The organism is Neorhizobium sp. IRS_2294 (assembly GCF_050500145.1).
Classification (GTDB): domain Bacteria; phylum Pseudomonadota; class Alphaproteobacteria; order Rhizobiales; family Rhizobiaceae; genus Neorhizobium; species Neorhizobium soli.
In genome coordinates this window covers 738,702-794,303 of sequence record NZ_CP191439.1, presented here as the reverse complement: position 1 = coordinate 794,303, position 55,602 = coordinate 738,702, and the positions used below count along the sequence as shown (strand labels likewise).

55 protein-coding genes (2 of these 55 running past the window's edge) are annotated in these 55,602 nt (G+C 61.7%); 27 read left to right on the top strand and 28 right to left on the bottom strand.

The annotated features are described in order from the left end of the window. Positions 1-2,064 carry the 3' portion of a 1,4-alpha-glucan branching protein GlgB gene (gene glgB, locus ACQY1K_RS03720; protein ID WP_430258896.1) on the top strand. The gene continues 144 nt to the left of window position 1, outside the view, so 2,064 of the gene's 2,208 nt are visible here — the last part of the coding sequence; its start codon lies off the left edge, out of view; it ends in the stop codon at positions 2,062-2,064. 55 nt (positions 2,065-2,119) lie between these two features. Here the strand turns inward: glgB and ACQY1K_RS03715 are convergent, their stop codons facing one another. After that, complete coding sequence (locus tag ACQY1K_RS03715) at positions 2,120-3,310, bottom strand: winged helix-turn-helix domain-containing protein (protein ID WP_430258338.1); 1,191 nt, start codon at positions 3,308-3,310, stop codon at positions 2,120-2,122. A gap of 109 nt (positions 3,311-3,419) precedes the next feature. On the opposite strand from ACQY1K_RS03715, the gene ACQY1K_RS03710 reads away from it, so the two are divergent. The 3 genes from ACQY1K_RS03710 to ACQY1K_RS03700 are packed head-to-tail and all read left to right on the top strand — an operon-like array spanning position 3,420 to position 5,292. After that, on the top strand, positions 3,420-4,097 hold the full coding sequence (locus ACQY1K_RS03710; RefSeq protein ID WP_430258337.1) for an energy-coupling factor ABC transporter ATP-binding protein: 678 nt from the start codon (positions 3,420-3,422) through the stop codon (positions 4,095-4,097). After that, entirely contained in the window at positions 4,094-4,699 is a 606-nt protein-coding gene (locus ACQY1K_RS03705) for an energy-coupling factor transporter transmembrane component T family protein (RefSeq protein ID WP_430258336.1), read from the top strand. Before ACQY1K_RS03710 ends, ACQY1K_RS03705 begins: the two co-directional genes overlap by 4 nt. 29 nt (positions 4,700-4,728) lie before the next feature. Then, complete coding sequence (locus ACQY1K_RS03700) at positions 4,729-5,292, top strand: biotin transporter BioY (RefSeq protein WP_062453649.1); 564 nt, start codon at positions 4,729-4,731, stop codon at positions 5,290-5,292. Between the two features lie 4 nt (positions 5,293-5,296). On the opposite strand, the gene ACQY1K_RS03695 is transcribed toward ACQY1K_RS03700, so the two are convergent. After that, entirely contained in the window at positions 5,297-5,695 is a 399-nt protein-coding gene (locus tag ACQY1K_RS03695; RefSeq protein ID WP_062453650.1) for an acyl-CoA thioesterase, read from the bottom strand. A 133-nt stretch (positions 5,696-5,828) separates the two neighbouring features. On the opposite strand from ACQY1K_RS03695, the gene ACQY1K_RS03690 reads away from it, so the two are divergent. From ACQY1K_RS03690 to dxs, 5 genes are all read left to right on the top strand, one after another. Then, positions 5,829-6,761 (top strand): histone deacetylase family protein, encoded by a 933-nt coding sequence (locus tag ACQY1K_RS03690; protein WP_062579411.1) that lies wholly within the window; start codon positions 5,829-5,831, stop codon positions 6,759-6,761. Between the two features lie 5 nt (positions 6,762-6,766). After that, complete coding sequence (locus tag ACQY1K_RS03685; RefSeq protein ID WP_062454826.1) at positions 6,767-7,033, top strand: exodeoxyribonuclease VII small subunit; 267 nt, start codon at positions 6,767-6,769, stop codon at positions 7,031-7,033. Positions 7,034-7,101: 68 nt separating this feature from the next. Then, positions 7,102-7,413 (top strand): nucleotidyltransferase family protein, encoded by a 312-nt coding sequence (locus ACQY1K_RS03680; RefSeq protein WP_062453652.1) that lies wholly within the window; start codon positions 7,102-7,104, stop codon positions 7,411-7,413. Between the two features lie 67 nt (positions 7,414-7,480). Next, the gene (locus ACQY1K_RS03675; protein ID WP_062453653.1) at positions 7,481-7,765 is read left to right on the top strand and encodes a HepT-like ribonuclease domain-containing protein; all 285 of its coding nucleotides are present in this window, start codon (positions 7,481-7,483) and stop codon (positions 7,763-7,765) included. 294 nt (positions 7,766-8,059) lie between these two features. Further along, positions 8,060-9,979, top strand: coding sequence for a 1-deoxy-D-xylulose-5-phosphate synthase (gene dxs, locus ACQY1K_RS03670; protein WP_092661447.1), 1,920 nt, complete (start codon positions 8,060-8,062; stop codon positions 9,977-9,979). A 103-nt stretch (positions 9,980-10,082) separates the two neighbouring features. Here dxs and ACQY1K_RS03665 read toward each other — a convergent pair whose 3' ends face one another. Further along, positions 10,083-11,093: a DUF4424 domain-containing protein gene (locus tag ACQY1K_RS03665; RefSeq protein ID WP_430258335.1), complete on the bottom strand. Its 1,011-nt coding sequence runs from the start codon at positions 11,091-11,093 to the stop codon at positions 10,083-10,085. Positions 11,094-11,225: 132 nt separating this feature from the next. Here ACQY1K_RS03665 and ACQY1K_RS03660 point away from each other — a divergent pair, with 132 nt between their 5' ends. From ACQY1K_RS03660 to ACQY1K_RS03650, 3 genes are all read left to right on the top strand, one after another. Further along, positions 11,226-11,975, top strand: a complete 750-nt coding sequence (locus ACQY1K_RS03660; protein ID WP_062453656.1) for a TlyA family RNA methyltransferase — start codon at positions 11,226-11,228, stop codon at positions 11,973-11,975. Then, positions 11,972-13,219 carry a class I SAM-dependent RNA methyltransferase gene (locus tag ACQY1K_RS03655; protein ID WP_092661441.1) on the top strand — a complete coding sequence of 416 codons (1,248 nt, stop codon included), beginning with the start codon at positions 11,972-11,974 and terminating at the stop codon, positions 13,217-13,219. Before ACQY1K_RS03660 ends, ACQY1K_RS03655 begins: the two co-directional genes overlap by 4 nt. A gap of 133 nt (positions 13,220-13,352) precedes the next feature. After that, positions 13,353-14,957, top strand: a complete 1,605-nt coding sequence (locus ACQY1K_RS03650) for a heme peroxidase family protein (protein WP_325261645.1) — start codon at positions 13,353-13,355, stop codon at positions 14,955-14,957. A gap of 17 nt (positions 14,958-14,974) precedes the next feature. On the opposite strand, the gene ACQY1K_RS03645 is transcribed toward ACQY1K_RS03650, so the two are convergent. From ACQY1K_RS03645 to ACQY1K_RS03635, 3 genes are all read right to left on the bottom strand, one after another. Continuing rightward, entirely contained in the window at positions 14,975-15,292 is a 318-nt protein-coding gene (locus ACQY1K_RS03645; protein ID WP_430258334.1) for a hypothetical protein, read from the bottom strand. 92 nt (positions 15,293-15,384) lie between these two features. Then, positions 15,385-16,161 (bottom strand): crotonase/enoyl-CoA hydratase family protein, encoded by a 777-nt coding sequence (locus ACQY1K_RS03640; protein ID WP_430258333.1) that lies wholly within the window; start codon positions 16,159-16,161, stop codon positions 15,385-15,387. Positions 16,162-16,172: 11 nt separating this feature from the next. Continuing rightward, complete coding sequence (locus ACQY1K_RS03635; protein ID WP_430258332.1) at positions 16,173-17,954, bottom strand: acyl-CoA dehydrogenase; 1,782 nt, start codon at positions 17,952-17,954, stop codon at positions 16,173-16,175. Between the two features lie 182 nt (positions 17,955-18,136). Between ACQY1K_RS03635 and ACQY1K_RS03630 the strand changes: the two genes are divergently transcribed. After that, complete coding sequence (locus tag ACQY1K_RS03630) at positions 18,137-19,168, top strand: transporter (protein ID WP_430258331.1); 1,032 nt, start codon at positions 18,137-18,139, stop codon at positions 19,166-19,168. 73 nt (positions 19,169-19,241) lie between these two features. Here ACQY1K_RS03630 and ACQY1K_RS03625 read toward each other — a convergent pair whose 3' ends face one another. Beyond that, positions 19,242-20,486 carry an aromatic ring-hydroxylating oxygenase subunit alpha gene (locus tag ACQY1K_RS03625; protein WP_430258330.1) on the bottom strand — a complete coding sequence of 415 codons (1,245 nt, stop codon included), beginning with the start codon at positions 20,484-20,486 and terminating at the stop codon, positions 19,242-19,244. 405 nt (positions 20,487-20,891) lie between these two features. On the opposite strand from ACQY1K_RS03625, the gene ACQY1K_RS03620 reads away from it, so the two are divergent. From ACQY1K_RS03620 to ACQY1K_RS03605, 4 genes are read left to right on the top strand one after another with little or no spacing between them, the layout of a single operon-like run. Further along, positions 20,892-21,512, top strand: coding sequence for a DUF6656 family protein (locus ACQY1K_RS03620; RefSeq protein WP_430258329.1), 621 nt, complete (start codon positions 20,892-20,894; stop codon positions 21,510-21,512). Positions 21,513-21,545: 33 nt separating this feature from the next. Next, positions 21,546-22,523 (top strand): L-threonylcarbamoyladenylate synthase, encoded by a 978-nt coding sequence (locus tag ACQY1K_RS03615; RefSeq protein WP_430258328.1) that lies wholly within the window; start codon positions 21,546-21,548, stop codon positions 22,521-22,523. A gap of 28 nt (positions 22,524-22,551) precedes the next feature. Then, positions 22,552-23,997: an FAD-binding oxidoreductase gene (locus tag ACQY1K_RS03610; RefSeq protein WP_430258327.1), complete on the top strand. Its 1,446-nt coding sequence runs from the start codon at positions 22,552-22,554 to the stop codon at positions 23,995-23,997. After that, entirely contained in the window at positions 23,994-24,386 is a 393-nt protein-coding gene (locus tag ACQY1K_RS03605; protein WP_430258326.1) for a winged helix-turn-helix domain-containing protein, read from the top strand. Before ACQY1K_RS03610 ends, ACQY1K_RS03605 begins: the two co-directional genes overlap by 4 nt. A 4-nt stretch (positions 24,387-24,390) precedes the next feature. On the opposite strand, the gene ACQY1K_RS03600 is transcribed toward ACQY1K_RS03605, so the two are convergent. The 4 genes from ACQY1K_RS03600 to ACQY1K_RS03585 form a co-directional block, all read right to left on the bottom strand. Next, a complete protein-coding gene (locus tag ACQY1K_RS03600; protein ID WP_430258325.1) occupies positions 24,391-26,226 on the bottom strand; it encodes a methyl-accepting chemotaxis protein in 1,836 nt (611 codons plus the stop codon). Positions 26,227-26,455: 229 nt separating this feature from the next. Continuing rightward, a complete protein-coding gene (locus tag ACQY1K_RS03595) occupies positions 26,456-26,965 on the bottom strand; it encodes a plant virulence effector HPE1-like domain-containing protein (RefSeq protein WP_062579388.1) in 510 nt (169 codons plus the stop codon). Positions 26,966-27,070: 105 nt separating this feature from the next. Continuing rightward, a complete protein-coding gene (purD, locus tag ACQY1K_RS03590) occupies positions 27,071-28,342 on the bottom strand; it encodes a phosphoribosylamine--glycine ligase (protein ID WP_430258324.1) in 1,272 nt (423 codons plus the stop codon). Positions 28,343-28,423: 81 nt separating this feature from the next. Next, positions 28,424-28,639, bottom strand: coding sequence for a hypothetical protein (locus ACQY1K_RS03585; RefSeq protein ID WP_092661426.1), 216 nt, complete (start codon positions 28,637-28,639; stop codon positions 28,424-28,426). 223 nt (positions 28,640-28,862) lie between these two features. Here ACQY1K_RS03585 and ACQY1K_RS03580 point away from each other — a divergent pair, with 223 nt between their 5' ends. From ACQY1K_RS03580 to ubiA, 3 genes are all read left to right on the top strand, one after another. Then, the gene (locus ACQY1K_RS03580) at positions 28,863-31,163 is read left to right on the top strand and encodes a Tex family protein (RefSeq protein ID WP_430258323.1); all 2,301 of its coding nucleotides are present in this window, start codon (positions 28,863-28,865) and stop codon (positions 31,161-31,163) included. A gap of 153 nt (positions 31,164-31,316) precedes the next feature. Continuing rightward, positions 31,317-32,573 (top strand): SAM-dependent methyltransferase, encoded by a 1,257-nt coding sequence (locus tag ACQY1K_RS03575; RefSeq protein ID WP_113109579.1) that lies wholly within the window; start codon positions 31,317-31,319, stop codon positions 32,571-32,573. 129 nt (positions 32,574-32,702) lie between these two features. Continuing rightward, complete coding sequence (gene ubiA, locus ACQY1K_RS03570; RefSeq protein ID WP_430258322.1) at positions 32,703-33,662, top strand: 4-hydroxybenzoate octaprenyltransferase; 960 nt, start codon at positions 32,703-32,705, stop codon at positions 33,660-33,662. A 70-nt stretch (positions 33,663-33,732) separates the two neighbouring features. On the opposite strand, the gene ACQY1K_RS03565 is transcribed toward ubiA, so the two are convergent. The 8 genes from ACQY1K_RS03565 to ACQY1K_RS03530 all read right to left on the bottom strand — a co-directional run bounded on the left by ACQY1K_RS03565 (position 33,733) and on the right by ACQY1K_RS03530 (position 41,578). Further along, a complete protein-coding gene (locus ACQY1K_RS03565; RefSeq protein ID WP_430258321.1) occupies positions 33,733-34,299 on the bottom strand; it encodes a DUF6101 family protein in 567 nt (188 codons plus the stop codon). A gap of 228 nt (positions 34,300-34,527) precedes the next feature. Next, a complete protein-coding gene (locus tag ACQY1K_RS03560; RefSeq protein WP_430258320.1) occupies positions 34,528-35,013 on the bottom strand; it encodes a DUF523 domain-containing protein in 486 nt (161 codons plus the stop codon). 161 nt (positions 35,014-35,174) lie between these two features. Beyond that, positions 35,175-37,331, bottom strand: coding sequence for a glycine--tRNA ligase subunit beta (gene glyS / locus ACQY1K_RS03555; RefSeq protein ID WP_430258319.1), 2,157 nt, complete (start codon positions 37,329-37,331; stop codon positions 35,175-35,177). Between the two features lie 96 nt (positions 37,332-37,427). After that, a complete protein-coding gene (locus ACQY1K_RS03550; RefSeq protein ID WP_062579372.1) occupies positions 37,428-37,724 on the bottom strand; it encodes a HigA family addiction module antitoxin in 297 nt (98 codons plus the stop codon). Between the two features lie 30 nt (positions 37,725-37,754). Further along, complete coding sequence (locus ACQY1K_RS03545; protein ID WP_192076508.1) at positions 37,755-38,018, bottom strand: type II toxin-antitoxin system RelE/ParE family toxin; 264 nt, start codon at positions 38,016-38,018, stop codon at positions 37,755-37,757. Between the two features lie 51 nt (positions 38,019-38,069). Further along, positions 38,070-39,983, bottom strand: coding sequence for a DUF2207 domain-containing protein (locus ACQY1K_RS03540; protein WP_430258318.1), 1,914 nt, complete (start codon positions 39,981-39,983; stop codon positions 38,070-38,072). Positions 39,984-39,996: 13 nt separating this feature from the next. Further along, entirely contained in the window at positions 39,997-40,548 is a 552-nt protein-coding gene (locus ACQY1K_RS03535) for a LemA family protein (RefSeq protein WP_062453675.1), read from the bottom strand. Between the two features lie 94 nt (positions 40,549-40,642). After that, a complete protein-coding gene (locus ACQY1K_RS03530; RefSeq protein ID WP_062454837.1) occupies positions 40,643-41,578 on the bottom strand; it encodes a glycine--tRNA ligase subunit alpha in 936 nt (311 codons plus the stop codon). Between the two features lie 339 nt (positions 41,579-41,917). Here ACQY1K_RS03530 and ACQY1K_RS03525 point away from each other — a divergent pair, with 339 nt between their 5' ends. Then, positions 41,918-43,738 carry a methyl-accepting chemotaxis protein gene (locus tag ACQY1K_RS03525; RefSeq protein ID WP_174195723.1) on the top strand — a complete coding sequence of 607 codons (1,821 nt, stop codon included), beginning with the start codon at positions 41,918-41,920 and terminating at the stop codon, positions 43,736-43,738. 253 nt (positions 43,739-43,991) lie between these two features. Here ACQY1K_RS03525 and ACQY1K_RS03520 read toward each other — a convergent pair whose 3' ends face one another. From ACQY1K_RS03520 to ACQY1K_RS03505, 4 genes are all read right to left on the bottom strand, one after another. After that, a complete protein-coding gene (locus ACQY1K_RS03520) occupies positions 43,992-44,186 on the bottom strand; it encodes a hypothetical protein (protein ID WP_184653991.1) in 195 nt (64 codons plus the stop codon). A 30-nt stretch (positions 44,187-44,216) separates the two neighbouring features. Beyond that, positions 44,217-45,083 carry a S49 family peptidase gene (locus ACQY1K_RS03515; protein ID WP_062453678.1) on the bottom strand — a complete coding sequence of 289 codons (867 nt, stop codon included), beginning with the start codon at positions 45,081-45,083 and terminating at the stop codon, positions 44,217-44,219. A gap of 83 nt (positions 45,084-45,166) precedes the next feature. Continuing rightward, positions 45,167-45,973: a tRNA1(Val) (adenine(37)-N6)-methyltransferase gene (locus ACQY1K_RS03510; RefSeq protein WP_371816118.1), complete on the bottom strand. Its 807-nt coding sequence runs from the start codon at positions 45,971-45,973 to the stop codon at positions 45,167-45,169. Further along, complete coding sequence (locus ACQY1K_RS03505) at positions 45,970-46,191, bottom strand: DUF2007 domain-containing protein (protein WP_062453679.1); 222 nt, start codon at positions 46,189-46,191, stop codon at positions 45,970-45,972. The genes ACQY1K_RS03510 and ACQY1K_RS03505 overlap by 4 nt, the downstream gene beginning before the upstream one ends. Before the next feature lie 106 nt (positions 46,192-46,297). Between ACQY1K_RS03505 and ACQY1K_RS03500 the strand changes: the two genes are divergently transcribed. The 4 genes from ACQY1K_RS03500 to moaB all read left to right on the top strand — a co-directional run bounded on the left by ACQY1K_RS03500 (position 46,298) and on the right by moaB (position 50,826). Then, positions 46,298-47,314 carry a polyprenyl synthetase family protein gene (locus ACQY1K_RS03500; RefSeq protein ID WP_430258317.1) on the top strand — a complete coding sequence of 339 codons (1,017 nt, stop codon included), beginning with the start codon at positions 46,298-46,300 and terminating at the stop codon, positions 47,312-47,314. 192 nt (positions 47,315-47,506) lie between these two features. Beyond that, the gene (locus ACQY1K_RS03495; RefSeq protein WP_062453681.1) at positions 47,507-49,342 is read left to right on the top strand and encodes a tetratricopeptide repeat protein; all 1,836 of its coding nucleotides are present in this window, start codon (positions 47,507-47,509) and stop codon (positions 49,340-49,342) included. A gap of 18 nt (positions 49,343-49,360) precedes the next feature. Further along, positions 49,361-50,278 (top strand): 4-(cytidine 5'-diphospho)-2-C-methyl-D-erythritol kinase, encoded by a 918-nt coding sequence (locus ACQY1K_RS03490; protein ID WP_430258316.1) that lies wholly within the window; start codon positions 49,361-49,363, stop codon positions 50,276-50,278. Then, a complete protein-coding gene (gene moaB, locus ACQY1K_RS03485) occupies positions 50,275-50,826 on the top strand; it encodes a molybdenum cofactor biosynthesis protein B (protein ID WP_430258315.1) in 552 nt (183 codons plus the stop codon). Before ACQY1K_RS03490 ends, moaB begins: the two co-directional genes overlap by 4 nt. Before the next feature lie 9 nt (positions 50,827-50,835). On the opposite strand, the gene ACQY1K_RS03480 is transcribed toward moaB, so the two are convergent. Beyond that, positions 50,836-51,366 (bottom strand): glycosyl transferase, encoded by a 531-nt coding sequence (locus ACQY1K_RS03480; RefSeq protein ID WP_430258314.1) that lies wholly within the window; start codon positions 51,364-51,366, stop codon positions 50,836-50,838. A gap of 130 nt (positions 51,367-51,496) precedes the next feature. On the opposite strand from ACQY1K_RS03480, the gene ACQY1K_RS03475 reads away from it, so the two are divergent. Further along, complete coding sequence (locus tag ACQY1K_RS03475; protein ID WP_174195719.1) at positions 51,497-52,654, top strand: PA0069 family radical SAM protein; 1,158 nt, start codon at positions 51,497-51,499, stop codon at positions 52,652-52,654. Between the two features lie 240 nt (positions 52,655-52,894). Next, a complete protein-coding gene (locus tag ACQY1K_RS03470) occupies positions 52,895-53,605 on the top strand; it encodes a ribonuclease HII (RefSeq protein WP_430258894.1) in 711 nt (236 codons plus the stop codon). A 52-nt stretch (positions 53,606-53,657) separates the two neighbouring features. Here ACQY1K_RS03470 and ACQY1K_RS03465 read toward each other — a convergent pair whose 3' ends face one another. The 4 genes from ACQY1K_RS03465 to ACQY1K_RS03450 form a co-directional block, all read right to left on the bottom strand. Then, positions 53,658-54,143, bottom strand: a complete 486-nt coding sequence (locus tag ACQY1K_RS03465; RefSeq protein WP_062453686.1) for a F0F1 ATP synthase subunit B — start codon at positions 54,141-54,143, stop codon at positions 53,658-53,660. Between the two features lie 4 nt (positions 54,144-54,147). After that, entirely contained in the window at positions 54,148-54,792 is a 645-nt protein-coding gene (locus ACQY1K_RS03460; RefSeq protein ID WP_430258892.1) for a F0F1 ATP synthase subunit B, read from the bottom strand. Between the two features lie 80 nt (positions 54,793-54,872). Next, complete coding sequence (locus tag ACQY1K_RS03455; RefSeq protein ID WP_037087706.1) at positions 54,873-55,100, bottom strand: F0F1 ATP synthase subunit C; 228 nt, start codon at positions 55,098-55,100, stop codon at positions 54,873-54,875. Positions 55,101-55,167: 67 nt separating this feature from the next. Next, on the bottom strand, positions 55,168-55,602 hold the 3' portion of the coding sequence (locus ACQY1K_RS03450; RefSeq protein ID WP_062453688.1) for a F0F1 ATP synthase subunit A. It continues 318 nt past the right edge of the window; the window shows 435 of its 753 coding nt (coding positions 319-753); its start codon lies off the right edge, out of view; the stop codon is at positions 55,168-55,170.

The window sequence follows — 55,602 nt, the reverse complement described above, 5'->3', positions numbered from 1 at the left end:
GGGGCGCTTTCGGTTGAGGTCGTCGAGCGCGATACGGCCAAGGTCGTCGCGGAGCTGGACAGCATCCACCCCGGCGGTCTGTTTGCCGGCGTGACCAATTCGACTGCGCCCTATTTCCTGCGCATCGAATGGCCGGAAGCGATCCAGGAAACCGAGGATTCCTATTCCTTTGCGCCACTGCTGGGCGATCTCGATCTGCACCTGATCGGCCAGGGCACCCATTACGATCTCGGCCGTACGCTCGGCGCAATCCCGATGGAAGTGGATGGGGTTTCCGGCGTTCGTTTTGCCGTCTGGGCACCGAACGCCACCCGTCTCTCGGTCGTGGGCGACTTCAACGCCTGGGACGGTCGCCGGCACCCGATGCGGCTTCGGCCGCAGGCCGGCGTCTGGGAACTGTTTGTTCCTCGACTGACCCATGGCGAGCGATACAAGTTCGAAATTCTCGACGCTCACGGCAATATGCTGGCGCAGAAGGCCGACCCGATCGCACGTGCCTCCGAAGCGGCACCGTCGACTGCCTCCGTCATCGCCTCGTCCAAGCCGTTCCGCTGGACGGATGGCGACTGGATGGCGGCACAGGCTAAGGACCGTGCCCGCGAAGGCGCGATGTCCGTCTACGAGGTGCATCTCGGTTCCTGGGTGCGGATTGCCGAGGAAGGCAACCGGACGCTCGACTGGGTGGAACTCAGCCAGCGCCTCGTGCCCTACGTCAAGAAGCTCGGCTTTACCCATATCGAAATGCTGCCGATCATGGAGCATCCGTTCGGCGGATCCTGGGGCTACCAGCCGCTCGGCCTGTTCGCGCCGACCGGACGCTACGGCACGCCTGAAGACTTCGCCTATTTTATCGATCGCTGCCATGCGGCCGGGATCGGCGTCATCCTCGACTGGGTGCCGGCGCATTTCCCGACCGATGTCTGGGGTCTGGCGCAGTTCGACGGAACAGCGCTCTACGAACATGCAGATCCGCGCGAAGGTTTCCACAAGGACTGGAACACGCTGATCTACAATCTCGGTCGCAACGAGGTGAAAGGCTTCCTGATCGCGTCAGCGCTGGAATGGCTTGACCACTTCCACATCGATGCGCTTCGTGTCGATGCAGTGGCCTCCATGCTCTACCGCGATTACAGCCGCGAGCAGGGCGAGTGGATCCCCAACAAATTCGGCGGCCGCGAAAATCTCGAATCCGTGGAATTCTTTAAGCACCTGAACAGCATCATCCATGAGCGCTGCCCGCATGCCTTCACGGTGGCCGAGGAATCGACCGCCTGGCCGGGTGTGACCGAAAGCGTCGAGCAGGGTGGACTGGGCTTCGACTTCAAGTGGAACATGGGCTGGATGCACGACACGCTCCATTACATGGAGGAAGATCCGGTCTATCGCAAATACCAGCACGGAAGCCTGACCTTCGGCATGGTCTATGCCTATTCCGAACGCTTCATGCTGCCGCTGTCCCATGACGAAGTGGTGCACGGCAAGGGCTCACTTTTTGGCAAGATGCCGGGCGACCACTGGCAGAAGATGGCCAATCTGCGTGCCTATTACGGCTTCATGTGGGGCCATCCCGGCAAGAAGCTGATGTTCATGGGCGGCGAAGTCGCGCAGGTGACCGAGTGGAACCACGACGCGTCCGTTGTCTGGGATCTGCTGGACAGCCCCGATCATGCGGGCATGCAGCGCTTGATCGCCGATCTCAATGCGCTCTATTCGGCCGAGCCGGCGCTTCAGTATGGCGATCTCCATCCTGAAGGCTTCGAATGGGCCGTGTCCGACGATGCGGAAAACTCCGTTACCGCGATGCTGCGCCTGTCGCAGGATCGGCAGTCGGCAATCATCGTCGCTTCCAACATGACGCCGGTGCCGCGGCACGGCTACCGGATCGGCGTGCCGTTCGAAGGGCGCTGGGAAGTGGTGCTGAATACCGACGCTGCGATCTACGGCGGCACCAATTTCGGCCAGACGGAAGCCTGGACGGAGAACCAGTCGGCGCATGGCAAGACAGCGTCCATCGCTCTCGACATCCCGCCACTGGCGACGGTGTATTTGCGGTGGCGGGGTTAAGTCCCCGGCATCACCCGGATTGAGCGCTTCCAAGAGATGAAACGGCTGACGGGACCTAGTCCCGCCAGCCGTCTCGATAGACGACCTTGTCCGCGCCGGCAAACCGCCCCACCCGCTGCAGCTCGGCATCGAGCTTGGCCAGCCTGCCTGCGGATGCCCGAACACCCTTTTCCAGCCACAGCCGCTTGACATCAAGCACACCCGTTTTGCGCTCCGCCTTCATGTCGATGCGACCGATCATGCGGTCGCCTTCCAGAAGCGGAAAGACGTAATAGCCGTATTGCCGCTTCGGCTCGGGCACAAAGACCTCTATGCGGTAGAAGAAATCGAACAGCCGCACCGCCCGGTCACGGTTGCGCAGTAGCGGATCGAACGGGCTGAGCACCCTCACCCGTGCCGGCGGTTCTGGAATATCGCCGAGGTTTTGGGGAAAGCCTGAGAACGCGAAGGAAGCGCGCGGGCGGCTGTCGTCGGCGGTTTCGATCAGGACTTCGACGAGTTCATCGCGATGGGCTTTCACCCAGTCCCTCGCCTCTTCCGGCGTGACGATATCCCAGAAGGCAGCGAGTTCTCCCGATGTGGCAAAGCCAAGCTTTTCCATCGCGCTGCGGCAGGCCCAGTCGATGAAGTCCTCGTGGCTGACATCCGGTTCGTGATGGTGGGCGGCAATAACGCGCTCGGTCAGATCGTAGATCTTCTGGAAATTCACCCGGCCGGCAATCGAAAGCTTGCCGGTGTGCCAGTAATATTCGAGCGCCGTCTTGTTGGGATGCCAGTTCCACCAGCCGCCGGATTTGTGATCCTCCATCTTCATGTCGCGCGACATGATCGCACCGTTTTCGGAGATGTGCTTGAACGTGTCCTCGAAGGCGGAATCGAAACTCTCGCCATGCCATTTGCGCCAGCGCTCGGCCAGGATCGGTTCGCGGCGGCGGAAGCGATGCTTCCAGTAGCGGAACAGACGCGCCGGAATGATCGAGGCGTCGTGGGTCCAGTGCTCGAACAGCTCGCCGTCTTTTTCCAGAAGCGATGTCAGATGCTCTCGCCGATAGGTCTGGTTGCGCGAAAACAGGATCATGTGATGGGCGCGCTCGACGGTGGCGATACTATCCACCTGCACGAAGCCCAGATCATCGATCAGTTGCAGAAGACCGGCCTTGTTGAGCGCACGGGTCGGCGGTGCGGAAAGCTGCTGCCGTTCGATGAAAATCCGTCTTGCGCGGGCATTGTCGATCAGAATCGCCATGGCAACGAGACTAGGGCGACAGTGGACCGGATGCAATGTTCACTTTTCATTCCGCCTTCCCGCTCTGCTCCCGCCGCGATATAGACCGTTCAGCAACCGAGGACCGGCATTGGACATCCATTTCGACAAGGCCGAAGCCCGCTTCGACGGGCGTGTCACGCTGCATCCGCTGACGGTGCGGCTGACCGAGCGCCGCATCGGCGTGATCGGCCTCAACGGCTCCGGCAAGACAACGTTTGCGCGGATGATCAACGGACTTGTCTCTCCCGCGAGCGGCAATGTCGTCGTCAACGGCTTCGATACGAAGGCCGACACCGACCGCGCCCGCGCGCAGGTTGGTTTCATCTTCCAGAACCCGCAGAACCAGATCATCCTGCCGATCCTGAAGGAAGACATCGCGCTCGGCCTGACGTCGCGCAAGCTTTCGAAAGCCGAGATCGAGGCCCGAACGACGGCGATCCTTTCGCGGTTCGGCATCGGACATCTTGCCGACCGTCGATCGCACGAGCTTTCCGGCGGCGAGTTGCAGCTTGCGGCCTTCGCCTCGGTTCTGGTGACCGAACCGGACATTTTGATCATGGACGAGCCGACCAACCAGCTGGACCTGAAAAACCGCAACCTGGTGGCCCGCACGATCAGAGAGCTCACCGAAAACGTCATAGTGCTCACCCACGATCTCGATCTCATCGCGGGCTTCGAGCGGGTTCTGTTGTTTGACAACGGCCGGCTTGCCGGCGACGGAAACGCTGCCGAGATCATTGCCCGTTACCGCGAGCTTGCCGCATGAAGACGCTTTACGTGGACGGCAGCGGCTTTCTGCACCGGCTTTCGGCCCGGGCGAAGCTTGTGCTGCTGGCGGTCGCAAGCCTTGCGCTGTTCCTGATCCAGTCGCCGTTAGTGCTTGGCGTCGGTGCGGTCGCCAGCGGCCTGCTTTTCGCTTCGCTGCGAATCGGATGGCGGCAAACATGGCTGCGGCTGCGGGTTCTTGTCCTCACCATCGCAGCCGTTGCGCTGTTCACGCTGGTTTTCAACAGCCCTGTCGAGGCCGTCAGCGTGTTTTTCCGGCTTTCGGCGCTGGCGCTTCTTGCGTCCGCGGTGACGGCCACGACTACTACCGGCGATTTTATTACGGAAGTGACATTTGCGGCTTTGCCGCTTGAAAAGCTCGGGCTTGTAAAAGCTGCGGATATCGGCCTGTCGATCGGCCTTGTGCTGCGCTTCATTCCGGAAATCCTGCTGCGTCACCAGGCCATCCGCGATGCGCATATCGCGCGAGGGTTGCGCCCTCGAACCCTCTCCATCATCGTCCCGCTGATCATCCTCACATTGAAGAATGCCGACGAGATTGCCAGCGCAATTGACGCCCGGGCAATCCGTGCGCAGAAGTGATACAGATTCAGTCGTCAAGGAATAGCTATTTGCCTACTCGTGATCTCGTTCTGGCCGCCCTGTTTGCCGCTATCATCATCGTGCTGGGACTGGTGCCGCCGGTCATGCTCGGTTTCATTCCCGTCCCCATCACGGCGCAATCGCTCGGCGTGATGCTGGCCGGCGTCGTGCTCGGCGCCAAGCGCGGCACGATCGCGGTCCTCCTGGTACTGGTGCTTGCAGCGATCGGTCTGCCGGTTCTGTCCGGCGGCCGCGGCGGCCTTGCCGTCTTCATGGCGCCGACGACCGGTTATCTGATCGGCTGGGTGTTTGCCGCGATGGTAACCGGCTATCTGTCGCAGATCATGGTGGGTCGCGACCAGGCAGGGCTGGTGCAGGGTGTGAACTTCTTTATCGCAGCCCTGATGGGCGGCGTGATCGTGCTTTACGGGATCGGCATCACCTATCTGGCGCTGATCACCGGCATGGGCTTCGTCAAAGCGTTTCTCGGCTCGCTCGCTTTCATTCCGGGCGACGTCCTGAAGGCTGTGATTGCGGCGCTCGCCGGTCGGGCCGTGATGGCAGGCTATCCGCTGCTGCCGCAGCGCGCGTAAGCAGTCAGTCGAGGAACTGATACAGCCAGTCGCGCAGGTCTTCGGGCAGCGCGGCCGGCGTCCGGGTTTCCGGATCGCATGCGGACCAGACGATTTCGGCTTCGGCCACCTCATCGCTGCCGCGCGTGAAGCGGACGATAAAGCCTGCGGACTTGCCGCCGATCTTGCTCACTCCGACATGGGTATGGACGAGATCGCCGAGCTTCAGCGGCATGTGATAGGTGCAGGAGATCTTGCCGACCGCAAAGAACGGGTCATCCGTTGCCGGCTTGCGGCGGTGCCAGAATTCCGTGACCGCCTGTTCCGCAAGGCCGATATAGGCAGCGCGAAACATTTCGCCGTTAAGATCCACATCGCGATAGGCAACGCGAAAATCATGGGTCTTGCCGATATCCTTCGCCATTCCTGCCCGCACTCCAAAAAACGCCTAATGCGCCTACTTCACGGCAAATCCAGTGAAGAGCAAGGGGTATGCGCTTGAAAACATCGCCGTTCTGCGCCATGTCCGAGCTCAACATACCTCACGAGGCCGCCCAATGACCACGCGCCTTTACGAAAACTCCATATTTCTCGAGCATGCGACGCCGGAAGGCCATCCTGAACGGGCAGACCGGCTGCGTTCGCTCAACATCGCGCTCGAACACCCCAATTTCGACAAGCTCGACCGCAAACAGGCACCACAGGCCAACGAAGACACGGTGCTTCTGGCGCATCCGGAAGAACACCTGCGTTGGGTGATGCGCAAGATCCCCGAGGAAGACACGATCCTGCAGATCGAGGCCGATACGCATGTGGGGCCGAAGAGCCTGCAGGCGGCGCTGACCGGCATCGGCGGCGCGATCGCGGCCGTCGACGACGTGATGACCGGCAAGGTGGACAACGCATTCGTTGCCTCGCGTCCGCCGGGACATCACGCGGAAAAGACCAAGGCGATGGGCTTTTGCCTGTTCAACAACATCGCCATCGCCGCCCGCCATGCGCAGCAGACCTATGGCGTCGAACGTGTCGCGATCGTCGACTGGGACGTGCATCACGGCAACGGCACGCAGGACATCTTCTGGGACGATCCGTCCGTTTTGTTTTGCTCGACGCACCAGATGCCGCTTTATCCCGGCACAGGCGCCAGAGACGAGACGGGCACGAAGAACACGATCGTCAACGCGCCGCTTTCGGCCAATGACGGCAGCGACCATTTTCGCGATGCCTTCAAGAGCCGCGTCCTGCCGGCGCTCGAAAACTTCCGCCCGGATCTTGTGCTGATCTCGGCAGGCTTCGATGCGCATCACCGCGATCCGCTGGCGCAGATCAATCTGGTCGGCGACGATTTCGACTGGGCGACCGGCCGGTTGATGGAAATTGCGGGGAAATACGCCGGCAACCGGGTCGTCAGCCTGCTCGAGGGTGGCTATGATCTGGAAGGGCTGGCGGAATCGGCCGGCCTGCATATCTGCAGACTGATGAGAGGATGAAGGACATGACCGAAGCCCCAGGCGAGCCGAACGCTCCGATCGACGTCACTGGTTATTCCTTCGAAAAGGCCGTTGCCGAGCTGGAAAGCATCGTAGCGCGGTTGGAACGCGGCGACGTGGCGCTTGACGAATCCATCGCCATCTACGAGCGCGGCGAAGCGCTGAAGAAGCATTGCGAAAAGCTGCTCAACGCTGCCGAAAGCCGGATCGAAAAGATCCGCCTAGACCGCAGCGGCAAGCCGCAGGGCGTGGAGCCGCTCGACGGCGAGTGAGGCCTTCACTCGCATGAAGCCCTGAGTTGCATCTCGACTGAAATTCCGACCTGCGCTATAGTCTCCCCATGGACAAGGACCAGGTCATCGCCAAGCTTCGGGAGCACGAGGCCGAACTGCGCGCCGCAGGCGCGGAGCAGATGTCGATATTTGGCTCGGTAGCGCGTGGCGAGGCGACGGACGAGTCAGATCTTGATGTTCTGGTGACGTTTTCAGAGCCGGTCATACAGTCTGGCTGGGGGTATTTTACGGCCGTCGAAGAGCTACGTGCCCTGATCGTTGGCATTACTGGTGTAAGGAGCGTTGACATAGTTCCCGAACCGTTGCGCCGGAAACGTTTCAGCCGGAGCGTGGAGAGGGATAGGGCGATTGCCTACTAAGCGTCCTCTGATCCGTTTCCGAGACATTGTCGAGAACGGTCAATCCATTCTCGAATATACACACGGTATGGATTTCGACGCGTACTCTGTCAGCAAGATTACACGGGATGCGTCTGAGCGATGTCTAGCACGAATTTCCGAAGCCTCTTTCAAGCTTGGCTCGACGGCAGAAGAAATCTTTCCAAGCCACAACTGGGGCGCCATCAGGGGTTTTGGAAACATGCTCCGGCATGAATACGATGATATTCTTGATGAAACCACTTGGGCAATTGTCACACGGCACCTCCCGCCCCTCCTTTTCGAACTCGAAACCTTCCTCGCGCGCTACCCTGAAGATCAGGAAACGCTGTAGGAAGGCCGACATCATTCTTCCCGGGCATCGATCCCATCCGGATGATGCATCTGCCTGCGATGCGGTTGAAACGCTGATCATGCCTTGGTCCTCCGACATCGTACCTGATGACGACCAGGAGTTCGTGCCGTTGGCGACACCCTCCCTTCCCCGAGTCCCTCCCCTTGCCCGTCAGCTGAAATCGATTAAAACCGCGGCAAGGTTGTCTCCGTGGACAACTTGAAAAAGCCGGTTTCATCCTCATGTTGGGGTGATAGTTGCTTTTCAGAACAAAAGAAGAGAAAGCCAGCCTCCGTGACACCCCTGCCCGAGACGCCGCTGCTCGACACCGTCAAGCTTCCCGCCGACCTTCGCAAGATCGATGACCGCGACCTGCCGAAGCTTGCCCGCGAATTGCGTGACGAGATGATCGACGCCGTCTCCAGGACCGGCGGACATCTGGGTGCCGGCCTCGGCGTCACGGAACTGACGATCGCCATCCACAAGGTGTTCAATACGCCTGACGATCGGCTGATCTTCGATGTGGGCCACCAGTGCTACCCGCACAAGATCCTCACCGGTCGCCGCGACCGCATCCGCACGCTGCGCCAGGAAGACGGTCTTTCGGGCTTCACGCGCCGGGCGGAAAGCGAATACGATCCGTTCGGTGCAGCCCATTCCTCGACCTCGATTTCGGCCGGCCTCGGCATGGCAGTGGGTTCGGATCTCGCCGGTTCGAAGCGCAATGTGATTGCCGTGATCGGTGATGGCGCGATGTCGGCCGGCATGGCCTATGAGGCGATGAACAATGCCGGTGCGCTCGACGCGCGGCTGATCGTCATCCTCAACGACAACGACATGTCGATCGCCCCGCCGACCGGCGCCATGAGCGCCTATCTCGCCCGCCTTGCTTCCGGCCGCACCTATATGGGCATGCGCGAAGTGGGCAAGAAGCTGACCGGCTATCTCGGCAAGAACATCGACCGGGCGATCACCCGTGCGGTCGAACACGCCCGCGGTTATGTGACCGGCGGCACTATGTTCGAGGAGATGGGTTTCTATCACATCGGCCCGATCGACGGTCATTCGTTCGAGCATCTTCTGCCGGTGCTGCGCAATGTGCGCGACAATGCCAAGGGCCCGGTTCTGATCCATGTCGTCACGCAAAAGGGCAAGGGTTATCCGCCCGCCGAAGCTGCGGCCGACAAGTATCACGGCGTCAACAAGTTCGACGTCATCACCGGCGCGCAGGCCAAGGCCAAGCCAAATGCGCCGTCCTATACCAGCGTGTTCGGCGACGCCCTCGTTCAGGAAGCCGGTTTTGACGACAAGATCGTCGGCGTGACTGCCGCGATGCCGAACGGCACGGGGCTGGACAAGCTGCAGCTTGCCTTTCCGAACCGCACATTCGATGTGGGCATTGCCGAACAGCATGCCGTTACCTTTGCGGCAGGCCTTGCGACGGAAGGCTTCAAGCCGTTCTGCGCGCTCTATTCCACCTTCCTGCAGCGCGGTTACGACCAGGTTGTCCACGACGTGGCGATCCAGGGTCTGCCGGTGCGCTTCCCGATCGACCGCGCCGGTTTCGTCGGTGCTGACGGGCCGACCCATGCCGGTTCGTTCGACACGACCTTTCTTGCGACTCTCCCCGGCATGGTCGTGATGGCCGCCAGCGACGAGGCCGAACTGAAGCATATGGTACGCACTGCCGCGGCCTATGACGAAGGCCCGATCTCGTTCCGCTATCCGCGCGGCGAAGGCGTCGGTATCGAACTGCCGGAACGCGGCCAGATCCTGGAGATCGGCAAGGGCCGCGTCGTCAAGCAGGGCGCGAAAGTGGCGCTTCTCTCGTTCGGCACGCGCCTCAAGGACTGTCTGCTGGCAGCCGAAGATCTCGATGCCGCCGGTCTTTCGACGACGGTTGCAGACGCTCGCTTCGCCAAGCCGCTGGACCACGACCTCATCCGCCAGCTTGCCCGCCATCACGAAGTGCTTGTCACCATCGAGGAAGGCGCCGTCGGCGGCTTCGGCAGCCATGTGCTGCAATTCCTCAGCACGGAAGGTTTGCTCGACCACGGTGTGAAAGTTCGCTCGCTGGTGCTGCCCGATGTGTGGATGGAACAGGCAAGCCCCGACGTGATGTACGCCAAAGCCGGCCTCGACCGCGCCGGCATCGTCAAGACGGTGTTCAATGCGCTGGGCAAGACCCAGGTTGGTGTTGGCGCTGCGGGGTAAAGGCCTAAGCCTCGCTCTCATTGCCCGTCCGTCTCGTGACTCAGATGTCGTGCTAGCACTCGGCAGGGCGAGATGAAGACGTTCGTCCGGGCGAGTTTGTTCGTTACTCCCCCGCCGTCAGAAACAGAACATGCAGGTCCTTCTCCGGCGTGAAATCCTCGGCGGTCATCTCGAAGGTGGTCGGGCCGGTTTTCTTGATGTTGTTGCCGCAGAAGCTGACGTAATCCTTGGGGTTGCCCTTGTCGATTGTCAGACGGAACTTGCCGATGGGGCCGGACCAGTTGGCGCCCGTGGTCAGCACGTAGGATAGCCATTGTTCGGTATAGTTGGGGCCGCCTTTGGTGGCTGCGGTTTCTAGCTTTGCTGATGTTTTCATGAAGCTGTCGTCGATGCAGTAGCGTTCGACATAGCGCGCGTGCTCGTTGGCCGGCTTGCCGTTTTCGATGAAGCTCATCGCCACCGTGCCGCCGACGCTCGGTTTGTAGCGGTGGCTGACCTTGACCGGCTTCTGCGCTGGGAACGTCGTCTTCCACCAATAGGCGGAGCGGAGCGTCCATGCCGGCGTGATGTCCTCCTGCCAGCCTTTTCCGGCATCGTAGCGATCGATCCGGACCAGGCCCTTGGCAAGGAAGTCGGCCTTCACGTCATCGGGCAGGGTCTTGAGGGCCTCGGTGGTTCTGTCGCTATAGGGGAGAAGCGGTACCTTGTGGGCGACGAGGTCTTCGGTGCGGTCAATGCCGGTGGCAATGATGCGTTGCTGGAGCTGCGGCTTGATCTCGCGGCCGTCCTGCAGGACCGTGAAGCCGAGGAAGTTGTCGGCTTCCGGGTCGCCATAGGCTATGTCGCTCTGGGCGCCGCCAGTTATGTCCGGCATCGGGAAGGCGATGACGCTTTCGACATCCTTGTCGGTGTCGTTCCTGAAGATGTAGTCGACCCGGACTTCCTCTCGTGAGAGGTGAAGATGCTCTTCGGCCATCGTGATATCGGCGGTCTGGACATAGACGAGGCCGCCGGTCGTCAGTTCCGCCGTCGTATCATTGGCGAAAAGCGGCGGTGCAGCCAAAAGCAGGCCGGCCGTCAGCGTGGCCCCGAAGGCGATTGTCCAGCGTCTCATCCATTCCCCTCCCGGCTTGAGCGGCAACAATAGGCAGAAGAAGCGAACTATAAAAGGCCGGCGGAGGCTTGTCCGGCAGGTCGAAACGCGTTTTTGTCTTGCGTGCGGGGCTCGCCCGCGTCATGGGAAGGCATGTCATCCATTCAGCAAAGACTTGACCAGCTTCTGGTCACCCTCAACCTCGTCGACAGCCGCTCGCGCGCGCGCGACGCGATTGCCCGCGGCACCGTCAAGGTCGACGGTCGCACCATTACCAAATCCGGACAGATCGTGTCCTCGACCGCGCAAATCGAGATGGACGATCCGGCGAGCGCCTATGTGTCGCGCGCGGCGCTGAAGTTGGTTGCCGCACTCGATCATTTCAAGCTCGATCCGACCGGCTGCGAATGCCTTGACGTCGGCGCCTCCACCGGCGGCTTTACCGAAATCCTGCTTGCCCGCGGCGCAGCGCATGTGACGGCGCTCGATGTCGGCCACGCGCAGATGCATCCGCGGATTGCCGATGATCCGCGCGTCAGCAATATCGAGGGGGTCAACGCCCGCTATCTCGAGGCCGACGATATCGACGACCGGCCGATCGATTTCGTCGTGTCGGACGTGTCCTTCATCTCCATCAAGCTGGCCCTGCCGCCGGCGCTGGAACTGGCGCTGCCGGGCAGCTATTGCGCGCTGCTGGTCAAGCCGCAGTTCGAGGCCGGCCGCGATGCGATCGGAAAGCGCGGCCTTTTGAAGGAGCCGGACACGGCGCCGGCGGTGGCAGCAGAACTGGAACGCTGGCTGGTGGAGGACATGGGCTGGGAAAGCCTTGGCCTGATCCCCTCGCCGATTGCCGGCGGTGATGGCAACGAGGAGTTTCTCCTGGCAGGACGGAAGCCGGAATGAGCACGGTTCACGTCACCATCAACCGTCTCGGCGCACAGGGCGACGGCGTCGCCAATGGCGAGGACGGGCCGGTCTATGTTCCCTATGCTCTTCCGGGCGAAACGCTGGCGATCGCCCGCAATGGCGACCACGGCACGGTCATGTCGACGGGCAACCTTTCGCCGGACCGGATCGAACCGGTCTGTCGCCACTTCGGACCCGATGGCGATGCCTGTGGCGGCTGTTCGCTGCAGCATCTCGCCAAGGCGCCATATAATGACTTCAAGCGCCAGCTCGTCATCGACGCGCTGAAATCCAAGGGCCTGACGCCCGACGTCAAGGAGACGGTCGAGTGTCACCCGGGCGAACGGCGGCGCACGGTGTTTTCCGCGCGCAAGACGGAGAAGGAGCTTCTGCTGGGCTACAACCGGGCAGAAACGAACCATATCATCTCCATCGTCGAATGTCCGATCGCCGCGCCCGGCATCGTGGCGCGGCTTGATGCGATCCGCGCGATCGGCATGGCGCTCGCAACCGGCTCGGAGACGTTCCGCATTTCGGTGCTGGAAAGCCTCTCCGGTCTCGATATCGCCGCCGAAGGATTGAAGCCGCTTTCGGACAAGCAGCGCCGCAAGGTGACCGAGACGGTTCTGGCGCTGAAGGGCATCGCCCGTGTTTCGGCCAATGGCGAAATCGTGCTGGAGCCGCAAAAGCCGGTGATCGATTTCGGTGGCGTCAAAGTTTCTCCTCCGCCCGGTAGCTTCACGCAGGCGACGAAAGAGGCAGAGGAAGCCATGGCGACGCTGGTGCATGGCCATATGGGCAAGGCCAAGCGGGTGCTGGACCTGTTTGCCGGCTCTGGCACATTTGCGCTGCGACTGGCGAGAACGGCACGCGTGCATGCGGTGGAAAGCGACGACAAGGCACTGAAGGCGCTGGACCACGCGGCCCGCAACAGCCAGGGGCTGAAGCCCGTCAGCATCGAGAAGCGCGATCTCTTCCGCCGGCCGCTGATCCCGATGGACCTGAAGCACTTTGATGCCGTCGTCTTCGACCCGCCGCGGGCGGGTGCCGAAGTGCAGGTCAAGGAACTGGCGCGCTCGAACATCAAGACGATTGCTGCGGTCAGCTGCAATCCCCTGACGCTCGCACGCGACCTGAGGATCCTGGTCGATGCGGGATACCGGATTGTCTCGGTCACCCCGGTTGACCAGTTTCTCTGGTCGCCGCATGTCGAAGCCGTCGCGCTGCTCAGCAAAGTTTGACGCTAGTCTTGACAGAACGCAATTTGGTTGTGCAACCTTGGTTTACAACCTAGCCTTAGAGGCGTAGCTTTCCCGTGTCGCATCCAAGGCGGCAAATGACTTGCCGCCAGTGCGATCTCCAAGGGGGGAAAGCATGGCACAGATCGCAATGCATGGGCATGGCGTGCGCGGCATGAAGCCGGAAACGCTGCATTCTTTCGACGGCATCGGTGATCCCGGGAAATTCGGGATCATGTTTCCCAATCTCTTACCGTTTTCGGCAAGCGACGATGCGCTTGCCGCCCTGGCCAAGTCTATGGCGGATAAACTGCTCGACGACGGCAACCCGGAACCGGGCAAGGACAACCCGAACATTCCGGCCGGCTACACCTATCTTGGCCAGTTCATCGACCATGATATCACGCTCGACACGACGCCTCTCGACCAGCAGCATGCCGACCCGAAGGCGACCACCAACTTCCGGACACCGGCGCTCGATCTCGATTCGCTCTACGGCGATGGGCCGGGTATCCATCCCTATCTTTACCAACGCGACGTCGAAACGCTGCAAACTTCCGGCAAACTGTTGATCGGACGGGCAGCGGCGTCATCGGATCAGCAAGGCGCTGCGATCCCGGATCTTCCCAACGACCTTCCACGCAACCAGGAGGGCCACGCGCTCATCTTCGACGAACGCAACGATGAGAACCTGCTGGTGGCACAGACGCATCTGCTGATGCTGAAGTTTCACAACAAGGTGTTCGACAAGGTCGCAGCGGAAAGGCCTGACCTCAAGGGTACCGCGCTCTTCAAAGAGGCTCGGCGGATCGTCACCTGGCACTACCAGTGGATTGTGCTGTTCGATTTCGTGGAACGTCTGACCGAGCCCGGCTTGATCCAGAAGATCAAGAAGGAGGGTCGGCGGTTCTACCGGTTCAAGCAGCGGCCCTATATGCCCGCCGAATTCGGCGCCGCGTGCTACCGGCTCGGCCATTCGATGGTACGGGAAAGCTATAGCCACAACCGGGTGTTCAACCCTACAGCCGATAGTCTTGCGAACGCGACGCTCGACCTTCTGTTCTTGTTCACCGGAAAGTCCGGGAACATTACCGGCGAGCTCTCCAACGACCCGGGCGTCGGGTTTGCCGCGCTCCCGTCGAACTGGGTGGTCGACTGGCGGCGGTTCTACGATCTGGATACGCCCGAAGGCGAGAAGGAGACTAATTTCGCCATCAACCACAGCCGGCGACTGGACCCGTTCATCACACCCGCCCTGCACACCCTGCCCGGCGGACCTGGTGATGGCTCGGTTGCATCGCGGGAATTCGACCTTGCCTTCCGCAACCTGCGTCGCGGCGTACAGATCGGACTTCCCTCCGGGCAAGCAATCTGTCGCGCCATGGGTCTTCAGCCACTGACGCCCGAGCAGATTGCCACGGGTCCCGACGGCAAGGCGGCCAAGCAGCACAAGATGCTCGAGGAAACACCGCTGTGGTATTACGTTCTCAAGGAAGCGGAGGTCTTCAACAAGGGAAGACGGCTCGGGCCGATGGCATCCACCATCATCGCCGAGACATTCCTCGGCATGGTGCATGGCGACCACGAGTCGTTCCTGTGGCTGCGCTCCGACTGGAAGCCGGAACTGCCGAGCGACACGCCCGGCCACTTTACGATGGCCGATCTCGTCAAGTTCGTCGGTGACGTCAATCCTCTCGGTGCGGCTGTGCCGCAACCCGCAGAAGAGAAGGTCGACGGCTGACGGGTGGAGGACATGCTCTAGTCGTCGAGGTCGAGCCTGCCGGTGCCCGTGACGCCGGAGCAGCGGCAGGTACCGCCGACCCGGCCTTCATCGGCGCGGCAGACATAGGGGCGGTTGCGGTCGTCGCTCTGGCGCGGCTGCACCACGCAGACATAGCGCTGATGGCGTCGGTCGCGCCGGTCCGTCTGCTCGGAAAGACTTTGCTGGCTCTGTATCAGGGTGATCGGCGCGTTCGCTGTATTGGCGGACGCGGCAAATGCCGGGCCAGCATCGGCGGGCAGGCAGGAGAGGCCAAGAGTTGCAAGAGAAAGCAGGCCGGTCAGGGCTGTACGCATGATGTCCTCCTCGTTTGAGGAGTATCTAGCCACGCTTGCCTTGTGAATGAAGGCGCAGCGCGGCGTGGATGGAACTTTGATGCAACTCAGCGTTAACGCCGCATGAAGGCCTCGAAAGCGGCGCGAGCTTCGGCGCTTTTCAGCCGGGCAGAGAAATGCGTCAGTTCCTCGTCCATCCGGGCGAGCACGTCGTCGCGGGGGCCTCGCACCAGATCGCGGGCGATTTTTAAGGCCTGCGGTGGTTTTGCCGAAAGTTTAGCGGCGAGCGCCAGTGTTTCAGCCTCGACGGCCTGCGGCTCGACCACCTTCCACACAAGGCCGGCCCCGTGGGCGGCATCGGCAGAGAACCCCTCGCCGGCAACCAGCATCGCAAAGGCGCGCTGGTGGCCCATCACCCTTGGCGCCAGAAGGCTGGAGGCTGCTTCCGGCACCAGGGCCAGATCGACGAAGGGTGTCTTGAACAGGCTGCGGGACGAGGCGATCGTCAGGTCGCAGTGGAGGTTGAGCGTGGTGCCGATGCCGATCGCCAGGCCATCGACGCCTGATACCATCGGCTTTTCGGCGAGCGCCAGCGCCCGGATGAAGAGGGCCGCAGCCGGTGGTTCATCCGTGCCTGAGACCGCGTGGGCGAGAAAATCCGCCATGTCGTTGCCGGCGGAAAAGCAGCCTTCGGTGCCGAGAAAGGCGACCGCGCGGATCGTGTCGTCGGTATTGGCATCTGCGAGCGCCGCCGTCATGCGGTGATACATGGACGAGGTGATCGCGTTCTTCTTTTCCGGCCGGTTGAATCGGATCGTGAGCACGCCCTCGTAGTCGGCAGGGCGTTCGATCAGGACATGGCTATTTGCTGTTGGGGTCGCGTCGCTCACGGCATTCCTCCTCAGGCAAGCACGATGCGTGCAGCTTCCAGGCTCTCGGCACCGGCGATGACGCGGTCCTTCAAGGCTGCGGTCTCCGACAGCATGTTTTCGGCCGCAAACCTGCAGAGCGACACGCGCTTCTCACCCGATCCGTCTTCCGATGCGACAAGCGCGCCCTTGGCGAGATAGGCACCGGTCAGAACGAGGCCGAACAGACGCTGGTAGGGCGTCGCGCCCGCAAGGGCTTCCGCCACGCGGCCTGAGGCCTGCGCTTCCAGCAGCCAGTCGGTCGACACCTGGAGATCGTCGATCGATGCGTTCAGCCGTTCCGCCGTGCTGCCGAAGCCGGGGGCGTTGAGGCTTTCGACTCTCTGCGCGATGTCGCGCAGTTCACCGATGAAGGTCCGCACCTGCGCGCCCTTGGAAAGCGGCAGTTTGCGCAGCACGAGATCAATCGCCTGGATGCCGTTGGTGCCCTCATAGATCGGTGCGATGCGGGCATCGCGCAGATAGCGCGCGGCACCGGTCTCCTCGATATAGCCCATGCCGCCATGCACCTGGATGCCGAGCGAGGCGACATCGACACCGCAATCGGTGGCGAAGGATTTGGCAATCGGCGTCAGGAGTGCGGCACGCTCGACCCAATGGGTGGCCTGATCGCCTTCGAGGTGATGCGACATGTCGATCGCGTGGGCGCAGGCAAAGCAGATGGCGCGCGACCCTTGCGTCAGCGCCTTCATGGTCAAAAGGGTGCGGATGATATCGGGGTGCTGAATGATCGGGCTCATCTGCGGACCAGTCGACCCGGGCGCCCTGCCCTGGGTTCGATCGGACGCGTAGGCGACCGCCTTCTGGGTCGCAGCTTCCGCGATCGCGACACCCTGCATGCCGACGGCGAGACGTGCGTTGTTCATCATCGTGAACATGCAGGCGAGGCCCTGGTTTTCTTCCCCGATGAGATAGCCGATCGCGCCGGTGCCATCGCCGAACTTGCCGTCGCCATAGATCATCGTGCAGGTGGGCGAACCGTGGATACCGAGCTTGTGCTCGATCGAATGACAGATCACGTCGTTGCGCTCACCGAGCGATCCGTCGTCAGCGACCAGGAATTTCGGCACCAGAAACAGCGAAATCCCGCGGGTGCCGGCCGGCGCATCCGGGAGACGGGCGAGAACCAGGTGGATGATATTGTCGGCGGCGTCGTGTTCGCCCCAGGTGATATAGATCTTCTGCCCGAACACACGGTAGCTGCCATCGGTGTGGCGTTCGGCACGGCTCTTCAGCGCGCCGACATCGGAGCCCGCATGCGGCTCCGTCAGGTTCATCGTGCCGGTCCATTCGCCCGAGACCATCTTTTCGAGATAGGTGGCTTTCAACGTGTCGCTGCCATGGGCAACGAGCGCCTCGATCGCACCCATCGTGAGGGTCGGCGCGAGCGCGAAGGCCATGGAGGCGGAATTCCACATTTCCAGCGTCGCGACGTTGAGCATATGCGGCAGCGCCTGACCGCCGAACGCTTCCGGTGCCGTCAGGCCGTTCCAGCCGCCTTCGCGCCACTGGCGATAAAGTTGCGGCCAGCCATCCGGCGTCTTCACCACGCCGTCCTCAAGCCGCGCGCCCTGGCGATCGCCTATATCGCCCAGCGGCGCCATTTCGTCGCTGGCAAAGCGACCGGCTTCTGCCAGGATGGCATCGACGAGATCGGGGGAGAGGTCGCCGAACCGGCCGATCTCCAGCGCGTCGGCAAGACCCGCCACATGGTTCAAGGTGAAGGCAATCTCCTCCACGGGTGCCTTGTACATGTCGCTTCTCCCAAATTGACAATTCTTCCGGTCGATGACGCAGGTGCGATCACCGAACTCCCACTGGCTTTTTACGTAAACGTAAACGCGGTTGTCAATCGATCCATTGAGGTTCGTCCGTCAGGACAGGAGAAAATCCCCGTTGCAACAGGTGTCACAGATAGCGCCTAATGAGGAGCGTCATGCTTGCAGGTCTTCAGTCCATGCCTCCGATAAATTCTCCGCTTATTTCCGCCACGCCAGGTCTTGTCTGGGCCTATCATTTCCGGCCCGGCGAGGCTGGCACATGCTCAAGGCTTTCGCTGGAGGCGACGCCGTCGGAGCTGGCGATCGACACCGGTTTCCTGTGGCTGCATCTCAACCTGGCCGATCTGCGGGTCGGCGCATTTCTGGAGAATTTTCCAGGCCTGCCGGCGGCCGCAGCGGTCGCGCTGACCACCCATGAAACCCATGCGTCGATCACGCTGGACGAGCAGGCCATCTATGGCACTCTGATCGATTTCCAGCGGGAGTTCGACAGCGACACGCGCGATATCGGCTGGCTGCATTTCTTCGCCTCTGACAAGGTGATCATCACCACGCGGCTGCAGCCACTGCGTTCGGTCGATCGGGTGCGGGCCGCGATCGAGAAGAATGCCGGTCGCTACAAAAGGCCGCTCGACCTGTTCGAGACGCTGGTGGCCGAATTCCAGCGCACGATGATCGCGATGGTGATGGAATTTACCGAAGAGCTGAACCTGATCGAGGATTTCGTCTATGACAACGTGCCGCGCGACGAACGCCGGCGGCTTGCTCCCGTGCGGCGGATGGTGGTGCGGTTGCACCGGCACCTGCGCACGACCCTGTCGCTGATGCGACGCGCGGCGGCGGCCGACGACGAGGATATGCCGCCCGGGTTCGACGATATCGCCTCAAGGCTGATCGGCCGGCTCGAAGCCGTCGATCACGACGTCTATGCGCTGCAGGAGCGGGCCCGGCTGCTGCACGAGGAAATCGATTCCAAACAGGCATCGGAGACCAACCGGCACCTCTACATACTCTCGATCATGACCGCCTTCCTGCTGCCGCCATCGCTGGTCACGGGCTTTTTCGGCATGAACACGTCGTCGCTGCCATTTGCCGAGGGTCTGCACGGCACGGCCTTCGCGCTGGGTTTCATGGTGCTTTCGGCGGCAATCGCCTGGTGGCTTCTGAAGCGGACGGGAATTTTTTGACGTTCGGGAAAAACGAAATCAGCCCGCCCGGGCATGCCGGACGGGCTGTCTTGTCGTGCACGGTTTCGCCGGATCAGGCGACGGCGTGGAGCTTGGCCTGGTCGCCCTGGAGGCGATTGGTCATGAAGTTCGCGTACCATTCCACGAACTGCATGACGCCGCCTTCATGCGCTTCCGAATAGGGACCCGGCTCATAGGCCGGCGAGCGGATGCCGAAGGCATTTTCCTCGACGATCTGGCGGTCCTGGTCGTTGGTCATGTTCCAGACGTGGGTCAGTTCCTCGACCGTGTAGTCGACGCCTTCGACCGCATCCTTGTTCACGAGCCACGTGGTGGTGACGGCCGTCTCTTCCGGCCCGAGCGGAATGACGCGGAAGGAGATCGCGTGGTCGACCAGCATGTGGTTCCAGGTGGTCGGATAGTGGAACATCAGCATGGTGCCGATATGGGAGATCGTCACATCTTCCGACAGCGCCTTTGCGACTGCCGGCCGGCCATTCATCGTGTAGCTTTCGGCGTCCTCGATCAGCGGCATGCGGGCAACGCGGTACTGGCCGTCCGTCGACATGTTGAACGTGCTCGGCAGGTTTGCCGCTTCGCAGCGCTGCCAGTGCTCGGAAATGAACGGATCGTCGCCGGCGCCCTGCACGCCGGTCGCAGTCGGCGCTTCCGGATAGGTGCGGCACAGTTCCGGGTGATTGGCGGCGCAGTGGTAGCACTCGCGGTTGTTTTCCCAGACGAGCTTCCAGTTGCCCTTTTCGATGATCGTGTTCTTGGCAGCGACCTTCGTTTCGGCCAGGCGATGCGGTGCCATGTACGGGTGGATCGTGGCACGGACGGGTGCGAAATCGGGGGCCTCGTTGGCTAGGCAGACGAAGATATAGCCCCCGACCGACTCGCAGTGAACAGGCTTCAGGCCGAACTGCTTCTTGTCGAAATCATCGCCCATATGGCGGGCCGACATCAGCGTGCCGTCGTGCTGGTAGGTCCACTGGTGATAGGGACAGACGAGACGGGTCGCAGAACCGCTATCCTTGGTGCAGACGCGGTGGCCGCGGTGGCGACAGGTGTTGTGGAAAGCGCGGATCTCGCCTTCGCGGGTTCGGAGGATCAGGACGGGATAGTCGCCGATCTGCAGCGTCACGTAATTGCCGGCCTTCGGGATTTCGCAATCATGACCGACGAAAAGCCAGTCGCGATACCAGATCATTTCCAGATCGAGCTTGTAGTAATCCGGATCAATGTAAAAGGGCTGTTCGAGGCTGAAGCCTTCGCGGCGATTGTTGAGCTGCCGCAGAACCTGGCTGTGAATGTCCATCGTGTCTTCCTCGTCAATTCCACTAGCGAAAGACTTGGGGGGTCATGCGGACAGACCTCCTGCCCCCAATCCTACCCCGAACGTCCACCGCGATCGGTCGTCAATCACGTCCCCAGACTGGCACCGGATCGGCCGAGGGTTCTCGTCACGCCTGCCGGCTTCCCAATTTAACGCCGTCCCTAGCCGAGGCGACTCCATGAGTTTTGCCGATTTAAGCACTCGCGCTGCCTGTCGCACAGGCGACATTGCGACATCGGAAAACGCATTGACGACGATGGCTCACATGACGGCTCGGGTTTTCCGCTGACAAGTGGGGGACAGGGTGCTTCTCGCGGTGCGTTGAGACGTAAACCGGCTGTTAAACCGCTCCGGCTAAACTTCTTCTTGCGCGAAGGGGCCAGCCGCATGCAGACGACCGGAAAGCTACGCTATTACGACGCGAACCGGCCAATTCCGCCGGTGCCGGTTTCGGCGCCAACGAGCGCGATCGGGCATTCGGAGTTCCTGCGCACAGGCCGCATTTCCAGGGCGCAGCCGCTGTGGCTTCCCAAGGAACGCCGTTATCTCACCTATGACGAAGTGGCGGAGCGGACCGGGTTCAAGCTGGAGTCCGCCGGCGAACGCACGCATCAGCGGATCAACGGCTTCCATCACTCGATCCAGTTTCCGAAGATGGTGTTCCACCGCACGCTGGAGCAGACCCCGCATCTCGGCTATTGCCATGTTACCGCCGCAAGCACCCTGTTTTCGCCGAAGGCGAAGGTGAAATGGTCTTTCTACATCGCCAATTTCCTGGCCGAGATCGGCGATGAGGACGAGTTCTTCAAGAGGGTGAACACCCAGTATTCCCGCATGTATTTCGCGGTGGCGACCGAAAGCGATCCGGATCAGTCGATGAAGATCGACCGCAGCATCCGCAAGAACGGTCTTCTGTTCCGGACCACCGACCCGAAGGAAGCGCTGAAGAACGTGCTGATGCTGGGCGCGCCCGACCATGCGGTGCGGGCCATCATCAAATCGCTTTAACGCGGTCTCAGTCCGCGCTATGCACAGCGGGACATGACGGCAGAGATCATCGACATCAGGACGGACAGGAACGGCGCGCTTGACCAGGCGTGCGCCGTGCTGTCGCAAGGCTTTCCGGTCGCCATTCCGACGGAGACGGTGTACGGGCTTGCCGCCGACGCCACCAACCCTTCGGCCATCACCCGCATCTATGAAACCAAGGGGCGGCCCCGCTTCAACCCGCTGATCTGCCATATGGCCGATATCGCGATGGCGGAGCGCTATGCGTCGTTCGATCCGATCTCGCGTCGGCTGGCGGAGGCTTTCTGGCCGGGACCGCTGACGCTGATCCTGCCGCTTATTGCTGGTAGTGGCATCCACCCGCTCGCAACGGCCGGTTTGGATACGGTCGGCATCCGACTGCCGATGGGTTTCGCCGCCGATCTCATCCGCGCCTTCGGCAGGCCGCTGGCAGCGCCGAGCGCCAACACATCCGGCAGGATCAGCCCGACCAGTGCCGGTCATGTCGCCGGTGATCTCGGAAGCAAGCTGAAACTGATCCTCGATGGCGGCGCGTCATCGGTCGGCGTCGAATCGACCATCATCCGCGTCGAGGGCGAAACGGTCCGGCTTCTGCGTCCGGGTGGCGTGGCGGCCGAGGAGATCGAGGCGCTGATTGGTCGCGCTGTCATTCGTCCGGAAGGACCGGCAGCGATCATCGAAGCGCCCGGCATGCTCGCCTCGCATTATGCGCCATCGGCAGCCGTGCGGTTGAATGCGACCCATGTGGCGCCGGGCGAGGCGTTGATCCGGCTGGGATCGGATCCGATCGAGGGCATCGAGCAGGCGAAGGCAGTGTTCGACCTCAGCCCCTCCGGCGATCTTGCCGAGGCAGCCGCCAATCTGTTCGATTATCTGAAGAAAGCCGATGCGGTTGGGGCGACGCGCATTGCAGTCACCGCCATTCCCGATACCGGGCTTGGCGAAGCCATCAACGACCGGCTGGTCCGAGCGGCAGCCCCGCGCGAATAAAAAAGACACAAGCCCAGGAGAAGACGCCATGGACATGCCCCTCCCTTCCCCGGATCTACTTGCCCGGTTTACGGCGATCGTCGGCGCTGCGCACGCGGTCAGCGATCCAGTGGAGCTTGCGCCGCATCTCGTCGAAAACCGCGGGCTCTACAGGGGCGCATCCCCTCTCCTTCTCAAGCCAGGCTCGACGCAGGAAGTGTCGGCGATCCTGAAGCTTGCCAGCGAGACCGGGACGGCCGTCGTGCCGCAGACCGGAAACACGGGTCTTGTCGGTGGCCAGACGCCACGCAGCGGCGGATCCGACATCATCATCTCGCTGGAACGGATGAACCGCATCCGCGAGATCGACCAGATGGCAAATGTGATCGTTGTCGATGGCGGCGTCATTCTTGCCGAAGTGCAGAAGGCGGCGGAGGAGGTCAACCGGCTGTTTCCGCTGTCGCTCGGGTCGGAAGGCTCATGCCGGATCGGCGGCAACCTTTCCACCAATGCCGGCGGCACGGCCGTGCTTGCCTATGGCAACATGCGCCAGCTCTGCCTCGGGCTCGAAGTGGTGCTTCCGACCGGCGAGATCTGGGACGGCCTGCGCAAGCTGAAGAAGGACAATACCGGCTACGACCTTCGCGACCTGTTCATCGGCGCCGAAGGCACGCTCGGGATCATCACCGGCGCGGTGCTGAAACTCTATCCGCGACCGGTCGGACACCAGGTGGCGCTTGCCGGCCTCGCCTCGCCCGCCGATGCGCTCTTGCTGTTTCAAAAGGCATCGAACCTTTGCGGCACGGCGCTGACCGGGTTCGAGCTGATGCCGCGGATCGGCATCGAGTTCACGACGCGGCATATCGACGGCGTGCGCGACCCGCTGTCTCAGCCCTATCCATGGTATGCGCTGATCGATATCTCGACATCGGACGCTGCCGAAACCGCCGACACGATGGTGCAGGCGCTGCTGGAACAGGGGTTCGAGGCCGGACTGGTCATCGACGCGGTGATCGCCTCGTCGGTCGCGCAGCAAAAGGCGCTGTGGCACATGCGCGAAAGCATGTCGGATGCGCAGAAGCCCGAGGGCGGATCGATCAAGCACGATGTTTCGGTGCCGATCTCGAAGATCCCGCATTTCATGGAGGAAGCCGAGCAGGCGGTTCTCGCCGCCGTTCCCGGCGCCCGCATCTGCGCCTTCGGCCATCTCGGCGACGGCAACATCCATTACAACATCTCCCAGCCTCTCAGCAACGACATGGGAGGCAACAAGGCCGCCTTCATCGATCGCTGGCGGGAGGTGAATGCGATCGTCCACGGGATCGTGCTGGATGCCGGCGGCTCGATTTCCGCCGAACACGGGATCGGCCAGCTGAAGCGCGACGAGCTTGCGCATATCCGCCCGCCGATCGAGATGGAGCTGATGCGGCGCATCAAGCACGCCTTCGATCCGGCCGGTATCATGAACCCCGGCAAGGTCGTGGCATTGCCATGAGCAAGCCGGCACCGGACCGGCCGACCATGACGATCCGCGTCGATCTGGAAAACGGCGTCCGGCTGGGGCCCGGCAAGGCGCAGCTTCTCGAACTGATCGCCGAGCATGGTTCGATCCGGGCCGGCGGAGCGGCGATCGGCATGTCCTACCGGCGTGCCTGGCTGCTGGCAGACGAGATCAACCGGATGTTTCTGGAGCCCTCGATCTCGACCCGGCATGGCGGCAAGTCTGGCGGCGGTGCGGGGCTGACCGAATTCGGCCAGCAGCTTCTTGGCCGCTACAGGGATATGGAAGCAAAAAGTCGGGCTGCAGTGCAACCCGACCTCGATTGGCTTGATTGTGTGACGGACCCGCAATTCCGGGCCGCCGGTAGCGACAAGGCCGACTGAGCGATCAGCCCGCCCGGCGCATCCGTTCACCCATGCCCTGCAGAGAGCCCGGCTGACGCCCGGTGCCGCTGACGCGGAAGCTGCGAATGAGGTTGAGCAGTTCTTCCGTATCGGCAGACAAAGCCTCGGCGGAGGCCGTGGTCTCTTCGGCCATCGCGGCATTGTGCTGGGTGGCCTGGTCGAGCATGTTGAGCGACGAGGAGATCGAGCGCAGCGTCGTATCCTGTTCGGCTGCCGAATGGGCGATGCGGCCGACGATGTCGCTTGCCGACTTCACCTGATCGGAAATCCGCTTCAGGGCCTGGCCGGCCTCGCCGACGAGGCGGACGCCGTTTGCGACCTGGCCGGACGAGCGGGAGATCTGTTCCTTGATCTCCTTGGCGGCGGCGGCCGAACGCTGGGCCAGTTCGCGCACTTCCTGGGCGACGACGGCAAAACCCTTGCCGCTTTCGCCGGCGCGGGCCGCTTCGACACCGGCATTGAGGGCCAGAAGGTTGGTCTGGAAGGCGATCTCGTCGATGACGCCGATGATCTTGGTGATTTCCGCCGAGGACTGTTCGATGCCGCTCATGGCGCCGATTGCTTCCTCGACGACGGCGTCGCTGCGATTGGCTTCGGTGCTGACAGCCGTGACGCGCCGGGCGGCGTCGCGTGCACCGTCGGCGGTCTGGCGAACAGCGACGGTCAGTTCGTCAAGTGCGGCGGATGTTTCCTCGAGGTTGGCCGCCTGGCGTTCGGTCCGCTGCGACAGTTCGTTGGAAGCACGGCGGATTTCTTCTTTCGAGCCGCCGATATCGATGCCCTTGTCGTTGACCTTGGACATCGCCGCTTCGAGATGGCCGAGCGCCTCGTCGAAGTTGTCGCGCAGGCCGGCGTAACGGGTGCCCAGATCGCCGCATCGAACCGTCAGATCACCCTTGGCGAGCTGTTCGAGCGCCGAGCCGATCGTCGAGACGACGCGGGCTTGAAGCGCTGCTTCGTCGCGCTGCATGTCGAGATTGTGCTGGCGTTCGCCGTCGAGCTCCTCCTGCTGGCGCTGCTGGCTTTCCTGCATGGCATGGCGCTCGCGCACCTTTTGCTGCAGCGCCTGCGTTGCACGGGCCATCAGGCCGACTTCGTTTTTCATGTCCGTGTGCGGGATCTGCATCGTCACGTCTTCGTCGGCGACGGCGTTCAGCGCCTGACGGATCGCACCGAGCGGACCGGAGATGTTGCGGATCACGACGAAGGCCAGCAGCGAGCCAAGGACCAGGATGACGAAGCCGAAGGACAGCGCCTTGAAGACTTCGCTGCGGATCTGCGCCTGGAGATCGTCGACGTAGACGCCGGTGACGAGAACCAGCTGCCAGGGCTCGAAGGCGAGCGCGTAGGAGCTCTTCAGGAAGGTATCGCCTTCCTGACCAGGCTTGGGACCGAGAAAATCGACGGTGCCGCCACCGGCGCGGCCGATCTTGACCAGTTCGTCACGGTACATGAAGCCCTGGCTGTCCGGCTTGCCCTTGAAACTCTGGCCGAGCCGCTTGGGATCCGGATGGACACGCATGTTCACATCGTAGTCATAGGCAAAGAGGTAGCCGTCCGGGGTGAAGGTCATGGCCGACACGGCTTCGAACGCCCGCTTCTGCGCCTCTTCGCGACCCATCGCACCGGAGGCCTCGAGAGCCTGGAAACGCTTGAAGATACCGATGCCAGATTCCACCTGCGTGCGCAGCATGCCGTAACGTTCGGCGTAGATCGCCTGGGTGGACGTGCGCAGCTGCATGTATGTGGCAGCGGCAAAGCCGGCGATCAGCAAAAGCACGAGCAGCAGCAGCTGGTGGGAGATTTTGAGGTTCTTCATGGTCCGCTCACCTGTGACCGGCAGCGACCGCGCAGGCCGCACCTTGGGAAAAATGATGTTTGTGGGAGGCGGCACATTCTGCACCATGTCGTCTGCAATGATTGCAGTGCAACGACCATATGAGCGATGCATAAATAATTATTTAATCACACAATAACGCAGAAAAACGTATGGCCGCACAGTAACTGCGCGGCCTTTTATTGACTGGCTGCAATGACTTGCTGACTGTTTATTCAGCCCGTTTCAGCCTGAGGCTGAAGTCTTCGAAAGTGATCGGTTTCGCCGAGGCTTCCGCAACTTGAGGGGCTGGCGCAACAGCGCTCGTGGTGGCCTCCAGATCGATGCCATCGCGCGGCGGTGGCGCATTCTCGATCATCTCTTCGAACGAGGTGGAGGTCGGCGCCGGCACGTTCGCAATGGTTTTTCCGGCATCCATCCAGGCCGGTACTTTTCCGACGAAGACGACAGGCGATCCGCCGAACCATGCTTCGGTGCGGACAAGACGCTTTTCGCCGTTGATTTCGATGATCTCGGTCTTCTGTGTGCCGGGCTCGAGGACCGGAACCTTGTAGTTGGACAGATCGGGCTTTGCGGCCGGAGGCTCGCAGTCGCTGCAATGCCACGATACGATGCTCGAGGATTTCTGACTGCCATTGGTTGCGGTGACGGACGACGCCTGGGCGCCGCCGGCCAGCAGTGCTGCGGCTACCGTTGCTGCCGTGATCAGAACGCGATGCATCGCCGGACTCCCGAGTTTGGTCCGACAACCTATAGCAATGCTTCGTTTCCAACCCGTCAGGAGAATTGGTAAATTTTGAACGAAACCGCGGCTGCTGAACCGTCTCTAACGGGTTTCGCGCTCGATGGCGCGCCAGCCGATGTCGCGACGGCAGAAGCCGTTTTCCCAGTCCACCGCGTCGACCAGCCGGTAGGCGTTTGCCTGGGCTTCCGCAACCGTTCTGCCTGTCGCGGTGACGTTGAGTACGCGGCCGCCGGTTGCGACCAGCGCGCCATCCTTCATCGCCGTGCCGGCATGGAAGATCTTCTCGCCCTCGCCTGCTGATGGCAGCGAGGCGATCGGCGTTCCCTTGTCATAGGCGGCCGGATAACCTTTCGAGGCCATGACGACGGTGAGCGCCACATCGTCGCTCCATTCCGCCTTTACCTCGTCGAGCGTGCCGGTGGCGGCGGCGTAAAGGATCTCCAGGAGATCGCTCTTCAGCCGCATCATCAGAACCTGGGTTTCCGGATCGCCGAAGCGGACATTGTATTCGATCAGTTCCGGCCCCTTGGCCGTGATCATCAGGCCTGCGAAGAACACGCCGGTGAACGGATAGCCGCTTTCCGCCATGCCGCGAATGGTCGGCTCGATGATCTCCTTCATCGTCCGCTCGACCATATCTTGCGTCATCACCGGGGCCGGCGAATAGGCACCCATGCCGCCGGTGTTGGGGCCGGTATCGCCATCGCCGACTCGCTTGTGATCCTGCGCGGTGGCAAGCGCCAGTGCCGTCTTGCCGTCGGATAGGCAGAAGAAGCTTGCTTCCTCGCCATCGAGATAGGCTTCGACCACGACCTCGGCACCGGCGGCCCCGAAGGCGCCATCGAAACAGTCGTCGATCGCCGCCAGCGCTTCTTCCACGGTCATGGCGACGGTGACGCCCTTGCCGGCCGCCAGACCATCGGCCTTGACGACGATCGGCGCACCCTGCGCCTCGACATAGGCCTTGGCGGCGGCGCCGTCCGTAAAGCGCTGATAGGCGCCGGTCGGGATATTGTAGCGGGCGCAGATATCCTTGGTGAAGCCCTTGGACCCTTCGAGCTGGGCGGCGGCGGCGGACGGGCCGAAGACGGCGATGCCCGCCTGCCGGATGCGATCGGCAATGCCGGCGACCAGCGGCGCTTCCGGGCCGACGACCACGAAATCGATCGCCTCGCTGCGGCAAAATGCAAGGACCGCCTCGTGGTCGTCGACATCGAGCGCGACCAGTTCGGCATTTTCGGCCATGCCGGGATTGCCGGGAGCGGCAAAGAGTTTCGTCAGTTTCGGTGATTGGGCAAGCTTCCATGCCAGCGCATGTTCGCGACCGCCCGTGCCGATAAGAAGAACCTTCATCTGCCGCCCTCGATTTATCATCTGTGCTGGCGGTTAAGGCGAGGGACGGAAAAGGTCAAGTCTCGCCGGCAAAAGCGGCATTCAAGACGGCCGGTCCGGTTGCTGACGATAACTGTCGCTGCGCAATCTCAACGTTGCTTTGAATATCACTTTGTTACGAAAGGCCAGAAATGGGACAGGCTCGTTGCGCCGCGCCGCGTCCTGCAGTTTTTCGTCGAGATAGATGATCGCCGCCTCCAGTTCTTCGGAGCCAACGGCATCGTCGGACGCCAGTATATGGGCTATTTTGCTAGGCATTCATACCTCCTTACACGCCAAATCATGTGGCAGGAGCAACTATAGGATTCTGGCACAATGCGAGAAGGTGTCATCTCTTTTTCCACCGGTTCGCGGTTACCGACCGGTAAATGACGCCCCATTCCGAGACGACTGCCTGGGTAAGCTGTGAACCGTTCCGATGGTCGGTTGTCTTGCCGCAAAGTTTGACTATGGTCTCGCCTCCTATCCAACGAGGACTTGCATGGCCGTCGAAAACCGCCTTCTCGCCGCCGTGATCGCCGCGGAGATCAACGCCCGCCCGGACCAGGCCATTGCCGCAATCGGGCTCCTGGACGAGGGCGCAACCGTGCCCTTCATCGCGCGCTACCGAAAGGAAGTGACCGGCGGACTGGATGACACCCAGTTGCGCAACCTTGCCGAACGGCTGATCTATCTTCGCGAACTGGAAGCACGCCGCGCATCGATCGTCGATTCGATCAAAGGCCAGGACAAGCTGACCGACGAGCTTGCGGCCAAGATCGGCAAGGCGGTGACAAAGGCCGAACTCGAAGACCTCTATCTTCCCTTCAAGCCCAAACGCCGCACCCGCGCCGAAATCGCCCGCGAGCGCGGTCTTGGTCCGCTGGCCGATGCAATCTGGGCCGACCGCACGCTCGATCCGGCCAAGCTGGCCGAGACATTCGTCAAGGGTGAAGTGACCGACGTGAAGGTTGCGCTGGATGGCGCGCGCGATATCGTCGCCGAAGCATTCTCGGAAAATGCCGACCTGTTGAAGCGACTGCGCCAGCACATGCGCGACGGCGCCGTGCTCAAAGCCCGCGTGGTCGCCGGCAAGCAGGAGGCCGGCGCCAAGTTCTCCGACTATTTCGAGCATACGGAGCGCTGGGCCACCACGCCGGGACACCGTGCGCTTGCCATGCTGCGCGGCTGGAACGAGGAATTCCTGACGCTGACGATCGAGGTGGATGCAGACGACACCTCCCCGATCAAGCCGGCGCAGCGGATTATCGCGCTTGCTTTCCATATCAGCGACAAGGGTGCCGCCGACCGCTGGCTGATGGATGTCGCCGGCTGGACCTGGCGAGTGAAGCTCTCTGTCTCCCTCTCGCTCGACCTGATGCGGGAGATGCGTGAACGCGCCGAGCAAGAGGCGATCCATGTGTTTGCCCGCAATCTGAAGGATCTGCTGCTGGCCGCTCCCGCCGGTTCGCGCGCGACGATGGGCCTCGATCCGGGCATCCGCACCGGCGTCAAGGTGGCGATCGTCGATGCCACCGGCAAGCTTCTCGAAACCACCACCGTCTACCCCTTCCCGCCCCGCAACGATGTGCGCGGCACCCAGGCGGAACTCGCAAGCCTGATCGCCAAACACAAGATAGAGCTCATCTCGATCGGCAACGGCACCGGCAGCCGCGAGACGGAAAAGCTGGTGGCCGACATGCTGGCAAACCTGCCGGGCACCAAACCGACCAAGGTGATCGTGTCTGAGGCAGGCGCTTCGATCTATTCGGCATCCCAGGCGGCAGCAGACGAGTTCCCCGGCCTCGACGTGTCGCTGCGCGGTGCCGTGTCGATTGCCCGCAGGCTGCAGGATCCGCTGGCCGAACTCGTCAAGATCGAGCCGAAATCGATCGGCGTTGGCCAGTACCAGCACGATGTCGATCAGAACAAGCTGTCGCGTTCGCTCGAAGCCGTTGTGGAAGATGCCGTGAATGCCGTCGGCGTCGATCTCAACATGGCATCGGCACCGCTTCTGTCGCGCGTGTCGGGCCTCAGCAAATCGATTGCCGAGGCGATCGTTGCGCATCGTGACCAGAACGGCGCCTTTACCACGCGCCGGGAGCTCCTGAAGGTCGCAAGGCTTGGCAACCGCACGTTCGAACAGGCGGCCGGGTTCCTGCGCATCGTCAACGGCAAAGAGCCGCTCGATGCGTCTTCCGTGCATCCGGAAGCCTATGGTGTCGCGAAGAAGATCGTTGCCGCCTGCGGCCGCGACCTGCGTTCCCTGATGGGTGACAGCGCAGCACTCAAATCCGTCGATCCGCGCCAGTTCATCGACGACACGTTCGGTCTGCCGACGATCAAGGACATTATCGCGGAACTGGAAAAGCCCGGCCGCGATCCGCGTCCGAGCTTCAAGACCGCGACCTTTGCGGACGGGATCGACGAGATCACCGATCTCAAGCCCGGCATGCAGCTGGAAGGCACTGTGACCAACGTGGCGGCGTTCGGCGCCTTCGTCGATATCGGCGTGCATCAGGACGGGCTGGTTCATGTCTCGCAGCTGGCGGACAAGTTCGTGAAAGACCCGCACGAGGTAGTGAAGGCCGGCGACGTGGTGAAGGTGCGCGTCGTCGAGGTGGATGTGAAGCGCAAACGCATCGCGCTCAGCATGCGCAAGGACGGCGGCGAAGCCCCGCCTCCGGGCCCCCGCGGCGGTGATCGCGACAAGCCCGTCAATCCGAAGTTTGCAAAGACCGACAGCAAGCCATCTCAGGGCGCGTTCGGTGCAGCGCTTGCCGAAGCTATGAAGCGCCGCTGAGCCTGCGACGCCCTGGATAACCTCGAAAGCACTCCGTTGAGCATTGGCTCGACGGAGTGCTTTCAGTTGCGTTTTTTTGCTCTTGCAGTTGAATTGAAAGACGGTAGATTTTGATGATCAGCAAGGCATCCATCGTGTTCAGGAAGTGGGTCCATGACCTTGTCCCTTCACAGACTGCTTTCCAAGATCATCAGAAATGGCACTCTCATCGTCCGCGGATCGGGCGGGGAAACCTATTACGGCAGCGGCGGCGGACGGACCGTTGCAATCCGCTTTACCGATGAAGCGGCCGAAAAGGCGCTGGTTTCCGATCCGCAACTGCAGCTCGGCGAACTCTACATGGACGGCCGGATCATCGTCGAACAGGGCGACATTTACGAGTTCCTGGCGCTCATCAAGGACAACACGCTGAAGGAAGGACTGACCTTCCAGATCCTCATGCGCAGCCTTGGCAGAATAATCGCATCGCAGTTTCGCAATCGTGTCCCGATCAACCACAACCGCCGCAACGTCGCCCACCATTACGATCTCGACGAACGGTTGTTCGCGCTGTTTCTGGATGAGGACTGGCAATATTCCTGCGCCTATTTCAACCCGCCCGATATTTCGCTGGATGAGGCCCAGATCGCCAAGAAGCGTCATATCGTGGCAAAGCTTCTGGCAGAACCCGGGCACAAAGCCCTGGAGATTGGCTCCGGATGGGGCGGCATGGCGATGTATCTGGCGGAATCGTCCGGCGTCGACGTAACCGGCATCACGCTTTCCACCGAACAGCTGAAGATTTCCAAAGAGCGTGCGGCACGACGCGGGCTTGCTGGCAGCGTGCGCTTCGAGCTGCAGGACTATTATCACCTTCCCGCCGACCAACGCTACAACCGGATCGTTTCGGTGGGCATGTTCGAGCATGTGGGACGGCTGAACTACCGAAAGTTCTTCAACAAAGTCACCGACGTGCTGTCCGACGACGGCGTGATGGTGCTGCACTCGATCGGCCAGCCCTACCCGGCGGTCTATAACAATCCCTGGATGGACAAATACATCTTTCCGGGTGGCTACATTCCCTCACTTTCGGAAGTTCTGCCGGCGATCGAGAAAGCGGGACTTCTGGTTTCCGACATCGAGATCCTGCCGATGCACTACGCTTATACGCTGCGGCACTGGCGCGAGCGCTTCATGGCGAACCGGGACAAGGCAATCGCGCTCTATGACGAACGCTTCGCGAGAATGTGGGAGTTTTATCTGGCCGCGTCGGAAATGGCCTTCACCCATGAGGCCTTTCACATTTTCCAGATCCAGATCGTCAAGAAGCGGACGGCCGTACCGGACAATCGCGACTATATCTATGAGCGGGAGGCCGAGCTCTACGCATTCGAACAGGGCCGCATGCCGCTCGAGCAGATTGCAGGCTAAGGCTGGACGTGCTGAGCGGGGTCGATGGGGAAGATCATAGGCTGGCAAAGACGGCTCGCGGCGGGTCGCACCACCCTGTCCGGATCGTCCCGCTTGACGATTTCCACCACTGGGGGCATGACATCGGCCATGACCGAGAAACCAAATTCCGATGCTTTCGGCGGCCGCGTCTCAGACGCTCCATCCGACAATTTCGTCTATCAGGTGCTGCCGCGCGCCGCCTGGCCCTACGCGCAGCTGGCGCGCTGGGACCGGCCGATCGGCTGGCAGTTGCTGATGTGGCCGTGTTTCTGGTCGGCCGCGCTTGCCGCCAATGCGGCGATGGACGAAGGCATGTTCCAGCCCTGGCAGCTGATCTCGCATCTGGTGCTGTTCTTCATCGGGGCCGTGGCGATGCGCGGCGCCGGCTGCACCTATAACGACCTGATCGATCACGAGATCGATAATGAGGTGGCGCGCACCCGCTCGCGGCCGCTGCCCTCCGGCCGGGTGTCCCGCTTCGAGGCGAAGGTGTTTTTGGCGGTTCAGGCGCTGGTCGGGCTTGTCGTGTTGTTGCAGTTCAATACGTTTTCCATCCTGCTCGGCATCGCGTCGCTTCTGGTTGTCGCGATCTATCCGTTTGCCAAGCGGTTCACCGACTGGCCGCAGTTCTTTCTGGGACTGGCGTTTTCCTGGGGTGCGCTGATGGGCTGGGCCGGCGTGTTCGGCAGCCTTTCCTGGGCGCCGATCTGGCTTTATGCGGCAGCCGTTGCCTGGACGATCGGTTACGACACAATCTATGCCCATCAGGACAAGGAGGACGACGCTCTGGTCGGCGTGCGCTCCACGGCAAGACTGTTCGGGGACAACACCAAGGCCTGGCTGATCGGGCTTTACGGGCTGACGCTGGTGTTTCTGCTGTTTTCCTACATTGCCGGCGATGCGGGTTTCTTCGCCTATGTCGGATTGATCGCCGCGACCGTCATGCTCGCCTGGCAGATCCTGATCATCGATATCGACAATCCCGACCAGTGCCTCAAACTGTTCAAGTTCAATACACAAGTCGGCGCCGTCCTGTTCGGCGGACTGATTTTGGGCCTCATATTGTAAACATGGAAAAGCCCGGCTGTTCGGCCGGGCTTCGCATTTTCGCGGGCGGTGGTTCTTAAGAGAGTGTCTCCTAACGCCGCGCGATGATTTCCTTGCCTTCGATCTTCATGATAACACCGAGGCTGCCGGTTGCGCGGCGCACCAGGAAACGCGGGCGGCGCTCTGCGAAATAGGAATGGCGGCGGCGCGGCTTGGTGGCGGCGGTGCGAATGTCGCCGAGGTGGTTTTCCAGCGGGCGGGCAATGCCATCGGCTTCGACCATCAGCATCGGAATGCGGAATGCATCCGACCAGGTGCGCCAGTCTGCGGCGATATCGCAGAGATCGTGGGCAACGAGAAGCGGGATGCAGAGATCCGGATCATCGTGATGCAGTTCAAGCGTGACAGTGACGTCGCCATCGCCATGATCGATGGCGCGGGCGGCCACACCCCTGAAGGCGCGGGCCGGGAGAGCGAAGGAAAGCGGCAGACCGCTTTCCGGCAGGATCTTGCGCAGAACAGCTCCGCGCTCGTCGATGGTGATTGTTACATCTCCTGACGTCTCGTTCATCGCATAGGTGACCTGCTGCGGAAAACGTGACGGATCGATCCTCAATGTCGACCCTGCCCAGACGGGCTTCAGAACGGTATTCGTCATCGGTTGTGCTACCCTTGTTTTACCTGAGAGCCGTTTCCGGTGTTTCCGGCTTCGTTTCTCTGCGGGACTTTTGTCCTCTGATAGGGTCACAATAGGCGGGCGTTGTTCGAGACTGCTTAAAAATCGCGGTTAAGGAAAACCTGCCGTTTTGAATGGTTAGCGAAACCGCATATGCTTTAAGTTTCCGAAGGATGAACGGGATGTACTGCGATCCCCGATCGGGACGGATCAGACCCGTGCCGCGAGACGGTCGATCTCGATATGGGAAAACACCTCTATTCCCGCAGAGATAAGCAGCGCTGCGGTGACGCCGGTGCCGGCGTGCTTTCGACCGGAAAACGACCCGTCGTAGATCATGCCCGAGCCACAGGACGGGCTGCCGTCGATCAGCAATGCGTAGGTACAACCGTTCTGGATGGCGAACTCAAGCGTGCGGCGGGCACCGGCCACAAACTCCGCCGTCACGTCGCCGCCGGTGATTTCGAGCACGCGGGCGCAACCGGCGAGCACGTCCTCGCCCGTCATGCCATTCTCGATCTCGGCTGGCGGACGCGGCACGCTCATGCCGCCCGCGAGCTCCGGACAGATCGTCACCAGACGCCCCTCCTCCCGCCACCGCTCGATCGCCGGATGAACGAGCGGCTTGCCCGTGCCATCATAACGGACGGCATGGCCGAGAAGGCAGGCGCTGATGAGGATCTTTTGTCGTGTCATGCGGATGGATCGAGATGCCGGAGGGCGTCGGCCTTTTCGTGCAGCATGGGGACGAAGTCTGCGAAGGGTTCGCCAAGGGTGATCTGCACGGGCTTGTTCATGGGCGTTGTCCTATCGGCTCCACGCTATGAAGATAGCACGGAGCCGATGGAGAACAAAGGTTAGGACACGATGCGGGAGAAGTCCGCAACCGTGGCTGTCGCCTCCCGGATCGCCTTCAGGAGAGCGAGACGGTTGGCGCGGATTGCGGCATCCTCGTCATTGACGAGGATGTCGCCGAAGAACGTATCGACCGGAGCGCGCAGCTTCGACAGGGCTTCCATGGCCGAGCGGAAATCTTCCTTGGCAACTGCGTCCGAGGCTTCCTTCGAGGCTTGCGAAATCGCTGCCCAGAGCGCCTTTTCGGCATCGAGCGTCAGGAGAGCTTCCGAAACGCCATTGGCAACGACGGTACCCTTCTTCTCCTCTGCGGCCAGCAGCTGGGTGGCGCGCTTGGTGCCGGCAAGCAGGTTCTTACCGTCCTCGGAGGTGATGAAGGCGGTCAGCGCTTCCGCACGACGGGCCACGAGCAGCAGATCGTCAGCGTCCGGCGTCAGCACCGCATCGATGATGTCATGACGGGCGCCGAGATCGCGCAGATAGACTTTGAGGCGGTCGTGGAAGAAGGAGAGGAGATCTGAATCCTTGGTGACCGCAAGCAACGGCAACCGCACCTTCCGCTCCAGCAAAATCCGCACGACACCCAGCGCTGCACGGCGCAGCGCATAGGGGTCCTTGGAGCCGGTCGGCTTTTCGTCGATGGCCCAGAAGCCGACGAGCGTATCCAGCTTGTCGGCGAGCGCCAGCGTCAGGCCGACCTTGTCTTCCGGCAGGCGGTCGGAGGGGCCGTTCGGCTTCCAGTGGTCCTCGATGGCGGCGGCGACCGATGCATCCTCGCCCTGCAGCACGGCGTAGCGGCGGCCCATCAGGCCCTGCAGTTCCGGGAATTCGCCGACGGCTTCGGTGCGCAGGTCCGCCTTGGCGAGCACGGCGGCACGATCGACCAGAACCGGATCGGCGCCGGTGATCGGTGCCAGTTCCTTTGCCAGTGCGCGGATGCGGGTGACGCGTTCTCCCTGGCTGCCGAGCTTGGCGTGGAAGGTGACGTTAAGCGCATCGAGCTTTGCCATGCGCTGGTCGAGCGGCTTCTTGAGATCGAGGCCGAATTTTTGGGCCGACGCTTCCAGCGTCGCGAGATCAGGCAGGTCGCCCTGGTCGCGGGTCCAGAAATGGCGGGCGTCGGAGAGGCGCGCGCGCACGACCTTGCCGTTGCCGTGAACGATTTCCTTGCCGCCATCCTTGGCCTCGAGATTCGAGATGAGGATGAAGTGGTTGGACAGGCTGCCATCGTCAGCACCCTGACGACGGGTGACGAAGCATTTCTGGTTTGTCTTGATGGTGAGACGGATGATCTCGGCCGGGATTTCCAGATAGTCTTGCTCGAACGTGCCGAGCAGGACATGCGGCCATTCCACGAGGCCGGAGACTTCCTCCAGCAGGCCTTCGTCCTCGACAAGGTCGAGACCGTTGGCGAAGGCGATGTCGCGGGCATCGTGCAGGATCATGTCCTTGCGGCGGTCCGCATCGAGCATGACCTTTGCCTTTTCGAGGTTCGACACATAGTCGTCGAAGCGGCGCACGGTGATGGCGTCAGGCGCATGGAAGCGGTGGCCATAGGTGATGTTGCCGGCGGTGATGCCGTCGATCTGGAACGGAATGACCTTGGTTTCTTCATGCTCGGTGCCGAACATGCAGACGATCGACTGCAGCGGGCGAACCCAGCGCAGGCTTTCAGGCCCCTTGCCCTCGATGCCGGCGAAGCTCAAACCCTTCGGCATGGAGGCAGCACCCCAGCGCATGGATTTCGGCCAGGGGAAGGAGCGGATGATGCCGGGCATGACCGCTTCGATGATCTCTTCCGCCGCACGGCCGGGCTTTGAGACGACGGCCACGTAGAAATCGCCCTTTTTCGGGTCGCTGGCGACCTGGGCTTGCGAGATATCGGCAAGGCCTGCCTTGCGCAGGAAGCCGGCGATCGCCTGTTCCGGCGCCTTGGTGGATGGGCCCTTGATCTCCTGGCGCTGATCGGCCGAGCGCGCGTTGAGACCGCGGATATCCAGCGTGAGGCGCCGCGGCGTCCAGTATTCACGAACGCCCTCATAGGTCAGGCCCGCATCCACCAGCGCATCGGTAACGAGTTTCCTCAGATCGCCGGCAGCCTTGCGCTGCATGCGGGCCGGAATTTCCTCGGAGCGGAGTTCTAGGAGCAGATCGGGCATGGTTTCATGTCTTTGCGCTGGAAAATAACGTCGCGGCGGACTTAGCAAGCCCGCCGGCAAAAGTCATCACTTGGGTTGGTGAAAGTCTGTCGATGCTTAGGCAGCACTCATGACGGGGATCGCCGCGATCTCATCCTTCTTTGCCGCAATCTCGATCTTCAGGTCGTAGCTGATCTGCAGGTTCATCCAGAATTCGGGCGTCGTATTGAAGAAGCGCGCGAGCCTGAGGGCCGTATCTGGCGTCACTGCCGTCTGCTCTGCGGCCAGTCGCTCAATCCGTGTGCGGGGAACGTTGAGTTTCTTAGACAGCGCACTGGCGCTCATCCGCAAGGGAACGAGATATTCCTCGCGGAGGATTTCACCCGGATGCACCGGTGGAAGGACACTTGCCATGACTGTTCTCCCTCAATGATAATCGACGATCTAGACCTGTTCGGCGCCGCCATCCGACCACGTAAAGCACACGCGCCACTGATCGTTGATGCGGATCGAATGCTGGCCCGAGCGATCTCCCCTCAAGGCTTCCAGGTGATTACCCGGTGGCGAGCGAAGGTCGATGAGTTCCACGGCGTTCTCGATCATGGTCAGCTTTCGAACAGCGCGCCGCGCGATATCCGACGGAAATCCTTTCGGCAGTTTGCCGTTGGCAACCGCTTCGGTCATCGCATTGCCGAAGGATCGTATCACGTCGCAGACCTTTCTGTATCATGCCATGATACAATCATCGACGGGTCGCGCTTACCAGCCGCCTCCCCCGCCTCCACCGCCGCCGCCGCCCGAGGAGCCGCCGCTGGAGAAGCCTGAGGAAGAGGAGGATTTGGGTTGTGGCAGGGTCGAGGAGATGGTCGAGGCCATGGAGGAGGAGAAGCCGCCGATGCGGTCGCCGAAACTGTCGAAGCCGCCGCCGTGGTACCAGGCGGCGGTGTAGGCGGCACCGAGGCCGGCTGCCGCAAGCCAGGTGTCGAATGCCTGGCTCCACGGCTTCTCGACGCCGAGCGCTACCGCATAGGGCAGAAGCTTTTCGAAATGCTGCGGCGACATTTGAGGGGCGCCGGCCATGTTCATGCGGTCCTTCTCCGCAACGGTCAGATAGAGGCGCAGGCCTTCGATCCCGTCCATCAGCTTGGCGCCGAGCGGTGTTGGTGCGCCCATCAGGAAGAAGAACATGACGTTGGCGAGGACGATGCCGCCGACCGAGACGAGCAGCGGCCAGTGATCGGTGCCGGTGAGTTCGGAAACGAGCGCCACCAGGACGGAGGAGACGATCGAGAGGGCGACGAGGCCGATAAAGCCGAGCACGACCACGGTCATGATGCGGCCAAACAGCGACGAGCCTCGCCGCAGCTTCTTGCCGAAGCCGACCGCGATGAAGCCGAAGAAGACGGCCACGAAGACCGGCACGATCAGCACGGCGATCATGTCCGGTTCCAGATTGCCGAACACAAGCAGGGCTATGAGAAAGACGACGCTGAGGCCGATGCCGCCGAGCACATAGCCCCAGTTGGCGTTGTAATATTTGCCGCGATGTTCGCGTTCGATCGCCTGCCGGAAATTCTTGCCGACGGTCTGCACAGTGGTGCCGTTGTTCTTGTCGATGACGAAGCTTTCACCCTTGCCGCCGACTGCCGAGAGAATGACGGACTGCCCGGCGGGCAGATCGCGACCGCTCCCCTTGTCGGTGCGCCTGATGACGATCTGCTTTGAGAGATCATCGAGCACGACATAGCCCTTGACGGCAAGATCGATGGCGCTCGCCGCAAAGGCGGTCCAGCCGCCACCGGAAAAGCCCTTGTTGTCGATATAGTTGACCAGCGCCGGGGACAGGCCATCGGGCGCATCCCAGCGCGGAACGACGATGCCGCGGGCCGGATCGCGGCCGACGCGTTTCCAGACGGCGAAGTAATAGGCCAGCACGATGACGAGACCGGCGCCGGCGATCAGCGTGCCCATATGATCGCGCAGCCACCAGCTGCGTTCCTGATCCTTTGAGGGTACGGCCACGACGCCCTTCGGAAAGCCGGCAACGATCGTCAGCCCTTCCTGCGGTCCGAGCGGTCGCGTCGTCGAGAAGACAGCACTGTCGCCGTTTGCCTGCATGCGGGCATTGCGGGCGGTCGAGCCGAGCGGGCCGGTAAAGGCCGCCGTCTGCTGCACCTGCCCGCCATCCGGCAGCGTGACCCTGGCCGAGGCCTGGGCGATGCGGAAATCCCAGCCGTTGCCGGTGACGTTCCAGTAGAGTTCGTCGTGATCGGCAAAGTAGCGGATCTGCCGGTCTGTTTTGTAGGTGAGCACGAATGTATGCTCGCCATCACGCAGGAAAACGTCCTGGTCTCCGGAATAGATGCGGATACCGCCGGCGATCGTCTCGGTGCGGTAGGGCTCATCGCGGCCATCGCGGGTGACGGAGACGATATCGAAGCCGACGCGAACCGTGCGTCCCTCGGCATCAACCATGGTCAGCGGAAAATCGCGGAAGATGCCGCGGCGGATGCGGTTGCCTTCCGACCTGGCGACGATCGTCTCGGTCACCGTCAGCTCGCCATCCGGCGCGACTGCGATTTCGGAATGGTAGCTGCGGATATACTCTTCGGCAGCGGCCGGAAGCCATGCCGCGCAGACAAGCACAACAGCGAGAAGAAGGCGGCGAACCATTAGCCGGTTCCGATCAGAATTTCACGGTGGGAACGGCGCGATCGGCTTCGTTGGTGATCTCGAAGTATTCGCGCTTGGAGAAGCCGAACTGGCCGGCAACAAGGTTGTTAGGAAAGGTTTCCACCTTGACGTTCAGTTCGCGCGCAGCACCGTTGTAATAGCGGCGCGACATCTGGATCTCGCTTTCGATGGTTTCGAGCGATGCCTGCAGTTCGGAGAAATTCTGGTTGGCCTTGAGGTCCGGATAGGCTTCCGCCAGCGCAAACAGTTTTCCGAGCGCCTGGGAAAGCATGCCTTCGGCCTGGGCACGGCCCGCGACATCGCCGGCCGGCACCGCCTGCGCCTGGTTGCGCAGCCGCACCACCTCTTCGAACGTGCCCTTTTCGTGGGCCGCGTAGCCCTTGACGGTCTCGATCAGGTTGGGGATCAGATCGGCGCGACGCTTCAGCTGCACGTCGATGCCGGACCAGGCTTCCTCGGCCATCTGTCGCGCCTTGACGAGGCCGTTATAGATGACGACGAGATAGACAGCCACGAGGGCAAGAATGCCGAGCGCGATATACATGACGAGAACTCCCCCGGATAATAATAGCCGGGCGGAGACTAAGTCGGGTTCAATGAATTGTCACTGGAAATCGGTGGGTTAGCCCGGAAACGCTCTAGGCAGCTTCCCGGCCGAGTTTGGCGCCGCCGGCATCCGTCAGCAGGAAGGCTTCGCCGCAGGCCTTGGCCAGTGTGCGCACCCGCAGGATATAGCTCTGGCGTTCGGTGACCGAAATCACGCCGCGGGCATCCAGCAGGTTGAACACGTGGGATGCCTTGATGCACTGGTCATAGGCCGGGAAGACGCATTTGTGCAGCATCTGGTTCGCCTGATCCCCCGGCGCGCCGAAAGCGAGCAGCGCCTGGCATTCCTTTTCGGCATCGATGAAGTGACGGTGCAGCATTTCGGTGTTGGCGAATTCGAAGTTGTGGCGGGAATATTCCTGCTCTGCCTGCAGGAAGACATCGCCGTAGGAGATCTTCTCTTCGCCTTCGCGGCCGTTGAAATTCAGGTCATAGACGTTGTCGACGCCCTGGACATACATGGCCAGCCGCTCGAGACCGTAGGTCAGTTCGCCGGCGACCGGCGAGCATTCGATGCCGCAGACCTGTTGGAAGTATGTGAACTGCGAGACTTCCATGCCGTCGCACCAGCATTCCCAGCCGAGACCCCAGGCGCCGAGCGTCGGGCTTTCCCAGTCGTCCTCGACAAAGCGCACATCGTGCAGAAGCGGATCAAGACCGATCGCGGCCAGCGAGCCGAGATAGAGTTCCTGCAGGTTGGACGGGTTCGGCTTCAGGATGACCTGATACTGGTAATAGTGCTGCAACCGGTTGGGATTTTCGCCGTAGCGACCATCGGACGGGCGACGCGAGGGCTGCACATAGGCAGCTTTCCAAGGCTTCGGACCAAGCGCGCGCAGCGTTGTGGCCGGATGGAACGTGCCGGCACCGACTTCCATGTCGTATGGCTGCAGGACCGCACATCCCTTGTCAGCCCAATAGGCATGCAAGGTCAGGATCAGCGCCTGGAACGAGCGCTTCGGGTTCATGTGATCTGGCAGGGTCGTGGCGGTCATGGGACTGGTCGCTATTTGCTTATTTCCGGTGGCGTCAGGTGCCACGGGCGGGACTGGGGGTCAAGAGTTTTGCGGCATTCGCCCGGCTGCGGCCGCCGTTGCGAACCGCGACTCTGCCGGGCCAAACGTCACTTGATCAATCGCAATTCACGCAGGGGCAGGTCACCTATGGTTCAAAGCACCGTTCGGATAAATCTCTGATTTTATTGCCAAGTATAGAACGACCCAGACCGGACCGGGCGTCGGAACGTTTCATTTTTCTTAAGTAAACTATGCTAAATTTCAACAAATCCGCACAATAGGACGATTGAAATGGTAACAATTCGTACCAAGATGATCTTTACGAGCCTTGCGATGTTCGTGCTTGCGGGCGGTGCTGCCGGAGCCGGGATTTGGGGTTCGACGACGCTGACGAACAATGTCGATACCGTCGCGCGCACCGCCGAGATTTTGCGCAATCATATGCAGGCCGACATGATGCACGACGCCCTGCGCGCCGATGTTCTTTCGGCACTGATGGCACGCAATGCACAAGGCGAGATCTCCACCGCTGACGTCACCTCGGATCTGAAAGAGCATGTCGAGTCGTTCCGCAAGGCAATCGACGACAACAAGGCTCTGGTGACCGATCCCGAGATACAGGCTGTTCTTAAAAACCTGGATACGCCTCTGCGCGGTTACATCGACAATGCCAGCGCCATTGTCGCGCAGGCAGCGAGCCACCCGGATCAAGCACTGTTGTCGCTGCCTGCATTCCAGCAGCAATTCTCGATCCTCGAAACCGCCATGGAAAAAGCAGGCGATAGCATCTCGTCGCTGTCCGACGGCGTCAAGCTCAACAGCGACCGGCTGGCGGTTCTGATCGACACGATCCTCAAGACTGTGCTGGCCGCAACGGCCGTATCTGCGCTTGTCCTGCTGTTCGTATCGCGAAAGACCATCATTCAGCCGATCCGCTTTCTTGCAGGCGACATGCAGAAGCTGGTCGGAGGCAACACGGCGCTGTCCATCACGGGGATCAATCGCACCGACGAAATCGGCGAGATGGCGACGGCTGTCGAGGTGTTCCGGCAGGCAGCGATTACCAACAAGCGACTGGAAGCGGAGGCGATTGCCGCGCGGGAGCGCAACGAAGCCGATCGCATCCGGGTGACCAGGGAAGCAGAAGCGGCAGCCCGCGTGATGCTGCACGAGGCAACCTCCAGCCTGGCGGGCGGGCTGCGAAAGCTCGCGGCAGGCGATCTCAGCTTTCATCTCTCGGACGCTTTCGCACCTGATTTTGAAGCGCTGCGGCACGACCTGAACACAGCCGTACACCAACTTGACCAGACGCTGACCACCGTCGCACAGGCGGCAGGCTCGATCGACACCGGCACCCGCGAAATCAGCATCAGTTCGGACGACCTGTCGAAACGCACGGAACAGCAGGCCGCCTCGCTCGAAGAAACTGCTGCGGCGCTCGACCAGATCACCATCAATGTCGCCAACGCCTCCAAGCGCGCCGACGAAGCCCGCGCGATTGCGATTCAGGCCAATGCCAGCGCCACCCAATCCGGCATCGTCGTTGCCAGTGCGGTCGATGCGATGCAGCGGATTGAGGAGTCCTCGGGACAGATCTCCAGCATCATCGGCGTCATCGACGAGATCGCCTTTCAGACCAACCTTTTGGCGCTCAATGCGGGCGTCGAGGCCGCACGCGCCGGTGAGGCCGGCAAGGGCTTTGCGGTGGTCGCACAGGAAGTCCGTGAGCTGGCGCAGCGCTCTGCTCGGGCCGCCAAGGAGATCAAGGAACTGATCCGGAATTCGACGACAGAGGTCGAGAGCGGTGTGAAACTGGTGCGGGAAACCGGCGGCTCCCTGAAGGTGATCGGCGACTACATTATTACCATAAACCAGCATATGGACGCGATCGCAACGTCGTCGCGCGAGCAGTCGGTCGGTCTTGCCGAGGTCAATACAGCCGTCAACCAGATGGACCAGGTGACGCAGCGCAATGCAGCGATGGTGGAGGAAACCAGCGCCGCCAGCGCCTCATTGGCCACCGAAAGCCACCGTCTGCACGAGCTGATCTCACAGTTCACACTCGGCCGGCCCTCTGCCACAAAGCATGACAAGACACGCCGGGCTGCCTGATCATCGGAGCCAGGAACTACCAACGCAAAAGCAGCGCCCGGGAACGGACGCTGCTTTTTTTCTATGTGGAGCGCCAACCTCCCTCATTCCTGTGCTTGTGAGGGAAGAGACGGAGGGGTGGGCGGAGGAAGGAACGAGAGCGCGAGTAGAGGATGGAGCAACGTGGCAAGCGGGTGACGCGGCCATGAGCGCGAGATCAAAGTGTATGTCTTTAAACCGTATCGACAGCGACTACTCCCCGGCGACAGCCTGATCAGACGTCGTCGTCGCGCTTGACCCGGTATTCGCCCGTCACCGGATCCTTTTCCAGCGTTCCCATGGCGCCGGTGCGTTGCTGCTCTTCCTCACGGCGCGTGCGGGCCGTCAGTTTTTCGGCGTCCTTGATGAAGCGCTTGTAGAGCATCCATCCGCCGCCGATCAGCAGGGCCAGAAGTATGAGCTGAGCCATTTCCCGTCGAAACCTTATAAGGCGGGCATATCAGAGCCCGAAGCGGCTCCACATTGCCCGTTCTTCCAGGCCTTCGGCAAGACCTGCCGTGGCGCCTGAGGCAATTTCCCCCAGATTGGCGGATCCTAGCGCAACGCCCGGCACCCGGCGACCGAACAGGGTGCGCGTGCCGCCGATCAGCTCAAGCTTGGCATCCTTGCCGAAACGGCGCTTGATCACATCGCGCATCTCGCCCAGCCCATCGATGAGGCCGAGTTCGAGGCCACGGGTGCCAGTCCAGAAGAGCCCGGAGAAAATCGTGCTATCTTCGCCAAGCCGCGACCCGCGGCGCGATTTCACCATGTCGATGAAGACCTGGTGGATCTCGAGCTGAAGCGTCTTCAGGTACTCGATGTCGCCTTCCTTTTCCGGCTGGAAAGGATCGAGAATCACCTTGTTCTCGCCGGCCGTATAGACGCGGCGTTCGACGCCGATCTTCTTCAGCATTTCCGGGAAGCCGAAACCACCCGACACGACGCCGATCGAGCCGACGATCGAGGTCGGATCGGCAAAGATTTCGTCGCCGGCAAGGGCAATCATGTAGCCGCCGGACGCTGCCACATCTTCCACGAAGATCAGAACCTTCTTGTCCTTTTCCTCGGCGAGCGCCCGGATGCGTTGGTAGATCAGGCGCGACTGGACAGGCGAGCCGCCCGGCGAATTGATGGAGATGGCAACGACCGGCGCATCCTTCTTTGCGAAGGCCTTTTCCAGCATCGGCGCCACGGTTGCGATGTTGAGCGTCTGCTTGAACTGGCTGCCGCCCGCCATGATCGTGCCATGCAGTCGGACCACCGGGATCGACAAACCGGTCTTGCGGAAACGTTTTGGCAGCAGGCGATTCAAGAAGCTCATCATCCATCCTGTTCAAGCATATATCGGAAGCCTGGATGTATGTTCTCGAAGGGCGAACACAATGGCTGAGCCTCTAAAAACGGGGTTTATCGCCGTCTTCGGTGATAGGCGGTGCGGCCGTTGTTCAAATCATCCGCCTGCGACATGAAGGAATTGCCATCCGCTCCATGCACGATCAGCGGCGCGCGGAACACCAGCCGCGCTCTCGATCCCTTGACGCCGGTTACCAGGATGCGGGTCGCATCCTCGCCCGGGCGGGGGTGGACCGGGGTTATTTCAAGCCCGCCGAAGCGCTTGCCGCAGGCCTCGATGATATCGACGATGGAATCCGGACGGGCGATCAGCGACAATTGCCCGCCGGGTTTCATGATGGCGGCGGCCGTGCGCAGCCAGTTTTCGAACAGGCCAGCGGTCATTGCATGCGCTTCGGCTTTCAAGGCATCCGGCGTTATGCGGTCGTCGGCGTGGTTGAAGGGCGGGTTCATGATCACATGGTCGTGCACGCCGTCGTGCAATCCCGCGTCGACCCGGGCCTTGCCCGTGAGCGTCACATCGGCGCCGAGAACCGTGATACGGTCAGACAGGAAAGCATTTTCCGGCAAAGCCAGCGTTCGCCGCGCATACTCCGCCATCAACGGCAATTTCTCGACCAGAACGATGCGGGCGTTTTCGAGCCGGCTCGCGACCGCTAGTCCTGCGGCACCGGCGCCGGATCCGAGATCGGCAACCGAAACGGACCGTTCGTCCGCCACAAGCGAGGCGAGCAGCATCGCATCCACGCCGGACCGGTGGCCGCCGCCCTTCGGCTGCACCAGATGGAAGCGGCCGCGGTGAAACGCATCGATGGTGAAGTCCGACGAAAGATCCTGCGGGATGCCGGCGGACGTGGTCACGGGCGAAGCTCCGCCTCCAGGCCCGCATCGATCAGGATGCGGCGGGCTTCATCTCCCCTCTCCTCCTCGACAAGGAAGCGCTTCGACAGCATGCCGAGCGAGCCTTCGAGCACGCTCATGGACTGGTCCGCAACCATAAAATGAATGCCGGCATCCTTCATCAGGCTGCTCGCAACCGAGAGAAGCACCGGGTCGTTGGCGCGAATGAGTTCCCGCATGCGGCAAAAATCCCCCTCAAAAACGGCAGGTCAGCGAATTGTCACTTGCCGCATCCTGCCACGCTTTCTATTGTCCAAGCCGGAACTTAATTTAGGAGTCCGGTCGTTGGGCGTCGTAATACCGCTTGAAGAAGGCAAAAACAAATCTGCTTCCGTGAAGCCCCTGGTGGACCTCACGAGAGGAGACATGGAGCGGGTCAACCAGCTGATCCTGTCGAAGGCAGGCTCCGACGTGCAAATGATCCCGGAAGTTGCCAACCACCTGATCTCGTCGGGCGGCAAGCGGCTTCGGCCGATGCTGACGCTCGCGTCTGCGGTGCTGTTCGGCTACAAGGGCGAAGGCCATGTGAAGCTCGCGACCAGCGTCGAATTCATGCACACGGCAACGCTGCTGCATGACGATGTGGTGGACGAAAGCGATCTGCGCCGCGGCAAATCCACCGCACGGATGATCTGGGGCAACCAGGCCAGTGTTCTCGTCGGCGACTTTCTGCTCGGCCAGTCCTTCAAGATGATGGTCGAAGTCGGATCGCTTGAAGCGCTGGACGTTCTGGCAACCGCGGCTTCCGTGATTGCGGAAGGCGAAGTGCTTCAGCTTTCCGTCGCCAAGAACATGGAAACCACCGAGGACGACTATCTCTCCGTCATTCGCGCCAAGACGGCGGCGTTGTTTGCGGCGGCGGCGGAAGTCGGCCCGATCATCGCCAATGCCGACAAGGCCGGGCGTTCCGCAATGCGCTCCTACGGCATGAACCTTGGCTACGCCTTCCAGCTGGTCGACGACGCGCTCGATTACGGCGGCACCGCTGCCGATCTCGGCAAGAATGTCGGCGACGATTTCCGCGAGGGAAAGATCACGCTTCCGGTCATCCTTGCCTACCGGCGTGGCACCGAAACGGAGCGGGCATTCTGGAAGACGGCGATCGAAAAGGGCGAAAGCAGCGAGGAAAATCTTGAAAAGGCGCTGGGCTTGATCAAGAAATACGACGCGCTGAACGACACGATCGGTCGGGCCCTGCATTACGGCACGATTGCCCGCGATGCGCTGGCGCCGCTGCCGGCATCGCCGCTCAAATCCGCGATGCTCGAGGTGATCGACTTCTCCATCCAGCGCGTGAACTGACGCTCCCTCCGTCGCGTTGACGAAGGTGTGACCGTTCCTGCCCGGCATCCGCTCTCTGCGATGCCGGAGAATTCCTTGCGGACATGCTTCAAAAAAGCCATTCTGTCATGACTCAATTGGCGCGGGATGGTGGCGATTTGCCACCGTCAAAGCGTCGCCTGCTCAAGGCCCACCACGAAAGGCATTCTTTTTATGCGGCAGAAATACAGCCTCCGTCTGCTTTCCAGCGCAGCGCTCGCAGCCGTTCTCATGCTCGCCGGTGCAGCGCAAGCGGCGACGCCAGAGGCGAAGCCGGCCGCCGCGGAGAGCGTGAAATTTGATGCCAGCGACGCGCAGTCGTTTTCGGGCGCGTTCCTCGCTGCCCGCACCGCCGATGTCGACCATGATTACGCGAACGCGATTGCGCTCTATCGCAAGGCGCTTTCCTTTGATGCGGCCAACCTTGAAATCCGCGAACGCCTGATGATTTCGCTGTTTCTGAGCGGCGATTTCGAAGGCGGCTTGAGCGAAGCGGAGAGGCTGAAGGACGATGCCGGCGTCGAGCGCATCACCCGCATCGTGCGGGGGCTGGATGCGATCCGCGACAAGCGCTTCGATGCCGCCAAAAAGACGCTTGCCTATACCGGCCCGAACGATCTTGACCGGCTGACCCACCAGATGATGATGGCGTGGGCGGATGTTGGCGCAGGCCGCGGCCGTCAGGCGATCTCGACTATTGCCGGCCTCAAGGGGCCCGACTGGTTCAAGGTGTTTACGGACTATCATCTTGGCGCCATGGCGCTGGTTTCCGGCGACACGGCCAGTGCACGCAAATATCTGACCACCGCCATTACCAACCAGGAAGCGGTTGCGACAGCGCCCGATACGTTCATGCGCGCCATCATGGCGCTTGCCCGTCTTGAAGCCGCTGCCGGCAACAAGCAGAAGGCGCTCGACGCGATTTCGGTCGGCGACCAGATGATCAGCAACTATGCGCCACTGAAGGCGCTTCGCCAGAGCATTGAAAAGGGCGAGAAGCCCGAGCAGCAGATCACCAACGCTGCCGAAGGCGCGGCCGGCGTGCTGTTTTCGATCGGCGGCGCGCTGAACCGCCAGGGCGCCGAGGATATGGTCGGTCTCTACCTGCAGATCTCCCATGCAATGGACCCGAAGAGCGCCGACACGCTAATCCTGCTCGGCGGCATTGCCGAGAAGATGGAACAGCCGCAACGCGCCATCGAGCTTTATGCAAAGGTGCCGGCCGACAGCCCGATGCGCCGGATTTCCGAACTGCAGCTGGGCATCACCCTGTCCGATACCGGCAAGGTCGACGAGGCAAAGAGCCATCTGAAGGCGCTGATCGATTCGGATCCGGCCGACATCCGCAGCTATATCGCCTATGGCAGCGTACTTTCCGAAGCCAAAGACTACAAGGCGATGGCCGCCAATTACGACAAGGCTGTCGAAATGATCGGCTCCGTGCCGAAGCCGGGCGACTGGACCGTGTTCTTCCAGCGCGGCATTTCCTATGAACGCCTGAAGCAGTTCGACAAGGCCGAGCCGAATTTCCGTCGGGCCCTGGAGCTTAACCCTGAGCAGCCGCAGGTTCTGAATTATCTCGGCTATTCGCTTGTCGACCTCAACCTCAACCTTGCCGAAGGCCTCGACATGATCCGCAAGGCAGTCGATGCGCGGCCGGACGATGGCTATATCGTCGATTCGCTGGGATGGGCCTATTTCCGCCTCGGCAAGTTCGATGAAGCCGTGACCGAACTGGAACGCGCGGTACAATTGCGGGCCGGCGATGCGACGATCAACGACCATCTGGGCGATGCCTACTGGCGTGTCGGCCGCAAGCTGGAAGCGGTCTACCAGTGGAACCGGACGCTGATCTCCGAAGGCGAGGACGTCAACAAGGAAATGGTCAAGGAAAAGATCGCCAACGGCCTGCCGCCGCTCGATCCGAACGCGACGACGGCCGATCGCGGCCAGGCAGCACCAGTGCCGCCTGCCCCGCCGGCACCTGCCACTCCCGACAAGAAATCCTGATAAAGCGGGCTTTCCAGCATGACCATATCCGATACGCAAGACGCCGCCAAAGAGGTGGCCCTGACGGAACTTGCGCCTGCGAAGATCAATCTTGGCCTGCATGTCGTGGGGCTTCGCTATGACGGGTTCCACCTGCTGGAAAGCGTCGTCACCTTCGCCGATCTGGGTGACGAGCTGACATTCACGCTCTCGGAAGCGGATGAGTTTTCCGTTTCCGGCCGCTTTGCGTCCGAGCTTTCAAATGACGAGGCGGGCCAGGCTGGCAATCTCGTGATCAAGGCGCGCGATCTCTTTCGCCAGCAGCTGGTTTCCAACGGCTTTCCGGCGCCTCCCGTTTCGATTCACCTAGAGAAGAAACTACCGATCGCGGCCGGGATCGGAGGGGGATCGGCCGATGCGGCGGCCACGCTTCGCGGCCTGTTCCGGCTGTGGAATGCGGAGATACCGGAAGCAGCCCTTTTGGCGCTTGGCCTTTCGCTGGGGGCCGACGTGCCCATGTGCCTGACGGGGGCTGCCGTTCTGGCCGAGGGGATCGGCGAAAGGCTTGAACCGCTGCCGATCATGCCGTCCCTTTCCCTCGTGCTCGCCAACCCGCTGATCAGCGTCTCGACGCCTGAGATTTTCAAGCTACTGGTGGACAAGGAAAACGAGGCCCTGCCGCCGACGCCGACCGAAGCAGGCGGCTGGCTGCCTTACCTGAAAACGCTTCGCAACGACCTGGAGCCGCCGGCTCGCGCGCTCATCCCTGAGATCGAGGAACTCTCCGCGATGATCGCAGCGCAAGGTGCCGAGCTGGTGCGCATGTCCGGATCCGGAGCAACCTGTTTCGGTATGTTCCCTTCGAAGACAGACGCGGAAGCCGCCGCGCAGGCGCTGACCTCCCTGAAGCCGGGCTGGTATTTCGAAGCGGTCGAAACCGTCGGAGCAAAGCCATGAGCAAGATCGCCGAAACGCGCGAGTTCATTCCTATTTCGATCGCGGTACTGACCGTGTCGGATACCCGGACTATGGTGGACGACAAATCCGGCGATACGCTGGTTGCCCGTATCGCGGAGGCCGGTCACAGGCTTGGGGCACGCGCCATCGTGCCCGACGACAAGGAGCGTATTGCCGGCCAGGTGCGCGAATGGACGCTCGACCCTGAGATCGACGTGGTCATCACCACCGGAGGAACCGGCTTTACCGGCCGCGACGTGACGCCGGAAGCGCTGGAGCCGCTGTTCGACAAGAAGATGGACGGGTTTTCCGAGGTGTTTCACCGGATTTCCTACGACAAGATCGGTACTTCGACGATCCAGTCGCGGGCCACCGGCGGCGTTGCCAATGCAACCTTCATCTTCGTGCTGCCAGGCTCTCCCGGTGCCTGCAAGGATGCCTGGGACGGCATTTTGAAAGCGCAGCTGGACTACCGCCACATGCCCTGCAACTTCATCGAGATTATGCCGCGGCTGGCCGAGCACCTGCGGCGCGGTTCGGGCAAGTAACGGCCTGATCTACCGCGCGGACGCTGCGACCCAGGCGGGGATCATTTCGCTCGCCAGTCTCGACGGCTTTGCGGCGGTCTTTACAGCCTTGGCTATACCCTCAAGACCCATGCCGGGCTTTGCGAGAGCGACGGCCTCGCGCTTGGGCAGGATCAGCCCCTGCTCCAGCGGCGGAACCGAGCGGACGATGCGCGTGAAGAACGGCTTGCGGTAGGTTCGCGACGGAGAGAACCTGGCCGGTTGCCGGTTGAGCGCCAGATATTCCATGACCTCGTCGATCCAGCCGGCCTGGAGACGCGCTCCGGGCTCCAGCAGAAGCAGCCATTCGGCGCGCGCCTTGTGCAGGATATCGACGATATCCCAGGAGCTGTGGAAACGGCAGCCGGCCGCATCCGCGACACGGGAGGACCCGTCGCGCGAGTTGTGATCGAGCACCACGACATCGCTGACCAACCCCTCCACCGCGGCGGAAACAAGGACGGACAACGTCTGCGCGAGCTCGGCTTCCTGATCCCGGCATTCCAACAAAACAGTCAGCATTTTCAATGTCTAGCGCATTGCACAACGGATTGCCACAAATCCTTTGCGAGTTTGTTCTTGCATTGTTCTCAATGTCGCGATAGGAATCTTGTCATTCGAGAACGGGAATTTTTCCCGTCAGGAGTGCCCCATGAACGAGCTGTCCCATTTGCGGCAGGACGCATTCGCGCCTGCTCATACGGCTGATATTGCCGATGCATTGGTGAAGACCTCCGGCCTCCGGATCGAGGGGGATCGCCGGCGCGGTCGTGGCGCCGGACTGAACCCTTCAGGACGTTTCGAGACGGAGCGTCGCGAGGCTTTCGACGACGGCTGGCAGACGATCGAGGAACTAGAACCGTTCAGGACCGAGGTGCAGGTGGAAAAGCCGCGCACGGCGATTACCCGCAACGATTCACCCGACATTCCCTTCGACCGCTCGATCAACCCGTACCGCGGCTGCGAGCATGGCTGCATCTACTGTTTCGCGCGGCCGAGCCACAGTTTCATGGGGCTTTCGCCGGGGCTGGACTTTGAATCGAAGCTGTTTGCCAAACCCGACGTGCCGAAACTTCTGGAGCGCGAACTGAGCAGGGCCGATTACAAGGTCCGGGCGATTGCGATCGGCACCAATACCGATCCCTACCAGCCGATTGAACGGGAATGGCGCGTCATGCGCCAGATCCTTGAAGTCCTGCAGAAGGCCAACCATCCCGTAACAATCGTCACCAAATCGTCGCTGGTCACCCGCGACATCGACATTCTTTCCGACATGGCGTCGAAGGGCCTCGCCAAGGTCGCGATATCGCTAACCACCCTCGACCGCAAGCTTGCCCGCAGCATGGAGCCGCGCGCGTCGACGCCCGCCAAACGGCTCGAGGCGATCAAAGCGCTCTCGGACGCTGGCATACCGACAGCTGTGTTCACCTCGCCGATCATTCCGGCGCTGAACGACCACGAGATCGAGCGGCTCCTGGAAGCGGGGCACGCTGCCGGCGCAACGGAGGCGAGTTACGTGCTCTTACGTCTGCCGCTGGAAGTGGCGCCGCTGTTCCGCGACTGGCTGCTGCAGCATTACCCGAACCGCTACCGGCATGTGATGTCGCTAGTTCGTTCGATGCGGGACGGCAAGGATTACGACGCCGAGTTCGGCAAGCGGATGAAGGGCACCGGTCCTTACGCCTGGCAGATCGGGCGACGCTTCGAGATGGCAACGAAGCGGCTCGGCATGACGCGTCGGGGCATGCCGCTCAGGGACGATCTGTTTGTTCGTCCGAATGGCGCGGGCATTCAGCTTTCGCTGCTTTGAATTTCGCCTGCAGGGGCACCCGTCGTCCCTGCGAAACGGCCTGATGACGTCGTCAGAGTTACAGCGGCTTTCATTCAGGTCGATTAATTTCGTATTTCGGCACGGTTCCCGCATATCACCTGCCGAAAGACCCCCGGTTCCCACCATCATCCCGAAAGGGCGCCCCCGATGGTGGGCAACGACGCCGCACTCGTTGTCCGGGGGTTGCCGGAGGTCGGGCGGGCGTGCGAAACTGCCGCCATGTTGCTTCGCACGCCGCCCGATTCTCCGACATTGTTTGAAGAGACGCCATTCGTTCCAGATTTCAGCCTGGAGCTGATGGCGCGGGATGCCGGACATTGGCCGGTGGCTGGCACCGACGAAGCAGGCCGCGGTCCCTTGGCGGGTCCGGTTGTTGCAGCCGCCGTGATTCTCGATCCCGACAACATTCCACCCGGTCTCGACGATTCCAAGAAGCTCAGCCTGAAGCAGCGGGAAGCGCTGTTTGCGATGATCATGGCGACGGCGCATGTATCGATTGCATCGTCTGGTCCGCGCCTCATCGACGAGCGCAACATCCTGCGCGCCAGTCTCGACGCCATGCGGCGTGCGGTGATCGGGCTAAACATCAAGCCCGCCTATCTCCTCACCGATGGCCGCGACATGCCGCCTGGGCTCGCCTGCCCCGGCAAAGCCGTGATCAAGGGCGATAGCCGCTCTGTCTCCATCGCCGCGGCCTCGATCGTGGCGAAAGTCACCCGCGATCGGATGATGGGTCGCGCCTGCATCGTTTTTCCGGCCTATGGCTTTGCCAAACATGTCGGTTACGCCACCAAACAGCACCGCGACGGCATTACGAGCCACGGCCCCTGCCCGCTCCACCGGATGAGCTTTCGTCCGATGCGGAAAGATCCGCTGCCGGAAGACGATCTCGCCGATCTGCATGCCTCGGACATTACCCTCACCCCATAACGCAAAAGGCCGAGCTTTCGCCCGGCCTTTTCTTAATTCATGTATCTGAAGCTTAGTTCAGGCGCGTTTGAACCGTACCGACCGCGTCCCTGAACAGGGCTTCCTGCGTTGCTGCATCGGCCTTGCGGGCGATAACGCTTTCGGCGGCAGCGATGGCGAGGTCGACGGCGGCTGCGCGAACGGCGCTCACGGCATCGGCTTCCGCCTGCTTGATCTTCTGCTCGGAAACCGCGTTACGGCGGGCGACGAATTCTTCCGTCTTCTGGCGCGCTTCTTCCGTCAGGGCTGCGGCTTCGCGTTCGGCGGAGGCCACAATGCTGGCAGCGTCGGCTTCGGCCTGCTTGCGCTTCTTCTGGTATTCAGCCAGCAGCGCCTGGGCTTCTTCGCGAAGCTTCTTGGCTTCGTCGAGTTCGCTGCGGATGTTGGCGGCGCGTTCGTCGAGCGACTTTGCCATCATGCCCGGCACCTTGATGTAGATCAGGATGCCGAGGAAAATGACGAGACCAACGAGTGCGAAAAATGTTGCGTCGAATGCCATGCGATCAGGCCCCCGTCTTGGCGGCCGCGACGGCAGCCTTGATGTCATCGCCGCTTGCCTTGCCGCCGATCATGAGATCGACGATGGCGGATGCGGTCTCTTCGGCGATCTGGCCAACTTCAGCAAAAGCCTTGTCCTTGATCTCGCCGATGCGGGTTTCTGCTGCACTGAGCTTTGCGGCCAGTTCGGCTTCGATGGCGCTGCGGTCGGCAGCAGCCTTGGTCTTGGCGGCTTCGCGGGCCGCTTCGGCAATGCCGTGCGACTTGGCGCGGGCGGCGGCCAGTTCCTTTTCATAGGTCTCGACGGCAGCATCGGCTTCCGCCTTGGCGCGGCCTGCTTCCTCGAGATCCTTGGCGATACGATCGTGACGATCCTCGATGATTCCGCCAACGCGCGGAACGATCACCTTCTTCATGAGAAGGTAGAAGAGACCGAACGTGATGACGAGCCAGAGAAGCTGCGACGCGAAATGGGATGAGTCGAGCGGCGGAAACGCGCCACTGTGCTCAGTGTCGTGGGCGACACCGGTTTCGGTATGCACTTCGCCAGCCGGAGCAGCATGCGGTTCGGCCGCCGGTGCGGCGCCCGATGCTGCAGGCGTTTCAGGAGCGGCCGGCGCGGTCTGCGCATATGCCGAAGTCACGAACATCATCACCTCCGGGTGAATTCCAAATGCGAAGGATCACGGTGCGCTTTGAAACGACCGTGATCCGAAGTCCAGGTCTGGTATTAGACCACGAACAGGAGAAGGAGAGCTACGAGCAGCGAAAAGATGCCCAGAGCTTCCGTAACGGCGAAACCGAATACCAGACGGCCGAACTGGCTGTCAGCGGCAGACGGGTTGCGCAGGGCGCCCGACAGGTAGCTGCCGAAGATGTTGCCGAGGCCGAGGGCCGTGCCGGCCATGCCAAAGCAAGCCAGACCTGCGCCGATGAACTTTGCTGCTTCCGCTTCCATGATGAACTCCTTGAATGGGTTTGCGGCTGATGACTGACGCCTCAGGACGCCAATTTGGTAGTTATTCTTAGTGCCCGCCGGGATGGACCGCGTCGTTCAGGTACATGCATGTGAGTACCGCGAAGACATAGGCCTGGAGGAAGGCAACGAGGAATTCGAGACCGGTCAGGGCGACCGTCATGGCGAGCGGCAGGATGGCGCCGCCGATGCCGAGTGCGCCGAGTGCTCCAAGCGAGCTGACAAAGCCCGCGAACACTTTCAGCGTGATGTGGCCGGCCAGCATGTTCGCGAAAAGACGAACGGAGAGCGAGATCGGCCGGGACAGGAAGGAGATGACTTCGATGACAACGACCAGCGGCAGAAGCGCGCCGGGAACGCCGCTTGGCACGAACAGCTGAAGGAAGCCGAGGCCGTGCTTGTAGAAGCCGTAGACGATGACCGTGCCAACCACCAGCAGAGCCAGTGCGAAGGTGACGATGATCTGGCTGGTGACGGTGAAGAA

Coding starts and splice junctions, on each gene's coding strand:
- ACQY1K_RS03535 (WP_062453675.1), bottom strand. CDS start 40,548: ATGTATATCGCGCTCGGCATTCTTGCCCTCGTGGCTGTCTATCTCGTC.
- ACQY1K_RS03490 (WP_430258316.1), top strand. CDS start 49,361: ATGACCATATCCGATACGCAAGACGCCGCCAAAGAGGTGGCCCTGACG.
- ACQY1K_RS03610 (WP_430258327.1), top strand. CDS start 22,552: ATGGACATGCCCCTCCCTTCCCCGGATCTACTTGCCCGGTTTACGGCG.
- ACQY1K_RS03505 (WP_062453679.1), bottom strand. CDS start 46,191: ATGCGGGAACTCATTCGCGCCAACGACCCGGTGCTTCTCTCGGTTGCG.
- ACQY1K_RS03495 (WP_062453681.1), top strand. CDS start 47,507: ATGCGGCAGAAATACAGCCTCCGTCTGCTTTCCAGCGCAGCGCTCGCA.
- ACQY1K_RS03560 (WP_430258320.1), bottom strand. CDS start 35,013: ATGACACGACAAAAGATCCTCATCAGCGCCTGCCTTCTCGGCCATGCC.
- ACQY1K_RS03655 (WP_092661441.1), top strand. CDS start 11,972: ATGAGCACGGTTCACGTCACCATCAACCGTCTCGGCGCACAGGGCGAC.
- ACQY1K_RS03675 (WP_062453653.1), top strand. CDS start 7,481: ATGGATTTCGACGCGTACTCTGTCAGCAAGATTACACGGGATGCGTCT.
- ACQY1K_RS03650 (WP_325261645.1), top strand. CDS start 13,353: ATGGCACAGATCGCAATGCATGGGCATGGCGTGCGCGGCATGAAGCCG.
- ACQY1K_RS03715 (WP_430258338.1), bottom strand. CDS start 3,310: ATGGCGATTCTGATCGACAATGCCCGCGCAAGACGGATTTTCATCGAA.
- ACQY1K_RS03550 (WP_062579372.1), bottom strand. CDS start 37,724: ATGGCAAGTGTCCTTCCACCGGTGCATCCGGGTGAAATCCTCCGCGAG.
- purD (WP_430258324.1), bottom strand. CDS start 28,342: ATGAAGGTTCTTCTTATCGGCACGGGCGGTCGCGAACATGCGCTGGCA.
- ACQY1K_RS03660 (WP_062453656.1), top strand. CDS start 11,226: ATGTCATCCATTCAGCAAAGACTTGACCAGCTTCTGGTCACCCTCAAC.
- ACQY1K_RS03565 (WP_430258321.1), bottom strand. CDS start 34,299: ATGACGAATACCGTTCTGAAGCCCGTCTGGGCAGGGTCGACATTGAGG.
- ACQY1K_RS03575 (WP_113109579.1), top strand. CDS start 31,317: ATGACCTTGTCCCTTCACAGACTGCTTTCCAAGATCATCAGAAATGGC.
- ACQY1K_RS03635 (WP_430258332.1), bottom strand. CDS start 17,954: ATGTACAAGGCACCCGTGGAGGAGATTGCCTTCACCTTGAACCATGTG.
- ACQY1K_RS03580 (WP_430258323.1), top strand. CDS start 28,863: ATGGCCGTCGAAAACCGCCTTCTCGCCGCCGTGATCGCCGCGGAGATC.
- ACQY1K_RS03705 (WP_430258336.1), top strand. CDS start 4,094: ATGAAGACGCTTTACGTGGACGGCAGCGGCTTTCTGCACCGGCTTTCG.
- ACQY1K_RS03645 (WP_430258334.1), bottom strand. CDS start 15,292: ATGCGTACAGCCCTGACCGGCCTGCTTTCTCTTGCAACTCTTGGCCTC.
- ACQY1K_RS03530 (WP_062454837.1), bottom strand. CDS start 41,578: ATGAACCCGAAGCGCTCGTTCCAGGCGCTGATCCTGACCTTGCATGCC.
- ACQY1K_RS03665 (WP_430258335.1), bottom strand. CDS start 11,093: ATGAGACGCTGGACAATCGCCTTCGGGGCCACGCTGACGGCCGGCCTG.
- ACQY1K_RS03480 (WP_430258314.1), bottom strand. CDS start 51,366: ATGCTGACTGTTTTGTTGGAATGCCGGGATCAGGAAGCCGAGCTCGCG.
- ACQY1K_RS03475 (WP_174195719.1), top strand. CDS start 51,497: ATGAACGAGCTGTCCCATTTGCGGCAGGACGCATTCGCGCCTGCTCAT.
- ACQY1K_RS03680 (WP_062453652.1), top strand. CDS start 7,102: ATGGACAAGGACCAGGTCATCGCCAAGCTTCGGGAGCACGAGGCCGAA.
- ACQY1K_RS03460 (WP_430258892.1), bottom strand. CDS start 54,792: ATGTTCGTGACTTCGGCATATGCGCAGACCGCGCCGGCCGCTCCTGAA.
- moaB (WP_430258315.1), top strand. CDS start 50,275: ATGAGCAAGATCGCCGAAACGCGCGAGTTCATTCCTATTTCGATCGCG.
- ACQY1K_RS03605 (WP_430258326.1), top strand. CDS start 23,994: ATGAGCAAGCCGGCACCGGACCGGCCGACCATGACGATCCGCGTCGAT.
- ACQY1K_RS03685 (WP_062454826.1), top strand. CDS start 6,767: ATGACCGAAGCCCCAGGCGAGCCGAACGCTCCGATCGACGTCACTGGT.
- ACQY1K_RS03470 (WP_430258894.1), top strand. CDS start 52,895: ATGTTGCTTCGCACGCCGCCCGATTCTCCGACATTGTTTGAAGAGACG.
- ACQY1K_RS03540 (WP_430258318.1), bottom strand. CDS start 39,983: ATGGTTCGCCGCCTTCTTCTCGCTGTTGTGCTTGTCTGCGCGGCATGG.
- ACQY1K_RS03625 (WP_430258330.1), bottom strand. CDS start 20,486: ATGGACATTCACAGCCAGGTTCTGCGGCAGCTCAACAATCGCCGCGAA.
- ACQY1K_RS03695 (WP_062453650.1), bottom strand. CDS start 5,695: ATGGCGAAGGATATCGGCAAGACCCATGATTTTCGCGTTGCCTATCGC.
- ACQY1K_RS03690 (WP_062579411.1), top strand. CDS start 5,829: ATGACCACGCGCCTTTACGAAAACTCCATATTTCTCGAGCATGCGACG.
- ACQY1K_RS03455 (WP_037087706.1), bottom strand. CDS start 55,100: ATGGAAGCGGAAGCAGCAAAGTTCATCGGCGCAGGTCTGGCTTGCTTT.
- ACQY1K_RS03520 (WP_184653991.1), bottom strand. CDS start 44,186: ATGGCTCAGCTCATACTTCTGGCCCTGCTGATCGGCGGCGGATGGATG.
- ACQY1K_RS03620 (WP_430258329.1), top strand. CDS start 20,892: ATGCAGACGACCGGAAAGCTACGCTATTACGACGCGAACCGGCCAATT.
- ACQY1K_RS03525 (WP_174195723.1), top strand. CDS start 41,918: ATGGTAACAATTCGTACCAAGATGATCTTTACGAGCCTTGCGATGTTC.
- ACQY1K_RS03515 (WP_062453678.1), bottom strand. CDS start 45,083: ATGATGAGCTTCTTGAATCGCCTGCTGCCAAAACGTTTCCGCAAGACC.
- ACQY1K_RS03630 (WP_430258331.1), top strand. CDS start 18,137: ATGCTTGCAGGTCTTCAGTCCATGCCTCCGATAAATTCTCCGCTTATT.
- ACQY1K_RS03465 (WP_062453686.1), bottom strand. CDS start 54,143: ATGGCATTCGACGCAACATTTTTCGCACTCGTTGGTCTCGTCATTTTC.
- ubiA (WP_430258322.1), top strand. CDS start 32,703: ATGACCGAGAAACCAAATTCCGATGCTTTCGGCGGCCGCGTCTCAGAC.
- glyS (WP_430258319.1), bottom strand. CDS start 37,331: ATGCCCGATCTGCTCCTAGAACTCCGCTCCGAGGAAATTCCGGCCCGC.
- ACQY1K_RS03595 (WP_062579388.1), bottom strand. CDS start 26,965: ATGCATCGCGTTCTGATCACGGCAGCAACGGTAGCCGCAGCACTGCTG.
- ACQY1K_RS03615 (WP_430258328.1), top strand. CDS start 21,546: ATGACGGCAGAGATCATCGACATCAGGACGGACAGGAACGGCGCGCTT.
- ACQY1K_RS03585 (WP_092661426.1), bottom strand. CDS start 28,639: ATGCCTAGCAAAATAGCCCATATACTGGCGTCCGACGATGCCGTTGGC.
- ACQY1K_RS03600 (WP_430258325.1), bottom strand. CDS start 26,226: ATGAAGAACCTCAAAATCTCCCACCAGCTGCTGCTGCTCGTGCTTTTG.